The 55,281-nt window shown below is 69.3% G+C and carries 39 protein-coding genes, 1 pseudogene and 1 riboswitch (1 of these 41 running past the window's edge); of the genes and pseudogenes, 17 read left to right on the forward strand and 23 right to left on the reverse strand.

All coding sequences use genetic code 11. From position 1 onward, the window contains the following. Both AB4112_RS05730 and AB4112_RS05735 read left to right on the forward strand, forming a co-directional pair. Nucleotides 1–1,264, forward strand: partial view of a DegQ family serine endoprotease gene (locus AB4112_RS05730; protein WP_309796152.1) — the 3' portion only. It extends 329 nt beyond the left edge of the window; 1,264 of the gene's 1,593 nt are visible here — the last part of the coding sequence; the start codon falls outside the window, past its left edge; its stop codon occupies nucleotides 1,262–1,264. A 150-nt stretch (nucleotides 1,265–1,414) separates the two neighbouring features. Continuing rightward, entirely contained in the window at nucleotides 1,415–3,547 is a 2,133-nt protein-coding gene (locus AB4112_RS05735; RefSeq protein ID WP_441717659.1) for a glycoside hydrolase family 3 N-terminal domain-containing protein, read from the forward strand. A 195-nt stretch (nucleotides 3,548–3,742) separates the two neighbouring features. On the opposite strand, the gene AB4112_RS05740 is transcribed toward AB4112_RS05735, so the two are convergent. After that, nucleotides 3,743–4,660, reverse strand: coding sequence for an AraC family transcriptional regulator (locus AB4112_RS05740; protein WP_441717661.1), 918 nt, complete (start codon nucleotides 4,658–4,660; stop codon nucleotides 3,743–3,745). A gap of 117 nt (nucleotides 4,661–4,777) precedes the next feature. Here AB4112_RS05740 and AB4112_RS05745 point away from each other — a divergent pair, with 117 nt between their 5' ends. The 4 genes from AB4112_RS05745 to AB4112_RS05760 all read left to right on the forward strand — a co-directional run bounded on the left by AB4112_RS05745 (nucleotide 4,778) and on the right by AB4112_RS05760 (nucleotide 9,633). After that, nucleotides 4,778–6,241, forward strand: a complete 1,464-nt coding sequence (locus AB4112_RS05745) for an alpha-glucosidase/alpha-galactosidase (protein ID WP_441717663.1) — start codon at nucleotides 4,778–4,780, stop codon at nucleotides 6,239–6,241. 51 nt (nucleotides 6,242–6,292) lie between these two features. After that, nucleotides 6,293–7,549, forward strand: a complete 1,257-nt coding sequence (locus AB4112_RS05750; RefSeq protein WP_441717665.1) for an ABC transporter substrate-binding protein — start codon at nucleotides 6,293–6,295, stop codon at nucleotides 7,547–7,549. Nucleotides 7,550–7,840: 291 nt separating this feature from the next. Then, a complete protein-coding gene (locus AB4112_RS05755) occupies nucleotides 7,841–8,785 on the forward strand; it encodes a carbohydrate ABC transporter permease (RefSeq protein ID WP_441717667.1) in 945 nt (314 codons plus the stop codon). A 2-nt stretch (nucleotides 8,786–8,787) separates the two neighbouring features. After that, nucleotides 8,788–9,633 carry a carbohydrate ABC transporter permease gene (locus tag AB4112_RS05760; protein WP_441717669.1) on the forward strand — a complete coding sequence of 282 codons (846 nt, stop codon included), beginning with the start codon at nucleotides 8,788–8,790 and terminating at the stop codon, nucleotides 9,631–9,633. Nucleotides 9,634–9,718: 85 nt separating this feature from the next. Here AB4112_RS05760 and AB4112_RS05765 read toward each other — a convergent pair whose 3' ends face one another. The 12 genes from AB4112_RS05765 to pepN all read right to left on the reverse strand — a co-directional run bounded on the left by AB4112_RS05765 (nucleotide 9,719) and on the right by pepN (nucleotide 24,523). Beyond that, entirely contained in the window at nucleotides 9,719–10,264 is a 546-nt protein-coding gene (locus AB4112_RS05765) for a hypothetical protein (protein WP_309796160.1), read from the reverse strand. 1 nt (nucleotide 10,265) lies between these two features. Continuing rightward, entirely contained in the window at nucleotides 10,266–11,474 is a 1,209-nt protein-coding gene (locus AB4112_RS05770) for an agmatinase family protein (RefSeq protein ID WP_309796161.1), read from the reverse strand. Beyond that, nucleotides 11,471–12,274, reverse strand: a complete 804-nt coding sequence (locus tag AB4112_RS05775; protein WP_441717671.1) for an ABC transporter ATP-binding protein — start codon at nucleotides 12,272–12,274, stop codon at nucleotides 11,471–11,473. Before AB4112_RS05775 ends, AB4112_RS05770 begins: the two co-directional genes overlap by 4 nt. Next, nucleotides 12,271–13,095 carry an ABC transporter permease gene (locus AB4112_RS05780; RefSeq protein ID WP_441717673.1) on the reverse strand — a complete coding sequence of 275 codons (825 nt, stop codon included), beginning with the start codon at nucleotides 13,093–13,095 and terminating at the stop codon, nucleotides 12,271–12,273. The genes AB4112_RS05775 and AB4112_RS05780 overlap by 4 nt, the downstream gene beginning before the upstream one ends. 20 nt (nucleotides 13,096–13,115) lie before the next feature. Further along, nucleotides 13,116–14,180, reverse strand: a complete 1,065-nt coding sequence (locus AB4112_RS05785) for a putative urea ABC transporter substrate-binding protein (RefSeq protein ID WP_441717675.1) — start codon at nucleotides 14,178–14,180, stop codon at nucleotides 13,116–13,118. Nucleotides 14,181–14,277: 97 nt separating this feature from the next. Then, nucleotides 14,278–14,384: riboswitch (guanidine-I (ykkC/yxkD leader) on the reverse strand. A 161-nt stretch (nucleotides 14,385–14,545) separates the two neighbouring features. Then, the gene (locus tag AB4112_RS05790) at nucleotides 14,546–15,400 is read right to left on the reverse strand and encodes a hypothetical protein (RefSeq protein WP_441717677.1); all 855 of its coding nucleotides are present in this window, start codon (nucleotides 15,398–15,400) and stop codon (nucleotides 14,546–14,548) included. Nucleotides 15,401–15,513: 113 nt separating this feature from the next. Then, complete coding sequence (locus AB4112_RS05795) at nucleotides 15,514–16,959, reverse strand: sensor histidine kinase (RefSeq protein WP_441717679.1); 1,446 nt, start codon at nucleotides 16,957–16,959, stop codon at nucleotides 15,514–15,516. Next, nucleotides 16,946–17,626 (reverse strand): response regulator transcription factor, encoded by a 681-nt coding sequence (locus tag AB4112_RS05800; RefSeq protein ID WP_309796172.1) that lies wholly within the window; start codon nucleotides 17,624–17,626, stop codon nucleotides 16,946–16,948. Before AB4112_RS05800 ends, AB4112_RS05795 begins: the two co-directional genes overlap by 14 nt. An 81-nt stretch (nucleotides 17,627–17,707) precedes the next feature. Then, complete coding sequence (locus tag AB4112_RS05805; protein WP_441717682.1) at nucleotides 17,708–18,121, reverse strand: YbaN family protein; 414 nt, start codon at nucleotides 18,119–18,121, stop codon at nucleotides 17,708–17,710. Further along, the gene (gene cydC / locus AB4112_RS05810; RefSeq protein WP_441717684.1) at nucleotides 18,108–19,853 is read right to left on the reverse strand and encodes a thiol reductant ABC exporter subunit CydC; all 1,746 of its coding nucleotides are present in this window, start codon (nucleotides 19,851–19,853) and stop codon (nucleotides 18,108–18,110) included. The genes AB4112_RS05805 and cydC overlap by 14 nt, the downstream gene beginning before the upstream one ends. Further along, a complete protein-coding gene (cydD, locus tag AB4112_RS05815) occupies nucleotides 19,850–21,562 on the reverse strand; it encodes a thiol reductant ABC exporter subunit CydD (protein WP_441717686.1) in 1,713 nt (570 codons plus the stop codon). Before cydD ends, cydC begins: the two co-directional genes overlap by 4 nt. 309 nt (nucleotides 21,563–21,871) lie before the next feature. Further along, nucleotides 21,872–24,523, reverse strand: a complete 2,652-nt coding sequence (gene pepN / locus AB4112_RS05820) for an aminopeptidase N (RefSeq protein ID WP_441717688.1) — start codon at nucleotides 24,521–24,523, stop codon at nucleotides 21,872–21,874. A gap of 627 nt (nucleotides 24,524–25,150) precedes the next feature. Here pepN and AB4112_RS05825 point away from each other — a divergent pair. Beyond that, the gene (locus tag AB4112_RS05825; protein ID WP_441717690.1) at nucleotides 25,151–27,007 is read left to right on the forward strand and encodes a calcium-binding protein; all 1,857 of its coding nucleotides are present in this window, start codon (nucleotides 25,151–25,153) and stop codon (nucleotides 27,005–27,007) included. A gap of 93 nt (nucleotides 27,008–27,100) precedes the next feature. After that, nucleotides 27,101–29,875, forward strand: a complete 2,775-nt coding sequence (locus AB4112_RS05830; protein WP_441717692.1) for a beta strand repeat-containing protein — start codon at nucleotides 27,101–27,103, stop codon at nucleotides 29,873–29,875. Between the two features lie 43 nt (nucleotides 29,876–29,918). Here AB4112_RS05830 and AB4112_RS05835 read toward each other — a convergent pair whose 3' ends face one another. From AB4112_RS05835 to AB4112_RS05845, 3 genes are all read right to left on the reverse strand, one after another. Next, entirely contained in the window at nucleotides 29,919–32,831 is a 2,913-nt protein-coding gene (locus tag AB4112_RS05835) for a phosphoenolpyruvate carboxylase (protein ID WP_309796183.1), read from the reverse strand. Nucleotides 32,832–33,323: 492 nt separating this feature from the next. Then, the gene (locus tag AB4112_RS05840) at nucleotides 33,324–33,722 is read right to left on the reverse strand and encodes a hypothetical protein (protein ID WP_309796185.1); all 399 of its coding nucleotides are present in this window, start codon (nucleotides 33,720–33,722) and stop codon (nucleotides 33,324–33,326) included. 250 nt (nucleotides 33,723–33,972) lie between these two features. Next, a complete protein-coding gene (locus AB4112_RS05845; protein WP_309796187.1) occupies nucleotides 33,973–34,833 on the reverse strand; it encodes a hypothetical protein in 861 nt (286 codons plus the stop codon). A gap of 250 nt (nucleotides 34,834–35,083) precedes the next feature. Between AB4112_RS05845 and AB4112_RS05850 the strand changes: the two genes are divergently transcribed. Further along, nucleotides 35,084–36,250 (forward strand): arsenate reductase/protein-tyrosine-phosphatase family protein, encoded by a 1,167-nt coding sequence (locus tag AB4112_RS05850; protein ID WP_309796189.1) that lies wholly within the window; start codon nucleotides 35,084–35,086, stop codon nucleotides 36,248–36,250. 176 nt (nucleotides 36,251–36,426) lie between these two features. Further along, the gene (locus AB4112_RS05855; protein WP_441717695.1) at nucleotides 36,427–39,003 is read left to right on the forward strand and encodes a beta strand repeat-containing protein; all 2,577 of its coding nucleotides are present in this window, start codon (nucleotides 36,427–36,429) and stop codon (nucleotides 39,001–39,003) included. 108 nt (nucleotides 39,004–39,111) lie between these two features. On the opposite strand, the gene AB4112_RS05860 is transcribed toward AB4112_RS05855, so the two are convergent. The 5 genes from AB4112_RS05860 to AB4112_RS05880 form a co-directional block, all read right to left on the reverse strand. Beyond that, complete coding sequence (locus AB4112_RS05860) at nucleotides 39,112–41,106, reverse strand: PhoX family protein (RefSeq protein WP_441717697.1); 1,995 nt, start codon at nucleotides 41,104–41,106, stop codon at nucleotides 39,112–39,114. A gap of 171 nt (nucleotides 41,107–41,277) precedes the next feature. Then, complete coding sequence (locus tag AB4112_RS05865) at nucleotides 41,278–43,536, reverse strand: hypothetical protein (protein ID WP_441717699.1); 2,259 nt, start codon at nucleotides 43,534–43,536, stop codon at nucleotides 41,278–41,280. A gap of 207 nt (nucleotides 43,537–43,743) precedes the next feature. Next, complete coding sequence (locus AB4112_RS05870; RefSeq protein WP_441717701.1) at nucleotides 43,744–44,142, reverse strand: hypothetical protein; 399 nt, start codon at nucleotides 44,140–44,142, stop codon at nucleotides 43,744–43,746. Further along, nucleotides 44,139–45,113 carry a threonine ammonia-lyase gene (locus AB4112_RS05875; RefSeq protein WP_441717703.1) on the reverse strand — a complete coding sequence of 325 codons (975 nt, stop codon included), beginning with the start codon at nucleotides 45,111–45,113 and terminating at the stop codon, nucleotides 44,139–44,141. The genes AB4112_RS05870 and AB4112_RS05875 overlap by 4 nt, the downstream gene beginning before the upstream one ends. 215 nt (nucleotides 45,114–45,328) lie before the next feature. Then, complete coding sequence (locus AB4112_RS05880) at nucleotides 45,329–47,245, reverse strand: lytic transglycosylase domain-containing protein (protein ID WP_309796198.1); 1,917 nt, start codon at nucleotides 47,243–47,245, stop codon at nucleotides 45,329–45,331. Between the two features lie 135 nt (nucleotides 47,246–47,380). Here AB4112_RS05880 and dapA point away from each other — a divergent pair, with 135 nt between their 5' ends. Continuing rightward, nucleotides 47,381–48,256, forward strand: a complete 876-nt coding sequence (gene dapA, locus AB4112_RS05885) for a 4-hydroxy-tetrahydrodipicolinate synthase (RefSeq protein ID WP_441717705.1) — start codon at nucleotides 47,381–47,383, stop codon at nucleotides 48,254–48,256. 20 nt (nucleotides 48,257–48,276) lie between these two features. Further along, the gene (gene smpB, locus AB4112_RS05890) at nucleotides 48,277–48,747 is read left to right on the forward strand and encodes an SsrA-binding protein SmpB (protein WP_309796201.1); all 471 of its coding nucleotides are present in this window, start codon (nucleotides 48,277–48,279) and stop codon (nucleotides 48,745–48,747) included. 44 nt (nucleotides 48,748–48,791) lie between these two features. On the opposite strand, the gene AB4112_RS05895 is transcribed toward smpB, so the two are convergent. Next, on the reverse strand, nucleotides 48,792–49,424 hold the full coding sequence (locus tag AB4112_RS05895) for a LabA-like NYN domain-containing protein (RefSeq protein ID WP_309796203.1): 633 nt from the start codon (nucleotides 49,422–49,424) through the stop codon (nucleotides 48,792–48,794). A gap of 214 nt (nucleotides 49,425–49,638) precedes the next feature. On the opposite strand from AB4112_RS05895, the gene rpoZ reads away from it, so the two are divergent. The 5 genes from rpoZ (at nucleotide 49,639) to era (ending at nucleotide 54,916) form a co-directional block, all read left to right on the forward strand. Further along, the gene (rpoZ, locus tag AB4112_RS05900) at nucleotides 49,639–50,082 is read left to right on the forward strand and encodes a DNA-directed RNA polymerase subunit omega (RefSeq protein WP_309796204.1); all 444 of its coding nucleotides are present in this window, start codon (nucleotides 49,639–49,641) and stop codon (nucleotides 50,080–50,082) included. 201 nt (nucleotides 50,083–50,283) lie between these two features. After that, nucleotides 50,284–52,446, forward strand: coding sequence for a RelA/SpoT family protein (locus AB4112_RS05905; protein WP_441717709.1), 2,163 nt, complete (start codon nucleotides 50,284–50,286; stop codon nucleotides 52,444–52,446). A gap of 84 nt (nucleotides 52,447–52,530) precedes the next feature. After that, a complete protein-coding gene (lepB, locus tag AB4112_RS05910; protein ID WP_309796209.1) occupies nucleotides 52,531–53,304 on the forward strand; it encodes a signal peptidase I in 774 nt (257 codons plus the stop codon). Beyond that, nucleotides 53,256–54,017 (forward strand): ribonuclease III, encoded by a 762-nt coding sequence (rnc, locus tag AB4112_RS05915; RefSeq protein ID WP_309796210.1) that lies wholly within the window; start codon nucleotides 53,256–53,258, stop codon nucleotides 54,015–54,017. The genes lepB and rnc overlap by 49 nt, the downstream gene beginning before the upstream one ends. Continuing rightward, nucleotides 54,014–54,916: a GTPase Era gene (gene era / locus AB4112_RS05920; RefSeq protein ID WP_309796212.1), complete on the forward strand. Its 903-nt coding sequence runs from the start codon at nucleotides 54,014–54,016 to the stop codon at nucleotides 54,914–54,916. The genes rnc and era overlap by 4 nt, the downstream gene beginning before the upstream one ends. Nucleotides 54,917–55,068: 152 nt before the next feature. Here the strand turns inward: era and AB4112_RS05925 are convergent. Continuing rightward, nucleotides 55,069–55,281 (reverse strand): annotated as a pseudogene (locus tag AB4112_RS05925) (IS4 family transposase); the annotation flags it as partial.

Below are 55,281 nucleotides of genomic sequence, written 5' to 3' on the forward strand. Positions count from 1 at the left end.
CCAGTTCTTCAAGCGCTTCTTCGACGAGCAGCAGCCCGGCCGTCGCGGCCAGCGCGGTGGCGGCGGTGGTGGCGGCGATGACGCCGACCAGGTGGTCCATGGCGCCGGGTCCGGATTCATCATCGATCCGGCCGGCTACATCGTCACCAACAACCATGTGGTGAAGGATGCCGACGCCGATAAGATCACCGTCACCCTGAACGACGGCACCGAGATCCCGGCCAAGGTGGTCGGCACCGACGAGAAGACCGACCTCGCGCTGCTCAAGATCGACACCGACAAGAAGCTGACCGCGGTCGAATGGGGCGACAGCGACGCCGCCCAGGTCGGCGACTGGGTGGTGGCCGTCGGCAACCCGTTCGGCCTCGGCGGCAGCGTCACCGCGGGCATCGTCTCGGCCCGTGGCCGCGACCTGCATTCCGGCCCGTTCGACGACTTCCTGCAGATCGACGCGCCGATCAACCGCGGCAATTCCGGCGGCCCCAGCTTCGACACCAGCGGCAAGGTGATCGGCATCAACAGCGCGATCTACTCGCCCTCGGGCGGGTCGGTCGGCATCGGCTTCGCCATCCCGTCGAACCTGGCCAAGACCGTGATCGCCCAGATCCGCGAGCATGGCAGCGTCGAGCGCGGCTGGCTGGGCGTCCAGATCCAGGCGGTGACGCCGGAGATGGCCGATGCGCTGGGCCTCGACAAGGCCAAGGGCGCCCTGGTCGCCGACGTGCAGGACGATAGCCCGGCGCTGAAGGCCGGCCTGAAGCAGGGCGACGTGATCCTGAGCTTCGACGGCAAGCCGGTGAACCAGCTGTCGGAGCTGCCGCGCCTGGTCGCCGACACTGCGGCCGGCAAGACCGTGCCGGTCGAGGTGCTGCGCAACGGCAAGAGCGAGACCGTCCAGGTCGACATCGCCAAGCTGCCGAACACGCAGCAGGTGGCCAGCGCCGAAGAGAACGGCCCGGCCGTCGACGACCAGCTCGGCCTGTCGCTCTCGGCCCTCACCCCGAAGGTGCGCCGCGAGTTCAGCGTGCCGGATGAGATCGAGGGCGTGCTCGTCACCGGCATCCGCGAGGACGGCCCGGCGCGCGAGACCGGCGTCGGCCCCGGCGACGTCATCGTCCGGGTCGGCAGCGAGACGGTGAAGACCCCGTCCGAGGTCGCCAAGCAGGTCAAGGTGGCCAAGGAAGCGGACCGCAGCGCCGTCATGCTGCTGATCAACCACCAGGGCGACCAGCGCTTCGTCGCGCTGAAGCTGCCGAAGGCCTGATCCCCGGCCAGACTCCTTCTTAGACTTCCCCTCCACTGGGGCGCCGGATTCCCCCTTTCCGGCGCCCCTTTTTTTTGCCTTCATCCACACGGGCCCCCATGACGGCAAAAGGGGGCGAAGCGAAGGAAACGGGCTGTGGCTGAGACACCGGTGGACCGCATCGAAATCCTGCTCGCGGCGATGACGCTCGACGAGAAGATCGGCCAGCTGATCATGGTGTCCTCGACCCTGGCGGTCACCGGGCCGGTGCTGCCGGGCGACGTGGCCGAAGGGGTGCGCACCGGCCGCGTCGGCAGCGTGTTCAACCATTGGGGTGCCGGCCGGGTGCGCGAGACCCAACGCCTGGCGGTGGAGGAGACGCGGCTGAAGATCCCGTTGTTCTTCGCCTTCGACGTCATCCACGGCCACCGCACCATCTTCCCGATCCCGCTGGCGGAAGCCGCGCTGTTCTCGCCCGACCTGTGGGAGCGGACGGCGCGCGAGGCGGCGGTGGAGGCGACCGAGGACGGGCTCGACCTCGTGTTCTCGCCGATGCTCGACGTGGCGCGCGACCCGCGCTGGGGCCGCATCTCCGAGGGGCCGGGCGAAGACCCCTGGATCGCCTGCCGCATGGCCGAGGCCAAGGTCCGCGGCTACCAGACCGATGACCTGTCCGCGGCCAATGCCGTGGCGGTCTCGGCCAAGCATTTCCTGGCCTATGGCGCCGCCACCGCCGGCCGCGACTATGCCTCGGCCGAGGTGTCGGACCGGGCGATCGAGGAGGTCTACCTGCCGCCCTTCGCCGCGGCCGTCGCCGCCGGCGCCGCCACGGTGATGCCGGCCTTCAACGACGTCGCCGGGGTGCCGATGACGGCCAATGCCCACCTGCTGCGCGACGTGCTGATCGGCCGTCTGGGCTTCGACGGCGCCGTGATCAGCGACTACAACGCGGTGATGGAGCTGCTGAGCCATGGCGTCGCCGCCGACGCGGTCGAGGCCGCGGCGCTGGCGCTGAAGGCCGGCGTCGACATGGACATGATGAGCGGCGCCTACGCCGCCGGCCTCGCCACCGCCCTGCAGCGCGGGCTGGTGACCCAGGACCTGATCGACGACGCGGTCCGCCGGGTGCTGCGGCTGAAGCAGCGGCTGGGGCTGTTCGACGACCCCTACCGGCGCGTCGCCGCCACCGCCGACGCCTTCCACGATGTGGAGCGCCGCCGCCTGGCGCGCGAGGTCGGGGCCAAGTCGATCGTGCTGCTGACCAACAAGGGCGTCCTGCCGCTGGCGGCCGCGGCCAAGCGCATCGCGGTGGTCGGACCGCTGGCCGACGCCCGGTCCGAGATGCTCGGCTCCTGGGGCGGCGCCGGCAAGTGGGAGGAAGCGGTCACCATCCTGGAGGGGCTGAAGGCGGCCCTGCCGCAGGCCCAGATCACCTATGTGCCCGGCACCGAGATCGAGACCGGCGGCGACGCCGGCATCGCTGCGGCGGTGGCCGCTTCCCGCGGCGCCGATGTCGTCCTGCTGTGTGTCGGCGAGGCGGCGATCATGACCGGTGAGGCCGCCAGCCGCGCGCGGCCGGAGCTGCCGGGCCGCCAGCGCAACCTGGCCGAGGCGGTGCTCGACCTCGGCATCCCGACCGTGGCGCTGCTGACCTCCGGCCGGCCGCTGATGCTGCCCTGGCTGTTCGAGCGGGCGGCGGCGGTGGTGGCCACCTGGTTCCTCGGCACCGAGGCCGGCCACGCCATCGCCGATGTGGTGACCGGTGCGGTCAACCCGTCCGGCCGGCTGCCGGTGACCTGGCCGCGCGACGTCGGCCAGGTGCCGATCTTCTTCGGCGAGCGCAACACCGGCCGCCCGACCGATCCCGACCAGCACTACACCAGCAAATACATCGACATGCCGGCCACGCCGCAATTCCCGTTCGGCCACGGCCTGTCCTACAGCCGCTTCGCCCTGGCCGACCTGCATGTCTCGGCCGAGGTGCTGCGCCCCGGCGAGACGCTGACGGTCGAGGTGGCGGTGGCCAACACCGGCGCCGTGGCCGGGGAGGAGACGGTGTTCCTGTTCATCCGCGACCCCGTCGCCAGCGTGGCGCGGCCGCTGCTGGAGCTGAAGGGCATGGCCAAGGCGGTGCTGGCGCCGGGCGGGCGGCAGGTGCTGCGGCTACCGCTGGCGGCCGACGCGCTCAAATTCCCCGGCCTCGACCTGAAGCCGGTGCTGGAGGCCGGCGACATCGAGATCCTGGTCGGCACCAATGCCGACCGCACGGAGCTGCTGTCGACCAGGATTCGGGTGGATGTGTGATAGGGGCCGCGGTCGGCAGGAAGCGCCATCGCCTCTACCGTCATTGCCCGGCTTGCCCCCGGATCAAGTCCGAGGGGGGCAATCCAGGGGCCATCGAGAGCCGCTTTGGCCGCCCCTGGATGCCACGGTCAAGCCGTGGCATGACAAAAGAGGGGTGTAGCGTCACCCCGAAATTCCCCGGCCGTCTGTATCCGGCTACGCCTCGCGCGCCACCGCCGCGTCCTCTACCCGCCCGGCCTGCACCGTCCCGGTGTACATGCCGCTGCGGCGGAAATCCTTCGGCCCGATGCCGTAGAACCGGCGGAACACCTTGGCGAAGTAGTTGGCGTCGTCGAAGCCGCAGCGCTGGGCGATCACCTTGACCGGCGCCTCCTCGACATGCAGCAGCCGCGCCGCTTCCTCCATGCGCAGGCGCAGCAGGTAGCGGGCCGGCGTGGTGCCCTCATGGGCGGCGAACAGCCGGCTGAAGTGGTAGCGGCTGTAGCCGGCGGCCCGGGCCATGCGGGCGACGTCGATCCGCTCCGCCGGCTGGGCGGTGCACAGCGACACCGCGCGTTCCACCGCCGCCGGCCGGGGCGAGGCCGGGTGCATCTCGCCCCAGGGCAGCAGCTCGTCGGCCAGGCCCATCGCCGCGGCATAGGCGATGGCGGAGGCGCGGGCCGGCGATCCGGCCTCGCCGTCCAGCACCGACAGGCATTGGCCGGCCAGGCGTTCGATCGCGCCCTCCGGCAATGTCACCACCGGGCCATGCGCCGCCGTCACCTCGCGCCACACCCGCAGCACCTCGCGGCCGTTCAGGCAGATCCAGAAGAACTCCCATTCCGGGTTGCGGCCCAGCCAGTAGCGGTTGTCCTGGGGGAAGCGCAGCAGCATGGTCTGGCCGGGCCGCAGCTCCCAGCGCTTGCGGTCGACCCGGAGGTGGCCGCGGCCGCCCAGGGTGTGCTGCAGCAGCACGAAGGGCGCGTCGCCGCGCCTCAGCCCGTGCCAGTCATAGCCGGGATCGGTGCAGCGGTCGTAGCCGGCGCTGGTGACCATGGCGTGCAGCCGGTAGCGGTCCTTGGGGAAGACGACCGAGACCCCGCCCGGCGCCCGGGCCCGCAGCGCGGTCAGCATGGAATGCCCCATGATCGCACGAAATTCCTCTTTCGCCGGTTTTCCGGTGCCCATAGACCATAGCACGAAACTGCTTGCCGAGGAGCCGGGCGGAACCGGGGCTCCGGGGAGGATGCGATGAAGGTTGCGGTCATCGGCGCGGGCAGCGTCGGCTTCACCCGGAAGCTGGTGCGCGACATGCTGAAGGTGCCCGAGCTGCAGGACACCGAATTCGCGCTGCACGACATCAACGCCGCCAACCTCGACATGGTGGCGCAGATCCTGCGCCGCGACGTCGAGGCCAACGGCCTGCCGGCCCGGATCACCACCTCGGCCGATCGGCGCCGGGCGCTGGAGGGCGCGCGCTACGTCATCAGCTGCGTGCGGATCGGCGGGCTGGGGGCGTTCGCCAGCGACATCGAGATCCCCCTGAGATACGGCGTCGACCAATGCGTCGGCGACACCATCTGCGCCGGCGGCATCCTGTACGGCCAGCGCAACATCCCGCAGGTGCTGGAGTTCTGCCGCGACATCCGGGCGGAGGCGGAGGAGGGGGCCTGGTTCCTGAACTACGCCAACCCGATGGCGATGAACACCTGGGCCGCGATCGAGCATGGCGGCGTCGCCAACACCATCGGCCTGTGCCACGGCGTGCAGCATGGCTGGCACCAGATCGCGGAGGTGCTGGGCGCCGAGGACCCGCATGAGGTCGACTACATCTGCGCCGGCATCAACCACCAGACCTGGTACATCGACATCCGCTTCCAGGGCCGGAAGATCGAGGCGGGGGAGCTGCTGGAGGCCTTCGAGCGCCACCCCCGGTTCCGCGAGGAGGAGAAGGTCCGGATCGACGTGCTGCGCCGCTTCGGCTGCTATTCCACCGAGAGCAACGGCCATCTCAGCGAATATCTGCCCTGGTACCGCAAGCGGCCGGAGGAGATCGGCCGCTGGATCGACCTGTCGAACTGGATCAACGGCGAGACCGGCGGCTACCTGCGCCACAGCACCGAGCAGCGCAACTGGTTCGAGACCGATTTCCCGCGCTGGCTGGCCGAGGCCGGGGCGCCGCTGGCCGACCATCGTCGCTCCGACGAGCACGGCAGCTACATCATCGAGGCGCTGGAGACCGGGCGGGTCTACCGCGGCCATTTCAACCGGCGCAACGAGGGGCTGATTAAGAACCTGGCGCAGGATTGCATCGTCGAGGCGCCGGGCTTCGTCGACCGCTTCGGCCTGAACATGGCGGCGGGGCTGGAGCTGCCGCTGGGCTGTGCCGCGACCTGCAGCGCCTCGATCAACGTCCAGCGCATGGCCGTCCAGGCCGCCGTCACCGGCGACCTGGACCTGCTGCGCCTCGCAGTGCTGCACGACCCGCTGGTGGGCGCCGTCTGCAACCCGGAGGAGGTCTGGCAGATGGTCGACGAGATGCTGGTGGCTCAGGCCGAGTGGCTCCCGCAATACGCCGATGCGGTGCCGGCGGCGCGGGAGCGCCTGGCCCGCGGCAAGGTCGCGACCCGCAGCTCGGACGGCGCCGCCCGGCTGTCGGTGCGCAGCATCGACGAGCTGCGGGCCGCCCGCGCCCGGGCCAAAGCGGCGGAATAGCGGACCGGGCGGCGCAACGCCCGGCGAACATCACATCGAGGGGAGGGCATCATGAGGATTCTGAAGATCGGGCTGCTGCTGGGCGGGCTGTTGCTCGCACCGATCCTGCCGGCCGCGGCCGAGCCGGTCACCCTGCAGTTCTGGGCGGCCTGGGACCTGAACCAGCCCGACGCCCAGGCGATGCAGGGCCAGATCGCCGCCTTCGAACAGGCGCATCCGGACATCCGGATCGAGACCCAGACCATCGCCTTCGGGGCGCTGCACGACAAGCTGGTAACCGCGGTGGCCGGCGGCGACGCGCCCGACATCAGCTGGGGCCTGCCGGAATGGTTCGGCGAGCTGTCGCGCATGGGCGCGCTGCTCGACGTCACGCCCTATGCCGCCGACTGGCCGGACCGGGCGGCGATCTACCCCAATGTGCTGGACGGCCTGACCATCGACGGCAAGCTGATGGCGATGCCGCATTATCTCGGCATCCGGGCGCTGCTGGTGCATGACGCTGTCCTGCAGAAGGCCGGCATCGTCGAGCCGCCGAAGACCTGGGACGAACTGATCGCCGCCGCCGTCAAGATCAAGGCGGCGACCGGTCAGTACGGCTTCGGCATTGCCGGCACCGGGGTGCGGGCGCCGCAGGAGCTGATCATGTACCTCGCCCAGAACGACGTCGCGGTCGCGCGGCGCCAGCCCGATGGCGGCTACAAGAACAGCTGGGCCGACGACCCGGCGGAGCTGGCGCGGGCGACCGAGGTCTTCGCCTTCTACCGCCGCCTGCTGGACGAGGGCGCGATCGCGCCGGAAGCGGCGGGCTGGGGCTGGGAGGAGGAGGACAGCAACTTCGCCCTCGGCAAATACGCCATGGTGGTGGACGGCGCCTGGATGCAGTCGCGCGCCCAGCAGAACCCGGAGACCATGGCCGATGTGAAGGTGGCGCCGCCGCCCTACAAGGCCAGGCCGGCGACCTTCTTCGAGATCAACCCCTTCTACCTGTTCAAGAGCACGCAGCATCCGAAGGAAGTCTGGGAATTCGCGTCCTTCATGGCGGGGAAGGATTACCAGGCGGCGGGGCGGCCGACGACCTCGGTGCGCAAGGACGTGGTCAGCACCGACCTGTGGGGCCAGGGCTTCGCCTCGCTGGCGCCCAGCGGCGTGGTGTTCCCGCCGGTGGCGCTGGGCCAGATCACCCGGGCGATGGAGGAATCGATCGGCCGGGTGCTGCTGAAGCAGGAGGATCCCGCCGCGGTCGCGGCCTGGCTCGGCAAGCAGGTCAACAAGGCCCTGCGCCAGTCGGGCGAGCTGAGTTCGTCATAGGGCGGGCTTCAACTCTTACTGTCATTGCCCGGCTTGACCGGGCAATCCAGGGGCCACCAAGAGCTGTTCTGGCCGCCCCTGGATGCCACGGTCAAGCCGTGGCATGACAAGTGAGGGAACGCAGCGTCCTACTGATATTCTCTATGATCTGTGTTTCGCCTCAATCGGGCTCCGGTGGACTTGATCCGGGCATCCGGAGACTGTCGACATCCTCTGGATTGCCGGGTCAAGCCCGGCAATGACAGTGAAAACTAGATGCGATGTATCACCGCCGCGGGAGGATATCGGGGCATGAAGGCCGATGCCGCAGTTCAGGGGCCAGTCCTCGCCATCCGGGCCTCTGGCCACCGCCCGACCCGCGCCGGCCAGGTCCGGCGCACGGCGCTGGTGTTCCTGGCGCCGGCCGGGATCCTGTTCCTGATTCTGATCGCCTATCCGCTGCTGCGGGTGCTGTGGGACAGCCTGCACATCGTCAACCTGGTCAACCCCGGCGTCACCGGCTTCGCCGGCCTCGAGAACTACCGCACGGTGTGGGAGGACGGCGATTTCCTGCCGGCCTTGGGAAACACCGCGATCTGGACCGGGCTGTCGGTGGCGGGCGAATACGCGCTCGGCCTGGCCTCCGCCGTGGCGCTGGCCCAGCCGGTGCGGTTCCGGGCGATCTTCCGCGGCGTGATCATCATTCCTTGGGTGATCCCGATCGCCGTCGCGGGGCTGAACTGGACCTGGATGCTGACGCCGGATTACGGGATCCTCAACGTCTGGATGGTGGATCTCGGCCTGCTCGACCGGCCCTATCCCTGGCTCGGGCAGATCGACACCGCGCTGCTGACCGTGACCTTCGTCAACATCTGGCGCAGCTATCCCTTCTACACCATCAGCCTGCTGGCCGCGCTGCAGGCGATCCCGCGCGAGCTTCACGAGGCCGCGGCGGTGGACGGGGCCGGGGCGTGGCGGCGCTTCCGGGTGATCACCCTGCCGCATCTGCGCACGGTGTCGCTGACCCTGATCTTCATCCACATCATCTGGACCGCGATCAATTTCGACTTCATCTGGGTGATGACCGAAGGCGGGCCGCTGAACGCGTCGGAAACGCTGCCGATCATGATCTACCGCTACGCGATGCAGGATTTCGACGTCGGCGCCGCCTGCGCCCTGGCCAGCCTTTCGATGGCGTTCATGGCCTGCCTGTTCTTCGTCTATTACTACGGCGTCGCACGCCGCCGGGCGGCGTAGCCATGGTCGTCGGGTCCTCCCAGCACTCGCTGCGCAGCGTGCTGACCTACGGCACGCTGACCGTCTTCGCCGCCTACAGCCTGTTCCCCTTCCTGTGGATGATCGACACCGCGCTGAAGCCGGTGGCGGAGGTGCGCAGCGCCGACCCCAGCTTCTGGATCGCCAGCCCGACCCTGTCGAACTTCACGCGGGTGCTGCTGGACAGCGCGTTCCTGACCTATTTCCGCAACAGCCTGATCGTCGCCGGCGCCACCACCGTCCTGACCATCGCCATCTCGGTGTTCTGCAGCTACGCCCTCAGCCGCTGGGGCCGGCTGCCGCTGTCGCGCCTGGTCGGCGGCGCCCTGCTGCTGTCGCAGATGATCCCGGGCGTGCTGCTGCTGGTGCCGCTGTACATCCTGATGCAGCGGCTCGGGCTGCTCAGCACCTATGCGGCGCTGATCATCGTCTACTGCAGCTTCACCATCCCGCTGTGCACCTTCATGCTGAAGGGCTTCTTCGACGCCATCCCGCGCGAGCTGGAGGACGCGTCGGAGATCGACGGCTGCAGCCGCACCAGCTTCATTCTCCGGATCCTGCTGCCGATCTCGGCGCCCGGCATCTTCGCCACCAGCGTCTTCGCCTTCGTCACCGCCTGGAACGAGTTCATGTTCGGCTATGTGCTGATCAACAGCGACGCGCGGCGCACCCTGACGCCGGGCATCATGATCTTCAAGGGCTCGCACCTGACCGACTGGGGCGGGCTGATGGCCGCCTCGGTGCTCGCGGTGGTGCCGATCGCGCTCGGCTTCGTCTACCTCCAGCGCTTCCTGGTCGAAGGCCTGTCGGCGGGCGCGGTCAAAGGCTAGAATCGCTCGGCCCGAACCTTGAGCAGGCGATAGACCAGGCTTCGCAGGGCCTTCAGCCCGGACAGCCAGGATCTGGGCAGCGGCATCACGGATCTCCCCCGGTCAGGTCGAGCGTCGAGGCGTCGCTGCGGTCGCGCAGGGCCCGGGCCTCGGCGAAGCCCAGGCGCCGGGTCTCCGGCCCGTCCTGATAGACGAAGCCGAGGCGGCGGCGGCGCGAGGTCAGCTGGGCCGGCAGCGGGTCGTAGCGCATGCCCCCGCCGCCGAGCAGCGGCGCGACCGAGCCGACATCGACCACATCCTCGGCCTCGACCCGCAGCAGGTGCAGCCGCCGCCCGGCCGCGTCCTCGCCGACAAAGGCGATGCCGGCGAGGCGCAGGAAGCTGGTGGCGTCCGGCGCCCGGGCGAAGCCTTCGACGAAGGCGGCCTCGACCAGGTCGAGGTCGGCCGGGCGCGGGGCCGGGGCGGGGTCGGGTTCGCCCGGGCGATGCGGCGTCTGCCACTGCACCGCGCGTCCGGCCGGGCCGTTGTGGCCGGGCCCGGCCGGATGATGGTGATGCCCATGCCCATGGTCATGCGGGTGATCGTGGTCGTGGTGATGCGGGTGGTCGTGGTGGTGATGGGGCCCGTGCATCTCAGAAGCTCACCGGCTTGTCGATGATGGCGCGGTGCTTGCCCAGCGTGCCGTTCGCAACCATCGACCCCAGCGCCTCGACCACCACCCGCACGCCGAACAGGGCGGTGATGTCGGAGGTGTCGTAGGGCGGCGAGACCTCGACCACCTCCAGCCCGCAGATGCCGGGCGCGGTGACCAGGCCGAGGATCTTCAGCGCCTCGCGCGGCAGGAAGCCGCCGGGCTCGGGCCAGCCGGTGCCGGGCACGAAGCCGCAATCGATCGAATCGACGTCGAAGGAGACATAGACCGCGTCGGCGTCCTTCCAGGCCAGCTCCAGCGCGATCTCGGCCGTCTTCTCCAGCCCCAGCCGCTCGATGTCGGCGATGGTCAGGACGTTGGTGTTGCGCTTGCGCGCCTCGGCCACGCCGGCCCGCGGCACCTGCCAGCCGCCGATGCCGAGCTGGACCAGATTGGTCGCCGGCACGTTCGGCAGGTTGGTCGCCCAGAACCAGGGCGTGGTGTGCATCCGTTCATCCAGGTCCTTCTCCTGGATGTCGATGTGGCGGTCGAAATGGATGATGCCGATGCGCTTGGAGGTGACGTCGGCGATGCCGCGGACGCACGGGAACCCGATCGAATGGTCGCCGCCCAGCATGATCGGCAGCGCGCCGGAGGAGGCGACATGGCTGACGCCGCGGGTGATCTGGTCGAAGCTCTTCTCGAGGTTGGCCGGGATGGTGAAGACATCGCCGGCGTCGCACAGGGTCATCTGCTCGCGCAGGTCGACGCCGAGCTCGTAGTTGTAGGGGGTGTACAGCGCCGAGATGCGGCGGATGCCCTGCGGGCCGAAGCGGGTGCCGGGGCGGTAGGTGGTGCCGGAATCGAACGGGATGCCCAGCACCGCCGCGTCGTATTTGCCGACATCACGGACATTCTCGACATAGGGCGCCTTGAGGAAGGTGTTGATGCCGGCGAAATGCGGCAGCTCGCCCCGGGCGAAGGTCGGGATGGTCTTGTCGGTCAGGCTGTCCGAACCGGCCAGGCCCATGTCCAGCGCCCATTGCTGCTCGCGCCGCCAGCCGTCCGCCGGCAGCCGACCCTCGGCGTCGAGCGCCTTCCAGCCCTGCATGTCGCGGGCGGTGAAGTCCGGATGGTGGAACCGGACGCGGGGCGGCGTCGGSGCGGCGCCGGCATGGCGGCGGCCGCGCCGCGACAGGTGGCGGGTCATGGGATCGCTCCTTGGCTGATCAGGAGGGGGAGGTCGGCGCCCCGGCCGGTGGTCGGCACGGGCGCCGCAGGCGCCGGCCGGTTGCGGGGCAGGTCGAGGTCGTAGGTCAGGCGCGCGCCGTAGCGGCCGGGCGCCTGCGGGTCGTGGCGCAGCTTGTCGAAGGCGATCAGCCGGGTGCCCAGGCCGAACGCCTCCTTCAGATCGTGGGTGACCATGATCACGGTCATGCCGTGCTGCCGCCACAGCGGCTTCAGCAGGTCGTGCATCTGGGCGCGGGTGCCGGGGTCGAGCGCGCCGAAGGGTTCGTCCAGCAGCAGCACCTTGGGGTTCTTGGCCAGCGCCTGGGCGATCGCCAGCCGCTGCTGCATGCCGCCGGACAGGGCGCTGGGATACTTGTCGCGATGGGCGGCCAGGCCGACCGCCGCGATCAACTCGTCGCTGGCCGCGACCGCCCGTCGGCGGGCCGCGCCGAACAGAGTCCCCAGCAGCGGGCTTGCGGCGAATTCGAAGCCGGCCAGCACATTGCCCAGCACGGTCAGGTGCGGGAACACGGAATAGCGCTGGAACACGATGCCGCGATCCGGTCCGGGCTCGGCCGGCAGCGGCGCGCCGTCGAGCAGCAGCCGGCCGCGGGTCGGCCGCTCCTGGCCCAGCACCATGCGCAGGAAGGTGCTCTTGCCGCAGCCGGACGGTCCGACCACGGTGACGAAGGATCCCGAGGCGATGTCGAGGTTGAGCGCCTCGAGCACGATCTGGTCGCCATACTCGACCCAGACGTCGCGGACGGTGATGGCGCTCATCGTCGCCGCGCCCCGTCATAGGCCCAGGCGAAGGCACCGCGGGCGAGGCGGGCCAGCGCCAGGTCCATCACGAAGGCGATCAGGGTGATCCAGGCGACATAGGGCAGGATCACGTCCATGGCGAGGTAGCGGCGCACCAGGAAGATGCGGTAGCCGAGCCCGGCATCGGCGGCGATCGCCTCGGACGAGATCAGGAACAGGAAGGCGGGGCCGAGCGACAGGCGCAGCGCCTCGATCAACCGCGGCAGGACCTGCGGCAGCACCACCCGCAGCACCGTCTGCCAGGTCGAGGCGCCGAGCGTCTGGGCCTTGACCAGCTGCTCGCCCGGGATGGCCCCGACCGTCATCGCCAGGTCGCGCACCAGGAACGGGGTGATGCCGATGACGATCAGCACCACCTTCGACAGCTCGCCCAGGCCGAACACGATGAACAGGATCGGCAGCAGCGCCATCGGCGGGATCATCGACAGCACCCCGACCAGCGGGCCGAAGGTGGCGTCGATCGTGGGCAGGATGCCCAGGGCGATGCCCAGCACCAGGCCGATCAGGGTGGCGACGGCGAGGCCGATCACCAGGCGCTGCAGGCTCGCAGCGGTGTCGGCCAGCAGGGTGATCTCGCCGGTGCGCCGGTCGGGCTCGGTCGCCAGCCGTCCCGCCGTGTCCGCCATCTCGGCGAAGGGCGGCAACAGCTTGTCGTCCGGGTTGGCGGCGCGGCGGTCGGCCGAGCCGAGGGCGTAGACGCAGACGATCAGCAGGAAGGGCAGCAGGGCCAGCAGCAGGCGCGCCCCACGGCCCGGTGCGATGTTCATGGCGCGGCGCATGGCGGCGGCTCCGGCGCCGGTCAGAGCTTGCCGTCGGCCGCCAGCGCCATGTAGGTCGGGTCGAAGCGCAGCTTGAGGTTGCCGGCATCGCCGAGCGTCGCGCCCTTGGCGAAGGCGATGCCGACCGCGTCCTTGTCCCGGGCGCCTTCGCCGAGCAGCCCGTGGTCGAAGGAGAAGCCGCGCACCAGGTCCATGGTCCGCACCAGCTCCTGGCTCTCGCTGAAGGCGACGGCGTCCTTCGGGTCGGCGAACAGGCGGGTGGCGGCCAGCTGGGCCTCGAAGCCGGCGCGGTCGGTGCCGGACTGCTTCGCCATCGCCTCGCGCGCCGCCTGCCCCTGGGGGCCGGGGTCGGTGACCAGCGCCAGGGTCTCGTACCAGATGCCGACCAGCGCCTTGCCGAAATCCGGGTTGTCCTTCAGCGTCGCGGTGTTCACGCCCATCAGGTCGATGATCTCGCCCGGCACCTTGCTGCTGTCGAACAGCAGCGACGCGCCCGGCTCGGCCTTCACCTCGGCCAGCAGCGGGTTCCAGGTGACGACGGTGCCGACATCCGGCGACTTGAAGGCGGCGACGATGTCGGCGTCGGAGGTGTTGATCACCTTGACGTCGCGCTCCGACAGCCCGGCGGTGTCCAGCGCCCGGGCCAGCAGGTAGTGCGACACCGAGAGCTCGACCAGGTTCAGGCTCTCGCCCTTCAGCCCGACCAGCGACTTGGCGGTCTTCGAGACGATGCCGTCATTGCCGTTCGAGAAGTCGCCGACGATCAGCGCGGTGGTGTCGACCCCGCCGGCGGCCGGGATGGTCAGCGCGTCCATGTTGGTCAGGGTCACGCCGTCGAACTTGCCGGCGGTGAACTGGTTGATCGATTCGACGTAGTCGTTGATCTGCACCACGTTGATGGTGATGCCGTACTTGTCGGCCCATTTCTTGACGATGCCGCTCTCGGCCGCGTAGGGCCAGGGCATCCAGCCGACATAGATGGTCCAGGCGATGTCGAAGCTCTTCTTCGGCGCGGCCTCGGCCTGAGGGGCGGAGAGGGCGACGATYGCGGTGAGCAGGAGGGCGGCAAGCCTCGGCAGCGGCATCGGGAAACTCCTCGCTTAGGCGGCCATCGGCCGGTTTCGCCACAAGGAGGTTCGCCGCGCATGGGAGGCCGGTCCGCGGCAGCGAACCCGTGCAGTGACCTCCCGGGATTTTGTCCCGCCGTGTCTCCGCGCCCGTCGCCGGCCGCGAAGTGCGTCTCTCGGACCAGCATCGCCGAAGCGACCGGAACCCTAGACGCGCTGCACGCTCAGATGTGAAGCAAGCCCTGTGCCAGCGCCCGGAGGGCGCGAATCCCGGGCCGGGATCCTGTCAGGACAGCGAGGATGGCGCGATTTTGCCCGCCGGGCCCGAAATTTGGGCAGGCGGGCATCCGGGCAGGTTGCCGGTCCTCACGCCGCAAGCCGGCTCATTCGTCCAACAGGACCCGGAACTCGGTCATCCAATCCTGGACATGGCCGATGTAGTCCCGGCCGATGTCGGGCATCATGGGAATCCCGATGTTCATCGCCTTTACGGTATTGGTGTATCCGGTCACGATGATGCAGCGCCAAAGTTGCACTTCCTCGCGCCTGACCGAGCCCGACCAGAACGCCGACCTGTTGGTGACCGTGAACACCCCCTCGGCAAAGCCCTGGTTGGCCAGCCTCAGCACGGTTCCCCGTCGGAACACCGTGTAGTCGCTATCCGAGAATATCTTCCAGCCGTCGATGAAGAACTCCATGACCTCCTCGATCGGGTCGGATCGAAGTTTGTCCCTCCTGATGGAGGAGATCATGATGAACGGGTGAATGTTTCGGAAGATGGGATGCCGGTCGGACGGTTTCAGGGCCCTGTGGGAATAGTTCAGTTCGCAATCCCCGGTTCCGCGAAAATACGGCATTGACGCATTGTCCAGCAGTGCGCCCCATTTTTCGGCGAGCGGGGAAATCGAATCCTTCCAGATCTTGGTGTTCGTGCGAAACCAGAGCTCCGCGATCTGGCCCGGAGTCATATCGTCTCTCGTGAAGGCGGATCCCTTCGCCGGCTTCGGAAACTTGTAGATGTCCACGCCGCGCGCCGGCGTGTCCTTGATCAGAAATTTTTCCAGATGGTCGCAGATCTGCCGGACGTCGTTCAGGCTGGGGTGGTCGGCCTTCTTCCAGTCCTTGATCATCCGGTCGAGGCGGCTGAGCACCGTTGGGCCGTAGTGTTTGATGGTGATGTCGGATATCGACTTGAAAGCTTCGCCGCCGACAAAAGCCAAGGCTGCCTGACCCAGCATCTCCTGCTCCCCGCCCTATGGATCTCCCGGTGCTGGACCATGAGGCCATCGCGTGGGTTGCGGCGCAAGGCTCCCACGCTCCAGGCCCTCTGCCGGCGACGGGGTCCGGCCGGTCAGGCCAGGCGGCGGGCGGATTCGACGGCCAGCGACGCCGCAGGCGCCTCGATCCGGCCATTGGTGGCGGTCACCACCTGCGGGAAGCGCAGGGTGATGCGCAGGCCCGGCGCGGCGTCGTCCAGCGTCAGGGCCGCCTTGTGCAGCCGCGCCACCGCCGAGACCAGCGACAGGCCGAGCCCCGCCCCGGGCTCGCTGCGGCTGGCGTCGAGCCGGACGAAGCGCTCGAGCACATGGGCGCGCGCCGCCTCCGGGATGCCGGGGCCGTTGTCGCCGACGCTGAGGATCGCGCCGTCGCCGTCGCGCCGCACGGTCAGCGCGATGCGGCCGTCCTGCGGCGTGTACTTGATGGCGTTGTCCAGCAGGTTGGCCACGGTCTGGGCCAGCAGGTGGCTGTTGCCGGGGACAGTTATGCCGGACTCGATCTCGGCGGCCAGGACCTGGCCCTTCTCCTCGGCCACCGGGCCGTACAGCTCGCCGGCATCGGCGGCCAGGGCGGAGAGGTCGATCGGGCTGAAGCGGTCGCGCACCGCCCCGGCCTCGGCCAGCGCGATCTCGAGCAGCGCGTTGAAGGTGGCGAGGATGCCGTCGGCCTCGCGGATGGTGTCCTCCATCGCCCGGCGATAACCCTCGGCGTCGGTCTCGCTCATCAGCGTGACCTCCAGTCGGCTGCGCAGGCGCGAGATCGGGCTGCGCAGGTCATGCGCGATGTTGTCGGCGACGCCGCGCATGCCGGTCATCAGCCCGTCGATCTGGTCCAGCATGGCGTTCAGGCTGGTGGCCAGGCGGTCGAACTCGTCGCGGTTGCCGCGCACCGGCATGCGCCGCGCCAGGTCGCCCTGCAGGATGCCCTCGGTGCTGCGGTTGATGCCCTCGATGCGGGCCAGCAGGCTGCGGCTCATCAGCACCCCGCCGGCGATGCCCAGCACCAGGGTCAGGATCAGGCCGCCGATCAGCGCGTCGGTCATCAGCTTGGTGAAGTCGGTGCGCTCGGTCATGTCGCGCCCGACCAGCAGGTAGAAGCCGCCGGCCAGCGCGAAGGTGCGGGCCCGCGCCACCTGGGGTTTGGTGTCCTCGCCGGCATTGGTGGCGACCAGGAAGTCGACCACGTCGGGGTCGCCGCGCGCGATCGGCGGCCAGGACGACAGGTTGCCTTCGATCCGGTTGTAGTTGCGGTCGGCCAGCAGGTAGAGGCCGCGCCGGCCGGGGGCGGCCTGGCTGCGCTCGCGGATCACGCGCACCAGCCCCAGCAGCCCGAACTGGCGGTACTGCTCGGCCAGGCCAGTGATCTCGGCCTGGATGGTGTCATCGGTCTGCGAGGCGATCACCCGCACCGTCTGCCAGTAGACGAAGCCCAGCACGCCGGCGACGGAGACCCCGAACACCAGCATGTAGATCATCGCGTAGCGGAAGGTGGAGCTGCGGAGGACCCTAATCAGATGCACGGAGGCAATATCCGGCGCCGCGCACGGTCTGCAGCAGCGAGGTGTCGAAGTCCCGGTCGATCTTCTGCCGCAGCCGGCTGATATGGACGTCGATCACGTTGGTCTGCGGATCGAAGTGATAGTTCCAGACATTCTCCAGCAGCATGGTGCGGGTGACCACCTGGCCGGAGTGGCGCATCAGGTATTCCAGGATCTGGAACTCGCGCTGCTGCAGGTCGATCTTGCGGCCGGAGCGGGTGACCGCCCGCGACAGCAGGTCCATCTTCAGGTCGCCGATCTGCAGCTCGGTCTGCGCTGCCGCCGGGCCGGCGCCGCGGCGCAGCAGCGCCTCCAGCCGGGCCAGCAGCTCGGTGAAGGCATAGGGCTTGGTCAGGTAGTCGTCGCCGCCGGCGCGCAGGCCGCGGACCCGGTCGTCGACCTGGCCCATGGCGCTGAGGAACAGGACCGGGGTCTGGTTGCCGTTGCGCCGGATGGTCTCGACGATCAAGAGCCCGTCCATGCCCGGCAGCATCCGATCGACCACCATGGCGTCGTAGGTCTCGCTGGTGGCCAGGAACAGGCCCTGCGGCCCGTCCGGGGCGTGGTCCACCACGAAGCCGCTCTCGCGCAGGCCCTTGGTCAGGTAGTGCGCCGCCTGGGTGTCGTCTTCGATCACGAGAATTCGCATGACTGGGACTTTACCCCGACTTTGACCCATCCGGAAATGACAAGCATGTCATGGCTTGCCCATGATCCGGTTAGCTTTTTTTTACTTTCCGGAGACCGCGTTGGGCCGGGTCAGGATATAGAGCACCAGGATCGCGAAGAAGGCGGTGACGCTGCCGATCACCAGCCGCGAATGCACGGTCAGGACGATGATCGCCAGGCTGGTGCCGATGCCGATCACCGCCAGCAGCTTGGCCAGCGGCGGGATCGCGCCGTGCCGCTCCCAGGCCTGCAGCGGCGGCCCGAAGCGGCGATGGGTCAGCAGCCAGTTGTGCAGCCGGGGCGAGGACCGGGCGAAGGCCCACAGCGCCAGGATCATGAAGATCGTGGTCGGCCACAGCGGCACGAACAGGCCGATGATGCCGGCGACGACGCACAGGGCGCCGAAGACCTGCAGGACCAGGCGCAGCACCGCGGGGCCGAAAGCGCCGACCGGCTGCCGGTCAGACCGCGACATGGCGCTTCGCCCGCACCGGCAGGGCTGCGTCCAGGACGTCGGCCGGCACGCCCTGCACCGCGATGCGGCCTTCGGCCATCAGCACCGCGCTCTCGGCCAGGCGCAGCAGCGCCGGCCGGTGGGTGATCACCAGCGTGGTGCGGCCGGCCGTCAGCCGGTCCAGCGCATCGATGATCTGGTCCTCGGTCTCGCCGTCCAGCCCTTCGGTCGGCTCGTCCAGCACCAGGATCGGCGCGTCCTTCAGGATGCAGCGGGCCAGGGCGATGCGTCGGGCCTGGCCGCCGGAGGCCTGGATGCCGGCCTCGCCGACCCAGGTGTCCAGGCCGCGCGGCAGGGTGGCGACCCAGCCGGCCAGCCCGGCCGCCTCGACCGCCGCGGCCAGGGTGGCGTCGTCGGCCTCGGGCGCGCCGATCAGCAGGTTGTCGCGGATGGTGCCGGCGAAGATCTGGCTGCGCTGCGAGAGATAGGCGACGCGGCGCCAGATCTCGGCCTGGGGCAGGGCGCGCAGGTCGGTGCCGCCGAGGGTGATGCTGCCGGCATCGGGGTCGCGGAAGCGCAGGATCAAAGCGGCCAGGGTGCTCTTGCCGCTGCCGCTGGGCCCCAGCACCGCGACCCGCTGGCCCTCCGCCAGCACCAGGTCGATGCCGGTCAGCGCCGCCCGGTCGCCGGGACGATAGCGGTAGGCGACATCGGACAGGACCAGGGTGTTGCCCATGGGGGCGGCCGCGGGCGTCGCCGGGTCGCGCACCAGCGGCTCCAGCGCCGCGAAGTCGAGCAGCCGGCGCGCGGCGGCGCGGGTGCGGCCGAGATTCTGGAAGGCCAGCGGCAGCGGCACCAGCGCGTCGAACAGCGCCAGCGCGCCCAGCATCATCAGCGCCACCGCTGGCCCCGGCAGCACCCCGGCGGCGACGCCGGCCACGCCCAGCGCCAGGATCGCAAGTGCCGCCAGCTGCCCGGCCAGGCCGGACAGCGCGGTCGAGATGCCGGACAGCCGGGCCATGCGCCGCTGCGCCGCCATCAGCGTCTCGTTGTCGCCCAGCACCGCCTCGGCATGGCGGCCGTCGGCCTGGTAGACCTTCAACTCGGCCAGGCCCTGCACGCCCTCGACGATGCGGGTGCGCAGCCGGGCGGTGGCCGCGGCGATGGCCTGGCCGGGGGTGGCGCCGATCCGGCGCATCGCCAGCGGTAGGGCGATGCCGACCAGCAGCGCCAGCACCACCACGATCGCGGCGGCGGCCGGGGCCAGCCACAGCAGCACGCCGCCGACCAGCAGCACGGCGATGCCGGCGACGATGCTGGGCACGATGACACGCAGATAGATGGCGTCGAGCGAGTCGACATCGGCGGTCATGCGGTTCAAGAGGTCGCCGCCGCGCTGCTCCTCCAGCCGCGCCGGGGCCAGCGGGATGGCGGCGCGGAACAGCCAGACGCGCAAGCCCGCCAGGAAGCGGAAGGTGGCGTCATGCGTCACCAGCCGCTCGGCGTAGCGCGACCCGGTGCGCAGCACGGCGAAGCCGCGGATGCCGGCTGACGGGCTGGTGAAGTTGAAGGCGAGGGCGGTCGCCGTGGTGGCGCCGGCCACGGCCGAGGCGGCGATGAACCAGCCGGACAGCACCAGCAGGCCGATGCCGGCCAGGGCGGTGACGATGGCCAGGACCAGGCCCAGCACCATCTGCCGCCGCTGCGGCCGGGCCATGCGCAGAATGGCGCGGAGGGGGCGCTTCTCCATCATGCCGCCTCCGCCTGGACGCGGCCCTGGTCGAGCAGGATGCGGCGGTCGGCGATCGCCATCGCCGCCGGGCTGTGCGTCGCCACGATGGCGGTGCGGCCGCGGGCGAGGCGGCGGATCGACTCCAGGATCTCGGCCTCGGTGTCGCGGTCGAGCGACGCGGTGGGTTCGTCCAGCAGCACCAGCGGCGCGTCCTTCAGGAAGGCGCGGGCCAGGGCGATGCGCTGGGCCTGGCCGCCGGACAGGCCGATGCCACGCTCGCCGACCGGGGTGTCCAGGCCCTGGGGCAGGGCGGCCGCGAACTCCGTCACCCGCGCCTCGGCTGCGGCGCGGTCGACCGCCGCGTCGTCGGCATCGGGCCGGCCGAGGCGGATGTTGTCGCGCAGGGTGCCGTGGAACAGCACCGGCGCCTGGCCGATCCAGGCGATGTGGCGGCGCAGATCCTCCGGGTCGATGTCGGCGAGGTCGATGCCGTTGACCAGGACCCGGCCGCTGTCCGGGCTGCGGAAGCCGAGCAGCAGCGACAGCAGGGTCGACTTGCCGGCGCCGCTCATGCCCACCAGGGCGACATGGTCGCCGGGCGCGATGCGCAGGCTGACGCCCTCGACCGCGCTGCGGGTGCCGCCGTCGAAGGCGACCGAGACGTCGTCGAACACGATCTCCAGCTCGCCCGACGGCATCGGCGCGCGGCCGGTGGGGGCCTCGTCCGCCCCGTCGAGGATCTCGGCCAGGCCTTCGGCGGCGCCGATCGCCGCCACCCGGTCGTGGTAATAGGCGGCCAGCAGCCGCAGCGGCTGGAAGAAGTCCGGCGCCATCAGCAGCACGAACAGGCCGCTGAACAGCGTCAACTCCGGCGCGGTGCCCCAGCCGATCCGCCCGATCAGGCCGAAGCCGACATAGGTGGCGACGATGGCGACCGCGACCGAGGCGAAGAACTCCAGGCTGGCCGAGGACAGGAAGGCGATGCGCAGCACCCGCATGGTGCGGTCGCGGAAGGCGTCGGCGGCCTGGGCGATGTTGTCGACCTCGGCCTCGGCCCGGCCGAACAGCCGCAGCGTGGTCAGCCCCTGCAGCCGGTCGAGGAAATAGCTGCTCATCCGCGCCAGGGTGCGGAACTGCTTGCGGCTTTCATCCGCCGCCTTCATGCCGATCAGCGCCATGAACAGCGGCACGAAGGGGCCGGCGATTGTCAGGATGACACCGGAGACCCAGTCGACCGGATAGACGGCGACCAGGATCAGGATCGGCAGGATCATCGCCACCCGGCTCTGCGGCAGGAAGCGGGCGTAATAGCCGTCCAGCGCCTCGACCCGCTCGATCAGGGTGACCGCGATGTCGCCGGTCTGCCGCTCCGCCCGCCACGCCGGGCCGAGGGCGTGCAGCCGGTCGAGGATCTGCCGCCGCAGCCGGGTCTTGACCCCGGTCGCCGCCACCGCGCCCAGCGCCTCGGACGCCCAGGCGGCGCCGGCGCGCAGCAGCGCCACCGCCAGCAGGGCCGCGAACAGCGGCCACAGGCCGGACAGGGCCGCGCCGTCCATCACCGCGCGCTGCAGGATCCAGGCGATCAGCCCGGCCTGGGCGACGCCGCACAGCCCCTGGGCGATGCCGGCCGCCGCGGTCAGCACGATCGGCCCACGCGCCAGTCCGGCCTGGCGCTTCAGCCAGCGGCCGGCGGCGCGGTCGTCGATCGGTCGGGACGGGGTCGGGGCCAAGGGGACGATGCTCCGGATAATGCCACTGCGAGGTAGAGCGCCCGCCCGGCCGGGTCAACGGCACGAAGTGAAGCAGCTGTTTCGCGCCGGCGAAGAAAGCGCATTTCGGACCATAGCGACATCCCCGACTTCGCGGGGGTCTCTTCGCCTCATCCCTTCGGCCAGGAGCGGGGCCAGGTTACCTTCTTCTTGTCATGCCACGGCTTGACCGTGGCATCCAGGGGCGGCCAGAGCAGCTCTCCGTGGCCCCTGGATTGCCCGGTCAAGCCGGGCAACGACAGGAAGCGAAAGGCCGTTCCGAACCCGGCCTCAGGCCCGGCTCTTGGCCGCGATCTCGTAGACGTCGCGCGACAGGTCGGGCGTAGCCAGGATGCGGTCCAGCTGGGCCTGCATCGCCGCCTGGCGGCCGGGATCGTGGCGCTGCCAGCGGCCCAGCGGCACCAGGATGCGCGCCGCCAGCTGCGGGTTGGCGGCGTTCAGCGCCAGCACCTGGTCGGCCAGGAAGGCATAGCCGGCGCCGTCCGCGGCGTGGAAGTGCAGCGGGTTGCCCATCGCGAGGCTGGAGATCAGCGCCCGCGCCCGGTTGGGGTTGCGCAGGGTGAAGGCGGGGTGCCGGGTCAGCGCCCGGATCGCATCGAGCGTGCCGGGCAGCGACGAGGTGGCCTGCAGCGCGAACCACTTGTCGATCACCAGCGGCTCGTCCTGCCAGCGGTCATAGAAATCCTGCAGCACCTGGGCCCGTTCCGGGATGTCGCGGTCGCGCAGCACGGTCAGCGCCGCCAGCACATCGGTCATGGTCTGGGCGCCGCGCGCCTGGGCCAGAACCAGCGCCGTCGCCTCGGCATCGTCCCGCAGCAGGCCGAGATACGACAGGGCGGCGTTCTTCAGGGCCCGCTTGCCGACGGCGGCGGCCGAGACGTCGAACGGCCCGTGATCGTCATTGGCCCGGTAGACCGCCAGCAGCCGGTCGCGCAGCGCGGTGGCGACGGCCAGCCGCGCCGCCTCGCGCACCGCATGGATGCCCTCGACATCGATCACTCGCATCTGGTCGGCCAGGAAGGATTCGCCGGGCAGGGCGGTCGCCTCGGCGATGAAGGCGGCGTCCAGCGCGGGGTCGTCCAGCAGCCGGCCGATGGCGGCGACGAACTCGGCATCCAGGCGCCAATCCTGCCCGGCCTTCCGCGCCGCCACGCCCTCCAGCAGCAGCTGGGTCGCCAACTGCTGCCCGGCCTCCCAGCGGTTGAACGGGTCGCTGTCATGGGCGAACAGGAAGGCCAGCCGGTCGCGCGGCTGCGGCGCCAGCTTGATCGGGGCCGAGAAGCCGCGGAACAGCGACGGCACCGGCCGCGCGGCCAGCCCGTCGAAGTCGAAGCGCTGTTCCGCCGCGGTCAGAGACAGCACACGGGTGCCGGCGGCGGGCGCGGCCTCGCCGGCCAGCCGCACCGGCAGGTCGCGGCCTTGCGCGTCGAGCAGGCCGAGCGCGAAGGGGATGTGCAGCGGCTGCTTGTCCGGCTGACCCGGCGTCGGGCCGGTCGACTGGCGCAGCGTCAGGCTGTAGCGTCCGGCGGCGTCGTCCCAGCTGTCCTCGACCACGATCTCCGGCGTACCGGCCTGGGAGTACCAGCGCCGGAACAGCTTGAGGTCGGTGCCGCTGGCATCCTCCATCGCCGCCACGAAGTTCTCGCAGGTCGCGGCCTGGCCGTCATGGCGCTCGACATAGAGATCCATGCCCTTCCGGTACCGCTCCGGCCCGATCAGGGTGTGGATCATGCGGATGACCTCGGCGCCCTTCTCGTAGACCGTGGGGGTGTAGAAGTTGTTGATCTCGATGTAGCTCTCGGGCCGGATCGGATGGGCGATCGGCCCGCCATCCTCCGGGAACTGGATGGCGCGCAGGCGGCGGACATCGGTGATGCGCTGCACCGGCCGGCTGTTCATGTCGCCGGAGAATTCCTGGTCGCGGAAGACGGTCAGCCCTTCCTTCAGCGACAGCTGGAACCAGTCGCGGCAGGTGATGCGGTTGCCGGTCCAGTTGTGGAAGTACTCATGCGCCACCACCGATTCCACGCGCTGGAAATCGCCGTCGGTGGCGGTCTCGCGGCTGGCCAGGACCAGGGCGGTGTTGAAGATGTTGAGGCCCTTGTTCTCCATCGCCCCCATGTTGAAGTCGGAGACGGCGACGATCATGAACAGGTCGAGATCGTATTCGAAGCCATAGACCTGCTCGTCCCAGGCCATCGATGCCTTCAGCGCCCGCATGGCGTGGTCGACCTTGGTGTGGTCGCCGCGGCGGGTGAAGATCTTCAGCGCGATGTCGCGGCCGGAGCGGGTGGTGAAGCTGTCCTCGACCGCCACCAGATCGCCGGCCACCAGGGCGAACAGGTAGGACGGCTTGGGGAACGGGTCCTCCCACTTCGCCCGGTGCCGGCCGCCCCCGAGGTCGGTGATCTCGACCGGGTTGCCGTTCGACAGCAGCACCGGGTACTTCGCCTTGTCCGCCACGATGGTGGTGGTGTAGCGGGCCAGGATGTCCGGCCGGTCGAGATAATAGGTGATGTGGCGGAAGCCCTCGGCCTCGCACTGGGTGCAGAAATTGCCGCCCGAGGTGTACAGCCCCTGCATCGTGGTGTTCTGCTGCGGCGCGATCTCGGTGGTGATGTCGAGGGTGAAGACGCCGGGCAGGTCGGTCACGGTCAGGTGTTCGGCATCGACCGTGTAGCGGTTGGCGCCCAGGGCCTCGCCGTCCAGCGCGATCCCGGTCAGCTTCAGATCCTGCCCGTCCAGCACCAGTGGCGCCGCGGGGTCGGACGTCGCCGGGTTGCGCCGCATGGTCAGGCGCGACGTCACCGTGGCCCCGTCCTCGCGCAGGTCGAAGGCCAGGTCGACCGCATCGATCAGGAAGTCCGGCAGCCGGTAGTCGGCGAGGCGGATGGTGCGCGGGGGCGTGCTGGAATCGGGCATGGTCTCGATCATCGCTGGGGCGGTTGATCCGTTCTAGAGCAGTCCGGCCGATGGCGGAAGGATGGGGTGATCCGCTCCCGACACCAGGTCGCGGGGGCGACCGTTCAACGAGAATAAACCGGTATGCCGGGGCTGGAATTCATGCCGGGGCAGGATTATTGTCGGGGCGAACTGGTCCCCAGATTTGCAGAGGCGCCCCATCCGATCCGGGCGGGCGTTTCCGGCCGGCGTGCCGATGGTACCTTGGGATCTGATAGATAAAGAAATGTCTTTTTTAATCTAAAATAATTGAAATAGGGGGAGATGAAGATGTCTGATCCACTTCCGTCGGTCCTCGACGTCAGCAACTATGCCATCGGCCCGGATGGGGCTGGCGTGACGATATACTGGGATTTTATGTCCCTGGCTTCGATAGTAATCGATATCGAGTATACGGTACAGTATTTATATTTCAATGGAAGCAGTGACGATATAGGATACTACCACGTTTGGTTTAGTACATTTGATGGGCAAACCTATACAGACTATTCAGTGGTTGAAAATTTTATTCTCACGGATGGGAATGACCGTGTCAACGCGGCGGTTCACGGGGCTCTTACCGTGTATGGCATGGGCGGCGACGACATCTTGACGGCCTCGATCTTCCTCGACGGGGGCGATGGCAACGACTCGCTGACCGGGGCCGGAACCATGATCGGCGGCAACGGCGATGACGTGTTCCACATCAACGCCGGGGGCGGCGGCCTGATGATCGGCGGCGACGGCATCGATACGGTCGACTACAGCCGTTATGGCAGCAGCATCACCGTCGACCTCGCGGCCGGGACGGGGACCTACAGTGGGCTCAGCAGCATCGAGAACGTGTTGGGCACGGGGTTTGCCGACGTCCTGACCGGAAGCAGCGCCGCGAATGCGCTGACCGGCGGGGCCGGCGACGACGTCCTGTCCGGGGGCGCGGGCGCCGACCATTTGGATGGCGGCGACGGGACCGACACGGCGGACTACGACCCCGATCCCGGCCACAACACGGTCGGCGTGACGGTGGATCTGGCGGCAGGCACCGCCAGCGGTGGCAATGCCCAGGGCGACGTCCTGGTCGGCATCGAGAACCTCGCCGGCACCGCCTATGCCGACACGCTGACCGGCGATGCCGGGGCCAACAGCCTGTGGGGGCGGGACGGCAACGATGTGCTCAACGGTGGCCTCGGCAACGACGTGCTCTACGGCGACGCCGGGGCCGACTCCCTGCTCGGCGGCGATGGCGACGATACGCTGGCCGGTGGCGCCGGCGGCGACGTCATGGATGGCGGCAGCGGCACCGACGTGGCGAATTATGCCGCGGCGCTGGCCGGCGTGACACTGAACCTCGCCACTGGGCTCGGGACCGGCGGGGACGCCCTGGGCGACAGCTACACCAGCATCGAGAACGTGCTGGGCTCGGCCTTCGCCGACGCGATCACCGGCGACAATGGGGCGAACCGGCTCGATGGCGATGCTGGGAATGATGTGCTGCAAGGTGGCGGCGGTGCCGATACCCTGATCGGCGGCGCCGGCTTCGACATCGCCGACTACGGCGCTTCGGCGTCGGCGGTGACCATCGACATGGGGACTTCGGCCAACAGCGGCGGCGATGCCCTGGGCGATATCCTGATCGGGATCGAGGCTGTCGGCGGGTCGAACCTCGCTGATGTCCTGACCGGGGATACCGGCGCCAACACGATCTGGGGCCGCGCCGGCAACGACCTGCTCAGCGGCGCCGCCGGCAACGACACGCTCTATGGCGAGAGCGGCGTCGAYACGCTGGCCGGCGGCGATGGCGACGATGTGCTGGTCGGCGGCGCCGGGGCCGATGTGCTGAACGGCGGCAGCGGCAGCGACACCGTCCACTACGCCGCCTCCGCGGCGGCGGTGCGGGTCAACCTCCTCACCGGCAGCGGGGCCGGCGGCGATGCGGCCGGGGACAGCTACAGCGGCGTCGAGAATGTGGTGGGCTCGGCCTTCGCCGACCAGATCATCGGCGATGGCGGCGCCAACCGGCTTGCGGGCGCGGCCGGGGCGGACCAGCTCTACACCAGCGGCGGCAACGATGTGGTCGACGGCGGCGACGGCAACGACCTGATCGTCGGTGGCGGCGGCGCCGATGTGCTCAAGGGCGGCACCGGGGCCGACAGCTTCACTTATGGCGCGGTGACCGACAGCACCGTGGCGGCGGCCGGGCGGGACGCCATCGTCGACTTCTCGCATGCCGAGGGTGACCGCATCGACCTCTCCCTGATCGACGCCGACGGCAACGCCGCCAACGGCAACACCGCCTTCAGCTTCCTCGGCGGCGGCGCCTTCACCGGCGCCGGGCACGAGCTGCGGATGGCGGTGATCGGCGGGGTCCAGGTGGTCCAGGCGGACCTGACCGGCGACAAGGTGCCGGACATGCAGATCAACGTCACCAGCGCCACCGCCCTGGTGGCCGGCGACTTCGTGCTCTGACCGATTTTCGGTCCGGCGCGGCACTCCGGGGACCCCGGCAGTGCCGCCCCGACGGGCGGCATTTTTTTCGAATCCATTTGAAGGGGGGCGGCGATGGCCACCATCACGGGGACGAACGGTAGCGACTTTCTCGAAGGCGGCGGCGGCGACGATCTGATCATCGGCCTGGACGCGGGCGACACGCTGATCGGCGGCAATGGCAACGACGTGCTCCGCGGCGGCGCCGGCGCGGATCTGCTGGTCGGCGGAAACGGCATCGACACCGCCGACTACAGCGACCTGACCACCGGCATCACGCTCGACCTGCGCGGTTTCGCCAGCGACGGCGACCGGTTGAGCGAGATCGAGAATGCGATCGGCTCCGCCTTCGCCGATGTGCTGCTCGGTTCCTCCGGCGCCAATGTCCTCGACGGCGGAGGCGGCGACGACGTCCTGACAGGAGGCGGCGGGGCCGATGCGTTGATCGGCGGCGCCGGCCTCGACACGGCGGATTACAGCGCCTCCAAGGCCGCCGTGGTTCTGGATCTCGCTGGAACGGGGACGGTCGGGGACGCCCTGGGCGATGTGTTCAACGGCATCGAGCAGGTGCGCGGATCCGCCTTCGACGACCAGCTCACGGGCGATAGCGGCGCGAATGTCCTCATCGGCTCCAGCGGGAACGACACCCTCTCGGGCGGCGATGGCGACGACCGGCTGGTCGGGGGTGTGGGCGCGGATGCGCTGTCCGGCGGCAACGGTGTGGACACCGCGGACTACACCGCATCCTCGGGCGTGGTCGTCAACCTGGCGACCGGCACCGGGACTGCCGGCGACGCGGCCGGCGACACCTATTCGGGCATCGAGAACGTCCTGGGCTCTGCTTTCTGGGACACGCTGACCGGCACCGCTGCCGCCAATGTGCTGAATGGCGGTGCCGGGGACGACATCCTGATAGGGGGCGCCGGCGCGGACCAGCTGATCGGCGGCGACGGCTTCGACACCGCGGATTACAGCGCCTCCGCGGCGGGCATCGTGCTCAACATCACATCGTCGGGTGGCAGTGGCGGCGACGCCCAGGGCGACGTGCTGAGCGGGATCGAGGCGGTGATCGGAACCGCCTTCGCCGACACGCTGACCGGCAATGCCGCCGCCAACATCCTCACCGGCGGGGCTGGTGACGATACGCTGGTCGGCGCGGCCGGCGACGACAGCCTGATCGGTGGTGCCGGTGGCGACGCGCTGGCTGGTGGGGCCGGCAGCGATCGCCTGACGGGTGACGCCGGTGACGACACGCTGGCTGGCGGGGACGGCGATGACATCCTGATCGGCGGCGCCGGTGCCGACGGCCTCGACGGCGGCGCCGGCGTCGACTGGGCCGATTACAGCGGCGCGGCCGGCTCGGTGGCGGTCAACCTCGCGGTCGGCCAGGGATCGGCCGGCGATGCCACGGGCGACACCCTGACCGCGATCGAGAATATCCTCGGGGGCGCCCTGGCCGACACCCTGGTCGGCGACGCCGGGGTCAATGTGCTGGACGGCGCGGCGGGCGACGACATCCTCATCGGCGGCGATGGCAACGACGTCCTCTTCGGCGGGGCCGGCGCCGACCATCTGGACGGTGGGGCGGGCATCGACCTTGTGGATTACGATGCCGATCCCGCTCACAATTCGGCCGGCGTGACGGTCGATCTCGGGGCTGGGACGGCGTCGGGCGGGAATGCCCAGGGCGACGTGCTGATCGGCATCGAGAATCTCGGCGGCACCGCCTACAGCGACACGTTCACCGGCGATGCCGGTATCAACACGCTGTGGGGCCAGGGCGGCGCCGATGTGCTCAGCGGCGATGCCGGCAACGACACGCTCTACGGCGGCAGCGGCTTCGACACGCTGGCCGGCGGCGACGGCGATGATGTGCTGATCGGCGGCACCGAAGGCGATTCGCTGAACGGCGGCGCCGGCATCGATCGGGCGGACTACGGAGCATCCGGCAGCGGCGTTACGATCAATCTCGCGACCAACTCCAACTCCGGCGTCGATGCCAGTGGTGACAGCCTGTTCGGGATCGAAACTGTCGGCGGATCCGCCTTCGCCGATACCCTGACCGGGGATGCCGGCGCCAACACGCTGCGGGGGCGCGACGACAATGACACCCTCAGCGGCGACGCGGGCAACGACACGCTCTATGGCGAGAACGGCGCGGATACGCTGGCCGGCGGTGACGGAGACGACGTGCTGGTCGGCGCCGCCGGGGCCGATGTGCTGAACGGCGGCAGCGGCAGCGACACCGTCCACTATGCCGCCTCGGCGGCGGTGGTGCGGGTCAACCTCATCACCGGCAGCGGGGCCGGCGGCGATGCGGCCGGGGACAGCTACGGCGGCGTCGAGAACGTGGTGGGCTCGGCCTTCGCCGACCAGATCATCGGCGATGGCGGCGCCAACCGGCTTGCGGGCGCGGCCGGGGCGGACCAGCTCTACGCCAGCGGCGGCAACGATGTGGTCGACGGCGGCGACGGCAACGACCTGATCGTCGGGGGCGGCGGCGCCGATGTGCTCAAAGGCAGCACCGGGACCGACAGCTTCACCTACACTGGGGTGACCGACAGCACTGTGGTGTCGGCCGGGCGGGATGCCATCGTCGACTTCTCGCATGCCGAGGGCGACCGCATCGACCTCTCCGCGATCGACGCCGACGGCAACGCGGCCAACGGCAACACCGCCTTCACCTTCCTCGGCGGCGGCGCCTTCACCGGCGCCGGGCATGAGCTGCGGGTGGCGGTCAGCGGCGGGGTCCAGGTGGTCCTGGTGGACCTGACCGGCGACAAGGTGCCGGACATGCAGATCAACGTCACCAGCGCCACCGCCCTGGTGGCCGGCGACTTCGTGCTTTGAGAAGCACGCGGATGGCGGGGTCTCTCCCGCCATCCGCGCTCTATCAGCCGAAGAAGCCGGTCCGGTGCACCACCGCGGCCGAGACCCGGCGGACCAGGCCGTAGAGCTGGCGCATCGGCCGGAAGATGCGCTCGTTCTCGAACTGGTAGTTCTGGCTCTCGTCCGAGCGGTAGGTCGCGGCCTCGCCGAAATCGGCCACCGCGATGGTGTCCTCGGTCAGCGGGAAGATCTCCTCCAGCGACGTCATCGCCGGCAGCACGTCGAGATGCAGCACGCGGGCGATCACCTGCTTCAGCGTCAGGTTGTGCCGGCTGGAGAATTCCGGGATCCGCATCGCCAGCAGGAAGATCTCCTGGATCAGCGCCAGCCGCACCGCGTGCAGCACGGCCAGCGCGTCGCGGGTGGCGGCGTCGGCATGCGGCGCCTCGTCCGTCACCCCCTCCAGCCCGTCGCGCAGCAGCTGGAAGTCCTTGTGCAGGGCGCGGAACACCCGGCTCTGCCGCTCCCACACCGGCATCGGCTCGAGATGGCCGGACAGAGCCAGCATGCGGTCGGCCAGCTCGCGGTCGCCGGTGGCGGCGGCGCGGGTGATCCAGGCGCCGGGGTCGAGCGCGTCGATATAGCCCTTCATCGCCGCCGGGTTGCTGATCGAGGCGCCATAGGTGACGATGCCGATCAGCTGCCGGAAGCGGTGCGAGCTGCCGTACAGCTCGCGGAACCGCTCCGGGTCCTTGGCGATGGCGGCGCCGGCGCCGCCGACGCTGTTGGCCAGCAGGCCGAGCTGCATCAGGATCGCGTTGTGCGGGATGGCCCGCAGCTGCGACGGCATGGCGTGGTCCAGCTCGCTCGGGTCCTCGTGCTGCCGCTTGGTGGCGCGGCTGCCGGACGGGAACAGCAGGTTCGGCCCCAGCGCCTGCAGCAGCACGCCGTAATCGCGGCTCTCCATCAGCCGGACCTGGAACTCCTTCACCGTGGTGAAGAACTCCCTGATATAGGCGCCCTCATCGTAGAACGGGTCGTCGGCGACCTTGCCGTCGCGGCCGTCCGGGATCTCGCGCAGCACATGCTCGACGATGCGGGTGATGACGGCATAGGCCAGGTCGGGATGGGCGAAGTACAGGTAGCCGTCGCCGCCCTGGAAGCTGACCTCCTGTTTGAACCGCACCCCCTGCTCGGCCATGAAGGCGCGGGTGGCCGGCGGGTCGACATAGGTCAGCCGGTCGGCGATGCCGCCGGGATGGCAGCCGCGGCCGATGGACTCGCCATGGGTGTCGAAGATCAGCAGCTGCACGTCGGGCAGCCCGGCCTTGGCGATCACCCGGGTCAGCCGCAGCCGCAGCCGCTCGATCGAGGCGCTGGCCGGGGGCTGGCCGAGATAGCGGCCGGCGTCGGAGTACCCGGTCTGGACGCAGACCCGGCCGCGCCGCCGGATATAGTCGCGGTAATGCGGGTTCTCCAGCAGCTGCTCGATGATGCGGCTGCCGTTCTCCAGCGCCTTCTCGGTCTCGAACAGCGGCGAGATGTCGACCATGCCGTCGACCCCGAACAGCCGGGCGTAGTACAGCGCGGTCAGGCAGGTCAGCGCGCTCTCGCTCTCGGCGATCAGGAAGCGGATCGGGGCCGAGCTGTCGTTGTACTTCAAGAGCTGGGCCAGCAGCATGAACAGCCGCTTGACCGAGGTGCGCTCGGCCAGCATCGAGCCGAAATTCACCGTCACCGGCTCGACCGCGTCGAGCAGCGCGTTCAGCCGGTCGAGATAGGATTGGCGGTAGCGCGGGTCGTTGGGGTCGGACACCATGCCGACCGCCTTGCGGATGGCGTTGTGCACCTGGGTGGCGTTGATCCGGACATGGCTGTGCGCGGCGCCCAGCCCATGGGTCGCCAGCTCGGCCCGCAGCAGGCAGAAGCGGCGCGACAGGGCGTCGTCGTCGGTGCGCTCCAGCGCGCGGTCGACGATGGCGATCAGGCTGGCCGCCTCGGTCAGGCGCAGCGCCTGGCCGGCATGGATGCGCTGGCTGATGACGCGGATCTGCTCGCGCCCCGCGGCCGAGCCGGGATCGGCGACGGCGAAGGCGGCGACCTCGTCGCGGATCTGGGCGATGGCCAGGGCCACCCGGCTCTCCAGCAGGTCCAGCGTCTCCACCAGGTCGGTGCGGCCGCGCGGCAGCTGGCCCCGGATCGCTCGCACCTCGGCCAGATAGTGGTCGAGCTGCGCCGCCTGGACCAGCAGCCGCTTGTGCAGCGTGTCGGTCCAGCGGATGTCGGAGCGGCCGTCGAGGTCGTAGCCGACCCAGGTGGCCAGGGTGATCAACCGCGGCGTCAGGCTGCGCCAATCCTCGGGATAGGCCTCGCGGGCGACGTCGAGCAGGATGCCCCAGGCCCGGCCCAGCGCGGCCCGGGCATTGCCGATGGCGTCGAGCGACAGCGCATGCTCGCGCGCCAGGGTCAGGTCCTCGTCCGGCCGGTGCTCGGCGGCGCCGACGCGGGCCAGCAGGGCGGCCCTGGCCTCGTCGGTCAGGGCCTCGCCGTCGACGGTGCGGCCGGCGGCCAGCAGCGCCAGGTCGGCCATCAGGGCGCCGGACAGGTTGAAGGTGGGGTGGGCGGTGAAGACGGCGCCGAAGGCCTCGCTCTCGACCCGGCGGCGGAAGTCGGCGAAGGGCACGGTTGCGCCCTGCGCATCCCGGGTCAGCGCCTGGAACAGCGCGTGCAGCTTGGCATCGTTGACGTCGGGCGCGGTCTCGCCGAGATAGCGGCCCAGCCGGGCGGCGCGGTGGCTGAAGCCTTCGAGGGTGAGGTGGCCGATCAGCCCCTCGACATCGGTATAGCCGAGCTTGCCGTCGCCCAGGCGGCGCGACAGCTCCAGGGCCAGATGCTGGATCGGGTTGGCGAACGGGTCCTCGCGCTGGGACTTCTCGTACCGCTTCAGCAGCTGCGTCAGCTCGCGGGCGAGGGGCATCGTCCGATCCTCCTGGTGAGGCGAGGCTTGGCGCGTGTCCGGCATGGCGCGATCCCTGTGCGGCGGGTGCAATGCTGCACCCGCGTTACGCATCCATGTTGCGCTGCGAAGAGCTTGTCAATCGCTTTGGCGAAGAATTTCCTCCCGGAAACGGTGGAAACGAAGGTCGCGCCGGCATGTGGTCGCCCGCGCGCGGAATTCCGCGCCGCGGCCGAAACGGTTGAAATTCAATCGGTTGTCCGGAGGCCCAAAAAGAAGTGGCCCCGACGCGGGGGGAGCGCCGGGGCCGTTCTTCTAGCCTGAGACCGATCCGCTCGGAGGGGAGGGAGCGTCCGGTTCGGCTGACGGCGTATTCGATCCCATCGGAGGACCTTGGTGAGGGTGGGGGGGACACACCATCACCGCCGCCCTACTGATTTGGGAACGAACCCCGGATTGTCAAGCAATCGGATGACGGGAATCGCGGCGCGACGGACCGTCGCAGGCCGTTTGTCAATGGGCGTCGGCATGGTCCTGGGCGTGGGCGCGGTCGATCAGGTCGAAGCCGCGCTTCAGCGCGGCGCCGGCGCCGATGGCGCTGACCCCGAACAGGCCGAGCCCGACATGGTACAGCTCCGGCGACCCCGCCAGGAACAGGCCGACCAGCGCCAGGATGCCGAGCAGGAAGGTGACCATGAAGCAGGAGTCGGGCTGGGTCGGCAGGAAGGCCCGGGTCGGCAGGTGCTCGCGGGCGTCGAAATGCTGCTTGATCAGCAGCATGACGATGGCGACGCAGCCGACGAACAGGGCGATGCCGAGGACGTAGAGGTCGTTGCCCTGCGCCCGGGCGGCGCTGACCAGGCCGAGCAGGGCGATGATGGCGGCGGCCGCGGCCGCGTTCAGGCGTCTCATGATCCGTGATCCGATCGTCTCGCGAAATGCGATCCACTTTTAATGTGGTCCCGCGCCACCGCAAGGCGAACGGCACCGGAAGCGACAAAAAAGCCTCCGGGCGGGTCGGCCTTTCACGTGGCTCGCCTGGCGGCGCGGGAAGGGGGCGGGCCCGCACAGCGGGACTGGGTGAGGGGCCGGCACCGTTTCCCCAAACAGTTCCTCTTTCCTTGTGGGAGGGGGCAGGGCGGCCCTCTCCCTCCCTCGGCCGTCATCCCCGCGAAAGCGGGAATCTTTCGCCGGTTGGAGCGCGACGAGATCCCCGCTTTCGCGGGGATGACGAGGGGGGAAGAAACGGACGCGCACAGGCCTCTCCCCCTCCWGCAAGGGGGACAAGGAGGGTGCTGCCGGTCGAACGAATGAAATGAGCGGGTCCGCCGCGTCGGCTCAACTGCTGTCCGGCGGCTTCCGGACCCGGCGGGATCGGTGGGCCGGTCTCGTCCCGGTCGGCGGGGTTGATGGGGTCGGGCGCCGCAAGGGGCGGGTCGTCCAGTGCCTCGGGCAGCGGCTCGGCCGCCTCGTCCTCGGCGAAAACGTCGTCCCAGCCCTGCGGCAGCCGGCCCGGCTTGAGGCCGCGCCGCCGGCAGATGCGCCGCACGATCTCGTCGATCGGCAGGGTGTCGAGCTCGACGTCCGGCACCTCGGTCTCGGTCAGGCTCTCCCGCGGTGCGGCGTCGGCCTTGGCACCGGCCCGGGCCGGCTTCCCGGCTTGAAGCGCCTCGGCCACGGCGCGGGCGACCTGCGCCCGCCGCCGCTGCCCGCGCTCCTGGATCTCGACGGCGGCCTTCTCCGCCGCGTCCTTGCAGGCCCGGTAGGCCTCGCGGATGCGCTCGGTCATGGCGATGGTCAGGCGCGCGGCACGGGCGATGCGGGCCTGCGCCAGCGCGAAGTCGGTCACGGGCGGCTCGAACCGGTTCCCGGCCACGATGTGCTGGCCCTCGAGCCGGCGGGCGGTGCGCATGTCGATGTCGACCAGCTCGCGCAGGGTGCCTAGCGCCCACACCGTCCACTCCCGGTCGGGGTCGACCGGCGGGGTCTCGGCAGGGGCGTCGTCGATCGGCGCGTTGTCCATGGGACAAATCATGAACGAGCGGCCACAGTTAACGCAATGCACATTGTGTTAACTGTGGCCGGGCACGCGCTTTTGGATGAAGGGGCGCTTGCTTTTAGACGGACGCCCCTCCTTCCGATAGTCGCACCTCCGCAAGTGCTTGGCGTGATCGAGACGGCACCCTGGTCTAGAATCTGTTCATATGGAGAGCGTTGAGAGGCGAGCTGATGGGGCCCGGCTGGCTGGTCGGCCACCAGCCTAGGGGCCGATGATGACAGAGAAGACTTTTACCGTGCTGTTCCTGTCGCGTCGGAATTCGGCGCGAAGCGTTCTCGCGGAAGCGTTTTTGAACAAGGTGGGGAAGAGCCAATTCCGAGCATATAGCGCTGCCGTTGAGCCGGCGCCGGCGTTGGCTCCGCAAACGATCCAGCTATTGAAGCAAGCCGGGCTCTCGGCCGAAGGCCTTCGACCGAAGCACTTCCGCGAATTTGCGAAGCCCGGCGCCCAGCCGCTCGACTTTGTGTTCACGCTGAGCGACACCGCCGCCGGCGAGGCGCCGCCCGAATGGCCGGGGCAGCCGATCACAGCACATTGGAGCTCGCCAGATCCGGCGCTTGCGACCGGGGCCGAATGGGAGCGAATGCGGGCCTTTGTTCGCGTGCTCATCGAACTTGAACGCCGGATACGGATTTTCATGAGCCTTCCCCTTCCCAAGCTCGACCGGATGAGCCTTCAGACCCGCCTCAATGAGATCGGCAGCAGCCGTCCGTTGGACCCGGCGTGGCGCCTCGACTCTCAAAGCCCCGCTCTTGGGAAACGCTGGATTTCCACTGGGCGTTTGGCCACCGCGGCCTCCAATACGATCGCGAACCAGGAGGGTTCAGTCACCGCATCATCGACGAGCGACGGTCAGGTGTCGTCGCCGATCCGTTCTCCCGGCAAAGGCAAGTCGGGCAAGAAGGGAGACGGGACCAAGGCGATCCGCGTGCAATACGGCGCGCTACCATACCGTGTGCAGCCGGATGGCTCGGTCGAATTCCTTCTTGTGACCACGCGGCAGACACGGCGCTGGATCATTCCGAAGGGTTGGCCGATCAAGGGCATGAAGCCGGCGAAGTCGGCAGCACAGGAGGCCTATGAAGAGGCCGGTGTGCGCGGTGCCATCGAATCGGAACCGATCGGAAGCTACCTCTATGAGAAGGTGTTGGAGGAAGGCGTGAGCGTGCCTTGCGAGGTGAGCGTCTTTTCCTTGAGAGTCGAGCGAGAGCACAAATCATGGCCCGAACGCCGCGAGCGCGAAGTTCGATGGCTCGCCCCGGCCGAGACGCTTCTCCTGCTGGAGGAGCCAGGACTTCGAGACTTGATCTCGATATATCTCCAGAGGGTTACCGGAGCGGCGAGGCCAGCCGACGTCACAACTGCTTCAGGGGGATTCTGACCAGATCCCATGATCATCGGAGCGGACGGCAATCCGTCCAATCCGCCTATCTGGGTATGCGGAATATGTGCTAAATCCTGCCCATTCTTGTCTGCCTGGGCCAACCGGGCGCATTTCGAAGCTCGGACGCTCCCATGGGAATCGGCGGCGCCGATCAGACAGTGGGAGGACATTTCATGACCCAGACCCTCGACGGCACCGCCGGCAACGACATCCTCACCGGGACCGATCCGGGCGACGTCGCCAACCCCGACGGCATCGACATCATCAATGGCGGCGACGGGGCCGATTGGCTGATAGGCCTCGGCGGCGACGACATCATCGAGGGGGGCGCGGGCTCCGACAAAATGGAAGGCGGCGCCGGCTTCGATACGCTGAGCTACGCCCAGGCCGGCGGAAGCGTCACCGTGTATCTGAGCCTCGGGGGCCTGTCGGGCGAGGCCTCGGGCGACCAGATCAGCGGCTTCGAGGCCCTGATCGGCAGCGCCTTCAACGACCAGCTCGTCGGCGACGCCGGGGCCAATACGATCGATGGCGGCACCGGCAGCGACTTCATCGGGATCAGCGGTGGCGCCGATAAGATGGACGGCGGCGACGGCTCGGACTACGTCAACGGCACTACTGCGACCTCGGCCATCGACGTCAACCTGACCACCGGGGTCGGGCAGGGCTGGGCCGCAGGCTGCACCTTCTCCAGCTTCGAGGCGGTCCTGGGCTCGTTCTTCAACGACATCCTGACCGCCAACCTGAACCTCGGCACCATGCTGACTGGGGAAGGCGGCAACGACACGCTCAACGGCGCCAATGGGGACGACACTCTGGTCGGCGACATCGTTTTCAGCCAATTTGGCAGCGGCGGCACTGACACGCTGAACGGCGGGGCCGGCAACGACACGCTCACTGGTGGCGAGTTGGGCGACGTGCTGAATGGCGGCGCCGGAATCGACACCGCCGTCTATTCCTTATCCAGTGCGGCGGTGACCATCAACCTGGCGACCGGGGCCGCCTCCGGCGGCGATGCCGACGGCGACACGCTGACCAGTATCGAGAACGTCGCCGGCTCCGTCTTCAACGACGTGCTGGCCGGCAGCACCGCGGCCAACACGCTGGATGGCGGCGACGGCACCGACCAGGTGACCTATGCCGCGTCCGGCGCCGCGGTGAGCATCAACCTCACCACCAACGCCAACAACGGCGGCGACGCCCAGGGCGACACGCTGCTCGCTGTCGAGAACGTCACCGGCTCGGCTTTCGGCGACACCCTGATCGGCAGCACGGCGGTCAACGTGCTGGCCGGCGGCGACGGCAACGACGGGCTCGACGGCGGGGCCGGGGCCGACACGCTGGACGGCGGTGCCGGCAGCGACACGGCGACCTATGCCCAATCGAATGCGGCGGTCACCATCAACCTGATCTTCGGCGGGAACACCGGCGGCCATGCCCAGGGCGACGTGCTGCAGGGCATCGAAAACCTGGTCGGCTCGGCCTTTGGCGACACGCTGATCGGCGATTCCGGGGACAACGTCATCGACGGTGGCGCCGGCGACGACCAGATCGTCGGCTATGACGGTGCCGACACCATCAACGGCGGCGCCGGCATCGACACGGTCTATTACTTCAACGCGGCGGTGATCGTGAACCTGGCCACCGGCAGCGGCACGGGCGGCGACGCCCAGGGCGACACCTACCAGAATGTCGAGAACGTCGTCGGCTCGGCCCTCGCCGACCGGCTGTACGGCGACGCCGTTGCCAATGCGCTGAGCGGCGAGGACGGCGACGACACGCTCCGCGGCGGCGCAGGGGCGGATGTGCTGGACGGCGGCCACGGCTCGGATTTCGCCAACTACCAGGGCTCGGCCGCGGCGGTGACGGTCGACCTGCTCAACCACAGCGCCTCGGGCGGCGATGCCCAGGGCGACACGCTGGCCAACATCGAGAATCTCTACGGCTCCAGCAACGACGACCATCTCAGCGGCGATGCCGGCCGCAACGTGATCGGCGGCGAGAGCGGCAACGACACCCTGGCCGGAAATGGTGGCGACGACGCCATGAACGGTGAGAACGGCAACGACAATCTCGATGGCGGCGATGGGGCCGACCGCCTTGTCGGCGGCGCCGGCACCGACACCATCCATGGTGGCGCGGGCATCGACTCGATCGATGCCGGGGCCGACAACGACATCGTCTTCGGCGATGCCGGCAATGACGGCGTCTATGGCGGGACCGGTGACGACCAGATCGACGGCGGCGACGGCAACGACGTGCTCGAAGGCGCGGTCGGGGATGACACCATCAACGGCGGCGGCCAAGCCGACATCCTCCTCGGCGGGGACGGCAACGACACGCTCCGCGGCGGAGACGCCAACGACCGCCTGGTCGGGGGCGCTGGCGACGACGTGATCACCGGCGGTGGCGGCAGCGAGCTGCTGCAGGGTGGTGCCGGCAACGACACCTTCACGTATCAGGTAATCGGCGACAGCACGGTGGCGGCGGCGGGCAAGGACGTGATCGTCGACTTCACCACCGGCGACAGGATCGACTTGTCGGCGATCGACGCCAACGGCGCCGCGGCCGGCGACGGCGCCTTCATCTTCGGCACCGGCGCCTTCACCAGGGTGGCCGGCGAACTGCGCGTGGTGACCATCGGCGGGGTGCAACTGGTCGCGGCCGATATCAATGGCGACCGGCAAATCGACTTCGCCATCAACGTCATCTCCGACCATGCGCTGACCGCGGCGGATTTCGCGCTGTAGCGGATCGGCGGGTCGAGCGCCATCGGCGCCTCGACCCGCTCGGTCCTATGCCTGGGGCTGGGTGTGACCTCTCCCGCGAGGCGGAAGGGGTCACACGCCATTGGGCAATCAGGCGCCGATCTTGCCGCCGCCCTGCTTGGTGATCACCACCACCGACGGCCGCGGCGGCACGCCGTCCTGGAAGTCCGGCCAGCGGGTCGACGGGTCGGCGAAGGTGCTGGGCCGGCCGAATTCCGGCCATTCCTTGCCGCCTTCGCCCGGATGCTGCACCGAGACGAAGAAGGTGGCGAGGTCCGGGGTGATCTTCGGGCCGCACATCTCGGCCCCGACCGGGACGCGGAAGAACAGCTTGCCGGTGCCGCGGGCCTCGCCCTCGGTCTCCAGCCCCCAGATGCCGTCGGCGCGGCCGCTGTATTTGTAGTTGTTGCCGTCAGTGGCGACCCACAGCCGGCCGTCGGCGTCGATCTCGCAATTGTCCGGCGACCCGAACCAGCCATTCTGGGTGGTGCCGGGGTGGAAGGTGGCGCCGACCGCGGCCACGCTGGGGTCGCCGCATTTCACCAGCAGGTCCCAGGACGCGGTGGTCGCGGCGTGGTCGCCATCGGTCGGCAGGATCTCGACGATGTGGCCGAACTTGTTCTCCGGCCGCGGGTTCACGGCGTCGACCTGCTCGGCCTTGCGCTTGTCGTTGTTGGTCAGGATGACATAGACCTTGCCGTTCACCGGGTTCGGCTGCACGTCCTCCGGCCGGTCCATCTTGGTGGCGCCCAGCAGGTCGCCGGCGCGGCGGGTCTCGATCAGCACGTCGGCCTGGCTCTTGAAGCCGTTGGCCTCGGTCAGCGGGCCCTGGCCGAACACCACCGGCATCCAGGCGACCTTGCCGTTGGCGTCGAACTTGGCGACGTACAGCGTGCCCTCGTCCAGCAGGTCCATGTTGGCCTTGCGGTCAGCCGGATTGAACTTGCCGGCGGTGACGAATTTGTAGAGGTAGTCGAAGCGCTGGTCGTCGCCCATGTAGAACACCACGCGGCCGTCCTTGGCCACGATGCTTTCGGCGCCCTCATGCTTGAAGCGGCCCAGGGCGGTGCGCTTCCTCGGGGTGGAGGTCGGGTCGGTCGGGTCGATCTCGACCACCCAACCGAAGCGGTTCGGCTCGTTCGGCTCCTTGACCAGGTCGAAGCGGTCGTGATGCAGGCTCCAGCCATACTCGGCCTCGCCCAGGCCGTAGCGCTTGTAGTTGCGCGCCTCCGGATGGTCGTCCTTCAGCTCGCCGCCGAAATAGCCGTTGAAGTTCTCCTCGGCATGCACCGTGGTGCCCCAGGGCGTGGTGCCGCCGGCGCAGTTGTTGATGGTGCCGATCACCTTGGTGCCGGTGGCGTCGGCCGAGGTCTTCAGTCGGTCGTGGCCGGCCGCCGGGCCGGTGACCAGGAACTCGGTCGACCGCGCGGTGATGCGGCGGCCATAGGGGCTGTCCGGCACCACGGCCCATTTGCCGTCGGCGCCGCGCTTGATCTCGATCACCGACTGGCCATGGGCGGCCATCTCGATGTCGATCTGCTCCTTGCTCTGCGCGCTCAGCTCGAACTCGCCCTTGGCGTCGGCCAGGCCGGGGAACATGATCGCGGCGTCGGTGTATTCGTGGTTCACCACCAGCAGGCCGTGGTCGCTGGTGGTCGACCCCAGCGGCAGCGGCACATAGCCGATGTAGTCGTTGTTGTAGCCGAACTGCTTTTCCTGGGCGTCCGCGGTCTGCTTCTGCACGTCGAAGGCGGGGGCGCCCTTGACCACCGGGTCGCCCCAGCGGATCAGGATGTCGGCGTCATAGCCCTGGGCGACATGGTGCTTGGTGTCGACCCCGGCCTGCAGCTCGTCGAAGGCGAAGCGCGAACCCGACGCCTGCGCCGGGCGGCTGGACAGCAGCGCCGCCGCCGGCCCTATCACCGCGCTGATCGCCGAGACGGCGAGGGCGCCGCGCAGCATGCCGCGCCGGCCGAAGCGGGCGTTGACGATGTCGCCCATGGTCGGGTTGGCGGAAGCGTTGCTGCTGCGGTCGTCCTGCTGTTCGTAGCGCTGGACGCGCGAAAGCGTGGAGTCGTGGTCCATCTCGGTCCTCTGGGCTGGCATGCCGTGGGCGGCGGGCTCGGATCGAGGCCGGACATTAACTATCTGTAATGTTGGATCTGTTGCAGTTGGATGACGGTTTGATGACGCCGGGTGGGGCGTCGGCCCGGACAGGCCGATGGGACTCGGCCGGCCCGGGCTTTGCTGTTGGCGCTATTCGCTGACCACGCAGGTCGGGCTGACCTTCACGATCAGCGGCAGGCTGGTGAACCCGGCGGTGCCGGTGGCGGTGGCCAGCTGCATCCGGCAGGTGTTGGTCGCCTGGTTGTGGGTCGCGGTCACTGTCACGCGGTTGCCGGCGGGCGGGTCCAGGACGACGTGGACGCCGTTGAGCGCCGGGGCCTCGTAGCTGCTCAGCCGGGTGCCGACGGCGGTCCACACCACGGCATATTGCTTGCCGTCACGCTGCACCGTGGTCACCGACACGGGGCCGTCGGTCCGGGTGGCCGCGAGCGGCGCCGCGGCGGTGGTGGAATCCACGTCCAGCAGGTGGACGCTGCTGGGGTTGGGGCCGGGCACCTGGACGTTCCACTCGCTCGACGCGAACCGCCCGACGGTGCAGGCGCCCTGCACCGGGTCGCAGCTGTCATCCACCGTGACCGGATGGACCGCGGTGGTGGCGGCACCGGCCAGCCGGCGGACCAGCAGCGCCGACCCGCCCACCACGGCGCGCGCCCGGTCGCCGCCGGAGGCGACGAAGGTGCCGAGCGAGCGGAAGCGCAGCAGCAGCGGATTCGGTGTCGCCGAATAGGCCGCCCTGGTCGCCAGGGCGTCGCGCACCAGCACCGAGGCGCCGGTCGTACCCGGCAGCAGCACGATCTCGCGCCGCGCCACGCCGACGATCGCCGAGGCGTTGTCCTGGAAGCGGAATTGCCCGGCATAGTCGCAGCGCGTCACCGCGACGCCCGTGCTGGGGCTGGACCGCGCCAGCAGGAACCGCGTCGACAGTCCCGCCGGCACGATATCAGGCGGATTCACCTCGCCCCAGCTGGCCTGGCTTGGCCGGTACTCCGGGTTGAAATGCGGCTGCGACATGGTCGGCGCGTTGCCGGTCAGCGTCGACTGAGACCCGTAGGGCGACGGGTCGACCAGCAGGTCGTCGGCGCCACGGGTCAGGGTGATGTTGCCGGCGTCGACATGCTGGTGGTTGCTGATGATGCCGCGGCACTGGCTGACCAGCCAGGTGCCGGTCGGGGCGAAGCTGGTGCGGGCATAGAAGTTGCCGGAGCCGGCGGCGAGATAGCTCACCGGCAGCGCGGCGCGGTTGATGGTCTGGGCCGGGGTCGTCTCGGCCGCGACCAGCGACTGGGTCAGGAGGGTGAAGTCGCCGTTGAGGGCCGGTGTCGGCAGGGCGAGCCGGGCGAGCTCTCCCTTGGCCTGGGCCTTGTCCGTCGTGGCGGCGGGGCCGGCGATCACGCCGTAGAGCGGCAGGGGGTCGGGCTCCAGCGTCGGCGCTTCGTTCTGGACGTCGCCGCCGATGAACGTCCGGTTGTTCGGCGTCAGGGCGTAGACTTGGCGGATCAGCACCGCATGCAGCCAGGATCCGATCCAGGGCTGCTGCACGCCCTGCTGGACCATGGCCCGGCCGGCCAGGGCGTAGGACGCCACGGAGAGCGGCCCGTACTCCCAGCCCTCGGCCCAGTCGCCGCCCAGCATCGGCCGGCGCGGGGCCTGGGCGGCGGCCATGATGTGGCCCCACATCTCGTTGGTGACGTAAGTCCACAGCGTCGTGCCGCTGCCGGCCGCTGCGGCGTCCATCTCGTCGGCATGGCCGATCGCCATCAGGGTCACCGCCAGCACGTGGCCGGCATGGTAGTTCGACCCGGTGTCGGCGCGTTCGAAACTGTCCGGGTCCATGTGGAAGGCAAGCCACTGCTTGAACCGGGTGGCGTACCGGGCCCGCAGGGTGGGGCTCAGGTCGTCGTGCAGCCAGTCGTAGCCGAGCGCGGTCCAGGCGACGTAGGTGCGCATCGAATAGCCGGCATCCTGCGCGGCGATGCCGAACGGCGTGGGCGACCCGCAGGTGTTCGGGTAGCACGGGCCGTCGCCGTCGCCGATAGTCTGGGCATCATCCAGCAGGGCCGTCCAGTACTTGATCGCGGTGTCGCGGTGCAGGGCCGATCTGGTGGTCTCATAGGCCACCAGGCAGGCATCGAGCGCCTCGACCCAGCGGAAGCCCTGGTACTGGCCGTCCGCGTAGTCTGCGGGGTCGAGCCTGGCGTCGTTGCATTTGGTGATCGCGCGGTTCACCGGGCTGTTGGGCACGGACTGGATCGCCTGCCAGCTGGCGACGATCTGCGGCGTCAGCCAGATGCGCGGATGCGGGCCGGATGGAACCGCCGCCAGGGCGGGCAGGCTGGTCGCGGTGAGAAACAGCAGGGCGCCCTGAAGAATTCGTCGAAATCTTGGCACAATTTCCTCCAGAGATCGGGAAATCGAAGTACTGGGAAAAACTTCTCTTCCGGATCCTGGCGTTATGCTTCAAACCGCCCCAAATTGCCATGCGTGGGGCGGTTGTTTCTTTGAGTACTCAAGCGGTGGTGTAGCGCCTCGATAGGACGCCTTGCCCAAGGATGGCGCTTCGATGTGGCGGGATTGTCCCGGCGCAGAAGGATTCGATCACGACGCCGTCGGTGCCAGCCCGGCCAGCGCCGCGGCGATGCCGCCATCGTCGCCGGCCAGCGGGCACAGCAGGGCGGGACGGCCGCCCAGCCGCGCCTCCACAGGACGGGCCGCGGCGATCATCCGGGCGAGGGCGGCCTCGGAATCGGGCCCGCCGAGCGGCGTCTCGGCCAGCGGGCGGTCGCCGGGATTGCCGCCCAGCGCCTCCTTCACCGCGGTGCCGGCCCACAGCACCAGCGGCGCCGGGCCGGCGAGGTCGAGCATCACCAGATGCGGCAGCATCGGCATGATCTCGATCGGGCTCAGCGCGTCGCGATGCGGCGGCCGGCCGCCGGCGGCGTGGCCGGCCCACCACGCCTCCAGCCGGTCGAAGAAGGGCGGGCGCCCGTCGGTCACAGAGTCGCCAGCGCGTCGCGGAAGGTGGCGGCGTCGACATTGCCGCCGGAGCACACGATGACGACGCTGCGGATGTCGTCGGGGATCCGGTTCTCCAGCGTCGCCGCCAGGCCGACGGCGCCGCCGGGCTCCAGCACCAGCTTCAGCGTCTCGAAGGCGACGGCCATGGCGCGCAGCACCGCGTCGTCGGGGGCGGTGACGCCGCCGGCCAGGGTCTCGCGGGCGATCGGGAAGGTGATCTGTCCCGGGGTGGGGGATTGCAGCGCGTCGCAGATCGACCGGGCGCCGGGATCGTTGGTCACGCGCTCGCCGGCGGCCAGCGACCGCCGCATGTCGTCCAGCGCCTCGGGCTCGGCGGCATAGATCCGCACCCCCGGCATCCGCGCCCGGATGGCGATGGAGACGCCGGAGACCAGGCCACCGCCGCTGCAGCTGGCCAGCACCGCATCCGGGCGCACGCCCAGCTCGGCGCATTGCTCGGCGATCTCCAGCCCGATGGTGCCCTGGCCGGCGATGATGCCGGGGTCATCATAGGGCCGCACCAGGGTGGCGCCGGTCTCGGCCACGATCTTCGCCGTCACCGCCTCGCGGTCCTCGCCGAAGCGGTCATAGGGCACCACCGTGGCGCCGTAGGATTCGGTGTTGCGCCGCTTGATCGCCGGGGCGTCGGCCGGCATCACGATGGTCGCCTTGATGCCGAACAGCCGGGCCGCCGCGGCCACGCCCTGGGCGTGGTTGCCGCTGGAGAAGGCGACCACGCCCTTGCCCCGGTCCGCCGCCGGGATCATCGCGATCCGGTTGTAGGCGCCGCGGAACTTGAACGACCCGGTGCGCTGCAGCGGCTCGGCCTTGATCAGCACCTCGCGCCCGGCGCGGGCGTCGAGCAGCGTCGACCGCAGCAGCGGGGTGCGGACGGCTTGGCCCTGCAGACGCCTGACGGCGGCTTCGATGTCGGCGATCGAGACGGTCATGGTTATTTCTCAGATAGATGGCGGGTGATCTTGAACTGATGCTTGAATTTAAGCGGCGACTGGGGCGTCACCTTTCCTGTCATGCCACGGCTTGACCGTGGCATCCAGGGGCGGCCAGAGCGGTTCTTGGTGGCCCCTGGATTGCCCGGTCAAGCCGGGCAATGACAGAAGAGGTGGGGCTGAGACCAGAGGCGGCGGGCGGGCGCTGTCGTCGATCACCGCAGCAGATCCGCTTCCAGCGACCCGGCCTTGGGAGGCTCGCCTAGTCGCAGGCGATAGACCTGGGTGTTCTCCAGCACGCGCTGGACGTAGCTGCGCGTCTCCGGGAACGGGATGGATTCGATCCAGTCCACCACCTGCTCGGGCGATTTCGATGGCGTCGGCGCCCAGCCGTCGACCCGGTTGAAGCCGGCATTGTAGGCGGCGATGGCCCGCGGCCAGCTGCCGTTGTAGCGCTGCACCAGGTCGGCGAGGTAGCGGCTGCCGAGGCGGAGGTTGTGCACCGGGTCGTCGCTGAGCATGCCGGTGGTGTGGTCGACGCCCAGCGCCTGGGCGACGTCGCGCGCCGTGCCGGGGCGCAGCTGCATCAGCCCGATCGCCCCGGCGCCGGAGACCGCGGTGGCGTTGAACTCGCTCTCCTGCCGCGCCAACCCCAGCACCAGCGCCGGCGGCAGGCCGCTGAGGTCGTCCGGCATGTCCACCAGCGGATAGGCGGCGTCGATCAGCCAGACGCCGTCGCGGGCCAGCGCCTTGGCGGCGCGGACCGCGACGAAGGGGTGCTTCAGCGACAGCGCCAGGGTGGCCAGCAGCCGGTTTTTCTCCGGCGTGTCGGCATCGAGCATCAGCTTGCGCAGGAACAGGTCGGCGCGGTCGCCCTGGCCGACGGCGTCGAGCAGCCGGGCGGCGCGGACCAGGTCGTTGCCGTCATAGGCGGCCATGGCCTGCGCGTTCGGCGTCGCCGCCACCGGCAGCGCCGCGATGCTGGGCTGGTCCAGCTGGTCGGCGGCGAGCTGGCCGTAGAAGGTCAGGGACTGCTTAGCCGCCAGCCGGTACCACTCCGCCGCCTTCTGCTTGTCGCCGACGGCGGCATGGGCGCGCCCGGCCCAGTAGGCGCCGCGGGCCAGGCTGATCGGCATGCTGACATCGGCGTACAGCTTCTCGAAATGGCCGACGGCATCGGCCGGCTTGTCGAGGAAGCGCAGCGCCAGCCAGCCGGCGAGAAAATCCTTGTCGGCGCGGTCGACCGGGTCGCTCTGCTCCCGCGCCGTGACCAACTGGTAGGCCTGTCGGTAGGACTGCTCGTCGAACAGGCGGCGGGCGATGATGTGCCGCTCCAGCCACCAGGCCCGGGCATGGGTGGTGGTGCGCGGCTGGCTGCCCAGCAGCTCGATCGTCCCGGCTTCGTCGTCGTTGCGGCGGCGCCAGCGGGTGCGCTCGTACAGGATGCCCTCATCCTGCTGCAGCTTCGCCGGCAGGGCGCGGACGGCGGCCGAGGCGTCCGGCGTGCGCGTCATCAGCTTCAGCCGGGCATCGGCCAGCTGCCGCCGGTCGCCGCTGACGCGGGGCAGCATGCGGCGCGCCTCGTCGGCCCGCTCGGCCCAGATCAGCGCATCGAGGCGGGCCCAATGGTCGTCGGGTTCCAGCAGGCTGCCGAAGCTGGTCAGGAACTGGGTCTCCTGTTCGGCGGTCAGTGTCAGGCCGCGCCAGGTGTTGCGCACCCACAGCTGGGCGCGGATCGGGTCGACCGTGCGCAGCGCGGTGCCGAAATGCAGCGTACCCTCGGGGGTCAGCGGCGCGAAGGCGTCGAACCAGGCCACCACAGCGTCGGGCGGCAGCCCCTCCGGCATCGCCCGCTCGGCCCGGCGGCGCAGCGCCTGGACGTTGGGCCAATCCGGATTGCGGACGATGAAGGCGGCCAGCTCCTGGAAGCCGGCGGTGCTGTCGGCGCGCGACAGGTCGGCCCAGGTCGCCAGCCGGCCGACCAGGGTCGTGCCCATCTGGCCTTCGACCGTCCGCACCACGTCCCAGGCGTTGCGGTCGACGGCGGAGAACAGGGCCTGCGCCGCCTTGATCTCGGCCGGGGTGGCGGGCTGGGCGAAGGCAGGCGGGGCGAGGGCGAGAAGCAATGCCACGGCGGCTGCCACAGCTGTCCGCGCGGCGGCTTTTGTAGCCGTCCGCACGGCGGCGCTTTGCGCCGTCCGCTTGCCGCTGCGGGCGGCAGACGCTATGAACAAGCGTCTCCCACCCCAACGCCACTGGAAGCCCCCATGTTCAAGGGATCGTTCGTCGCCCTGATTACGCCCTTCACCGACCACGGGGTGGACGAAAAAGCGTTCCAGAAATTCGTCGAGTGGCAGATCGGCGAAGGCACCCAAGGCGTCGTGCCGTGCGGCACCACGGGGGAGTCCCCGACGCTGAGCCATCCCGAGCACGAGCGGGTGATCGAGCTGTGCGTCGAGGTCGCCCGCGGCCGCATCCCGGTCATCGCCGGCACCGGCTCGAACTCGACCGAAGAGGCGATCTCGCTGACCCGGCATGCCAAGAAGGCGGGCGCGGATGCCGCGCTGGTGGTCACGCCCTACTACAACAAGCCGACGCAGGAAGGTCTCTACCAGCATTACAAGGCCATCCATGACGCGGTCGATCTGCCGATCGTGATCTACAACATCCCGGGCCGCAGCGTGATCGACATGTCGATCGACACGATGGCCCGCCTGGCCGAACTGCCGGGGATCGTCGGGGTCAAGGATTCGACCGCCGACCTGGCGCGGCCGCTGGCCACCCGGGTTCAGATCGGTCCCGAGTTCTGCCAGCTTTCGGGCGAAGATGCCACTGCCACGGGATTCCTGGCGCAGGGCGGCCATGGCTGCATCTCGGTCACTGCCAACATCGCGCCGCGGTTGTGCGCCGAGATGCACAATGCCTGGGCGGAGGGCGACCTGAAGCGCATGGAGGCGGCCCGCGACCGGCTGGCGCCGCTGCACCGGGCGCTGTTCCTGGAGACCAGCCCCGGCCCGGTGAAATACGGCGCCAAGCTGCTCGGGCTGGGCGGCGACAAGGTCCGGCTGCCGCTGGTGGTGCCGGGCGAGGCGACGCGGACGGCCGTGCGCGAGGCCATGGCCTTCGCCGGCCTGATCAACTGAGCAAGGACATCTAGAGGATCATGGCGCAGCCGAAAACCCCGGGCCGTGTGGTCGCCCAGAACCGGCGGGCGCGGCATGATTATTTCATCGACGAGAACGTCGAGGCCGGCATCGTGCTGGTCGGGACCGAGGTGAAGGCGTTGCGCGAGGGCCGCGGCAACCTGCAGGACGCCTATGCCGGCGAGATGCAGGGCGAGCTGTACCTGTTCAACGCCCACATCCCGGAATACGGGCCGGCCCAGCGCTTCAACCACGAGCTGAAACGGCCGCGCAAGCTGCTGGTGCGGCGGCGCGAGCGGGACAAGCTGCTGGGCAAGGTGAAGCGGGACGGCATGACGCTGATCCCGCTGTCGATCTATTTCAACGACCGCGGCATCGCGAAGATCGATCTCGGCCTCGCCCGCGGCAAGAAGGCGCATGACAAGCGCGAGACCATCAAGGCGCGGGACTGGCAGCGCGAGAAATCACGCGTTCTGCGCGACCGCGGCTAAGGCCGCAGGAGAGGGCCGGCTTCCTGGGAAGCCGGCCGCCTCGATCAGGCCGTACGGGCGTAGGCGCTGGCCTGGGGCGTCGCCTCGTCGCCATCGCCGTCTTCAGTCTCGGGCGCGGTCGCCGGTGCGGCCACGGTCCGGTTCGGCGCGTTCATCCGCTGGATGTGGGGCGACAGCTCCGCCAGCTCGACGAAATTGTCGGCCTGGCGGCGCAGCTCGTCCGACACCATCGGCGGGCTCGACTTGATGGTCGAGACCACGGTGACGCGCACCCCCTTGCGCTGGATCGCCTCGACCAACCGCTTGAAATCCCCGTCGCCGGAGAACAGCAGGATGTGGTCGGCGCGGTCTGCCATCTCCAGCGCGTCGATCGCGAGATCGATGTCGACATTGCCCTTGACGCGGCGTCGGCCCTGGCTGTCCGTGTACTCCCGCAACGGCTTGGTCACCATGCTGTAGCCGTTGTAATCCAGCCAGTCGATCAGCGGGCGGATCGGAGAATATTCCTGATCCTCGATCAAAGTCGTATAGTAGAAGGCCCGGATCAGGCGACCCTTCTTGGCGAAGAGGTCCAGCAGCCGCCGATAATCGATATCGAAACCCAGGGAGCGGGCGGCGCCATAGAGGTTGGCGCCATCGATGAATATAGCGAGACGTTCTTCCTTATAGAATATCATGTTCGTTCCTTCGGGCAGGGGACAGACGACAGATTTGGGTTCGCTACCGACTTTGCAAGGAGCGGTCAACGGTTTGCGACAAGGCTTGCGCATCCGTCGCATCTGCGCTACGTCGTCCGCCCTTCGGTATAACAAAGATGTGGCCCTTGCGTTGCATCCATCGTGTCACGATTCTATCGTTGTGACAGTTTTTCGCGTTAGGAGCGGCTAGCCCATGGCACGCGTCACCGTCGAGGATTGCGTCCTCAAGATCCCGAACCGGTTCGATCTGGTGCTGATGGCGGCCCAGCGGGCCCGCGACATCACCTCCGGCGCCGCCCTGACCCTCGACCGCGACGACGACAAGAACCCGGTCGTGGCGCTGCGCGAGATCGCCGACGAGACCGTGCCGCTGGAGAGCCTGAGCGAGGCCCTGGTCAAGGGCCACCAGAAGCTGGCGGAGATCGACGAGGCCGATGAGGAGATCATCGAGCTGATGGCCGGCGAGGAGGAGTGGCTCCAGGCCGGCGTCGCCCCGCAGCAGCCGGTGGCGGGCGTGGGCTCGGACGAGGAGTCGACCTTCGGCATCGAGGTCGCCGAGGACGAGACCGAGGCCGAGGAAACCGACGAGGACGGTCGCGGCGACCTGGAAATCGGCTCCACCGACGACGACATCTGATAGAGCGGAACGGCCCGGCATGGTGTCAGACCGCCTGTCGGGAGATCGTCGGATGCGGCATGACGGATCAGGCCGGACGCCCGCTGTGCGGGCGCCGGTCGAATTTGATCCACAACGCAGGGGATTGTGGTTCACTTTAGCCGGACGGGGGCAATCCGCCCGCCCGGGAGTGTCGTGCATGGATCGGTGGCGGGGCGTGGCATGATCCGCCAATACGAGCTGGTCGAGCGTGTCAAAGCCTACGATCCCTCGGCCGACGAGGACCTGATCAACCGCGCCTACGTCTATTCGATGAAGGCGCATGGCTCGCAGAAGCGGGCCTCGGGCGACCCTTACTTCGTGCACCCGATCGAGGTCGCCGGCATCCTGGCCGGCATGAAGCTCGACACCGGGTCGATCGTCACCGGCCTGCTGCACGACACGGTGGAAGACACCGGCGCGACCCTGACCGAACTCGAATCCCTGTTCGGCCGCGAGACGGCGCAGCTGGTCGACGGCGTCACCAAGCTGTCCAAGCTGGAACTGCAGAGCGACCAGTCGAAGCAGGCGGAGAATTTCCGCAAGCTGGTGCTGGCGATGTCGAAGGACATCCGCGTGCTGCTGGTCAAGCTGGCCGACCGGCTGCACAACATGCGCACCCTTGGCGCCTTCGCCGATGCCGAGAAGCGCCGCCGTATCGCCCGCGAGACGCTGGAGATCTACGCCCCGCTGGCCGAGCGCATCGGCATGCACGGCATGCAGGAGGAGCTGGAGGACCTGGCCTTCGCCCAGCTCCACGCCGATGCGCGCGAGAGCATCGTCCGCCGCCTGGCCCAGCTGCGCGAGGAGGGGCAGGACGTCGTCTCCAAGGTGCTGGCCGAACTGCGGCAGGGGCTGGAGGAGGGCGGGCTGAAGGCGACGGTGGTCGGCCGCGAGAAGCGCCCCTATTCGATCTGGCGCAAGATGCAGCGCAAGAACATGGCGTTCGAGCAGCTGGCCGACATCATGGCGTTCCGCATCGTGGTCGAGACCGAGGGCGACTGCTACCACGCGCTGGGCCTGATCCACAGCCGATACGCCTCGCTGCCCGGCCGCTTCAAGGACTACATCTCGACGCCGAAGCCGAACGGCTACCGCTCGCTGCACACCGCGGTGATCGGCCCGATGCGCCAGCGCATCGAGGTCCAGATCCGCACCCGCGACATGCAGGAGATCGCGGAGCTCGGCGTCGCCGCGCACTGGGCCTACAAGCAGGACGAGCGCAACCAGGACGGCACCCAGTACCGCTGGCTGCGCGACCTGCTCGACATCGTCGACCAGGCGCAGAAGCCCGAGGAGTTCCTCGAGCACACCAAGCTGGCGCTGTTCCAGGACCAGGTGTTCTGCTTCACGCCCAAGGGCGCCGTGATCGCGCTGCCGCAGGGGGCGACGCCGGTCGACTTCGCCTATGCCGTGCACAGCCAGATCGGCGACACCTGCGTCGGCGCCCGGGTCAACGGGCGGATGGTGACGCTGCGCCACCTGCTGCAGAACGGCGACCAGGTCGAGATCATCACCTCGAAGACCTCGACGCCGTCGCCGGAATGGGAACGCTTCGTCGCCACCGGCAAGGCGCGGGCCTGCATCCGGCGCTTCATCCGCGCCCAGCAGCATGACGAGCACGCCAAGCTCGGCCGCTCGATGCTGCAGGGCGTGTTCCGGCAGGAGGGCTACGACTTCTCCGACAAGGCGCTGGAAGGCGTCCTGAAGATCTTCAAGGCGGGCCAGGTCGACGACATCCTGGCCAATGTCGGCGCCGGCGTGCTGGGCACCCGCGACGTGTTCAACGCCGTCTTCCCCGGCCACCGCGCCCTGGTGCAGCAGGAGAAGGAGAAGTCGGGCAAGGTCGTGCCGCTGAACCGGGCGCGCAAGACCGCCCCGGGCGGCAACGGCGCCATCCCGATCCGCGGCCTGATCCCGAACCTGGCGGTGCACTACGCCCGCTGCTGCCACCCGATCCCGGGCGACCGCATCGTCGGCATCGTCACCACCGGCAAGGGCGTGACCATCCACACCATCGACTGCGACACGCTGGAAAGCTTCTACAACGCGCCGGAGCGCTGGCTCGACGTCAGCTGGGACGCCGGGGCCGAGGCCGCCGAGGACCATGTCGGCCGGATCCAGGTGACGATCAGCAACGAGCCGGGCAGCCTGGGCACGCTGACCACCGTGATCGGCAAGAACGGCGGCAACATCACCAACCTCAAGATCACCAGCCGCTCGGTCGACTTCTTCGAGATCCTGATCGACATCGACGTCAAGGACGTCAAGCACCTCACCAACATCATCGCGGCGCTGCGCGCCATGCCGGTGATCAGCGCGGTCGATCGTGCGCGCAGCCGCTGAGCCCCCCATCGCGCACGGGCTGCGACCCCGTCGCCGCGGGTGCGCGATTGATTTCCCCCTGTCGCCGGACCATACAAGGGCGCCATGACCCAGAACCAAAAGACGATCGAGATGTCGAAGAAGAAAAGCGGCGGATGGCTCGAAACCATCCTGACCGTGGTCTATGCCATCGCGATTGCCTTCGGCATCCGCACGGTCGCTTTCGAGCCGTTCAATATCCCCTCCGGCTCGATGATCCCGACCCTGCTGGTCGGCGACTACCTCTTCGTCTCGAAGTTCTCCTACGGCTACAGCGCCCAGACCATCGCCTTCGGCCTGCCGCTGTTCGACGGCCGCATTCTGGGCAGCCCGCCCCAGCGCGGCGATGTCGCCGTGTTCCGCCTGCCGCGGGACACCTCGGTCGACTTCGTCAAGCGCGTGATCGGCCTGCCGGGCGACCACATCCAGGTCACCGGCGGGCGCCTCTACATCAACGGCCAGCTGACCGACCGCCGCGAGATCGAGCCCTACGCGTCGACCAACCAGTACGGCCAGCGCGAGGTCCTGCACCAGTACATCGAGACGCTGCCCGGAACCAATGGCGGCGCGCCGGTCGAGCACAAGATCCTCGAGAAGTACGACAACGGCCCGTCCGACAACACCCCGGAATACGTCGTGCCGGCCGACCACTATTTCATGATGGGCGACAACCGCGACAACAGCGACGACAGCCGCGGCATCGTCGGCTACGTTCCGGTGGAGAATTTCGTCGGTCGCGCCGAGATCCTCTGGTTCAGCCTCGACGACGCCAGCTTCTGGCAGGTCTGGAAATGGCCGTTCGCACTCCGCTTCAGCCGCATGTTCACGGGGATCCACTGACGATCGCCGAGACGCCCGAAACGACGCAGGAGGGCGCTGATCTCGACGCGCTCGCCGGGCGCCTCGGCCACGTCTTCCGCGATCCGCTGCTGCTGGCCGAGGCGCTGACCCATCCCAGCGTCAGCGGTCACAAGCGGCGCCTGGCGCGCCACGGCTACGAGCGGCTGGAGTTCCTCGGCGACCGGGTGCTGGGCCTGGTCATCGCGGAGTGGCTGCTGGAGCGATTTCCCAAGGAGGACGAGGGCGGCATCGCCAAGCGCCACGTCGCCCTGGTGCGGCGTGAGGCGCTGTTCGAGGTCGCACAGGCGATCGGCCTCGGCCGCCACCTGACCCTGTCGCCGGGCGAGGACGTGGTCGGCCGCGAGAACCCGACCATCCTGGCCGATGCCTGCGAGGCCGTGATCGGCGCGCTGTACCGCGACGGCGGGCTGGCGGCCGCGGCCGGCTTCATCCGCGGCGCCTGGGACGGCTTCATCGGCCGCCACGCCCAGCCGCCGCAGGACCCCAAATCGGCGCTGCAGCAATGGGCGCTTGCCCGCGGCCTGAAGCTGCCGCGTTATGTCGAGGTGGCGCGCGGCGGCACCGACCACCAGCCGGTCTTCGAGATCCGGGTCGAAATCGAAGGCCAGCCCGCGGCCAGCGCCAGCGGATCATCGAAACGGGTGGCGGAGCGCGACGCGGCCGCCGCCCTACTGCAAAGGCTCTCCTCATGACCGAAGCGACGCGCTGCGGCTTCGTCGCCCTGATCGGCGCCCCGAATGCCGGGAAATCGACCCTGCTCAACACCCTGGTCGGCACCAAGGTGGCGATCGTCTCGCCCAAGGTGCAGACCACGCGCAGCCGGGTGCTCGGCATCCTGACCGAGGGCCAGGCCCAGGTCATCTTCGTCGACACCCCCGGCATCTTCAAGCCGAAGCGCCGCCTCGACCGCGCCATGGTCGCGGCCGCCTGGGCCGGCGCCGCCGAGGGCGACCTGGTGCTGCTGCTGGTCGACGCCTCGAAGAAAGGCGTGCGCGAGGAGACCCGCGGCATCATCGAGAAGCTGGCCCAGACCAAGCGCCAGGCGATCCTGATCCTGAACAAGATCGACGCGGTGCGGCGCGAGATCCTGCTGGCCCTGGCCGCGGAGCTCAACGCCTCGGGCGTCTTCACCGACACCTTCATGATCTCGGCCCTGACCGGCGACGGCGTCCAGGATCTCCGCACCTCCCTGGCCGAGCGCCTGCCGGAGGGGCCCTGGCTGTTCCCCGAAGACCAGGTCTCCGACATGCCGATGCGGCTGCTGGCCGCCGAGATCACCCGCGAGAAGCTGTTCATCCGCCTGCAGCAGGAGCTCCCCTACGCGGTCGCGGTCGAGACCGAGGATTGGGAGGAGCAGGCCGACGGCAGCGTCCGCATCGCCCAGGTGATCTACGTCCAGCGCCCGGGCCAGAAGGCGATCGTGCTCGGCCATGGCGGCCAGATGATCAAGGCCATCGGCACCGCCGCCCGGCTGGAGCTGGAGGAGATCACCGAGCAGCGGGTGCACCTCTCGCTGTTCGTCAAGGTGCGCGAGAACTGGCTCGACGATCCCGCCCGCTACAGCACCTGGGGCCTCGACTTTGATGCGTGAGGTGGCGTGGTCTGGATTTGGGCTATTCTTCCTTTGTCATTGCCCGGCTTGCCCTCGGATCAATTCCTAGGGGCGCAATCCAGGGGCCACGCTGAGCCGCTCTCGATGGCCCCTGGATCCTCGGGTCAAGCCCACAGCTGTCCGGTTTAGTTTCAGGCCCATAGGAGCATCAATTGGTCTGGATTGGAGACGAGGATAGGGTCGGGTTGGAGCAGGAGGTCGATGCGCCTGCGCTGCATGAGGTTGACGCGGACCAGACGGGCGAAGGCGAGCGGTGATTTGACCAAGCTTTGCGCCGCCTGGGCGAGCCGCAGCAGCAGGAAGGCGATCAGGGCGACGGCGATGTGGATGCGCACGGCATTCTC

The sequence above is a fragment of the Inquilinus sp. 2KB_23 genome, assembly GCF_052115705.1.
Classification (GTDB): Bacteria; Pseudomonadota; Alphaproteobacteria; order DSM-16000; family Inquilinaceae; genus Inquilinus; species Inquilinus ginsengisoli_A.

Excerpts from the sequence above, each read along its gene's own strand:
- AB4112_RS05740 (WP_441717661.1), bottom strand. The coding sequence starts at position 4,660 with ATGCTGACCGCGCTGCGGGCCCGGGCGCCGGGCGGGGTCTCGGTCGTC.
- AB4112_RS05745 (WP_441717663.1), top strand. The coding sequence starts at position 4,778 with ATGAAGGTTGCGGTCATCGGCGCGGGCAGCGTCGGCTTCACCCGGAAG.
- AB4112_RS05750 (WP_441717665.1), top strand. The coding sequence starts at position 6,293 with ATGAGGATTCTGAAGATCGGGCTGCTGCTGGGCGGGCTGTTGCTCGCA.
- AB4112_RS05755 (WP_441717667.1), top strand. The coding sequence starts at position 7,841 with ATGAAGGCCGATGCCGCAGTTCAGGGGCCAGTCCTCGCCATCCGGGCC.
- AB4112_RS05760 (WP_441717669.1), top strand. The coding sequence starts at position 8,788 with ATGGTCGTCGGGTCCTCCCAGCACTCGCTGCGCAGCGTGCTGACCTAC.
- AB4112_RS05765 (WP_309796160.1), bottom strand. The coding sequence starts at position 10,264 with ATGCACGGGCCCCATCACCACCACGACCACCCGCATCACCACGACCAC.
- AB4112_RS05775 (WP_441717671.1), bottom strand. The coding sequence starts at position 12,274 with ATGAGCGCCATCACCGTCCGCGACGTCTGGGTCGAGTATGGCGACCAG.
- AB4112_RS05780 (WP_441717673.1), bottom strand. The coding sequence starts at position 13,095 with ATGCGCCGCGCCATGAACATCGCACCGGGCCGTGGGGCGCGCCTGCTG.
- AB4112_RS05790 (WP_441717677.1), bottom strand. The coding sequence starts at position 15,400 with ATGCTGGGTCAGGCAGCCTTGGCTTTTGTCGGCGGCGAAGCTTTCAAG.
- AB4112_RS05800 (WP_309796172.1), bottom strand. The coding sequence starts at position 17,626 with ATGCGAATTCTCGTGATCGAAGACGACACCCAGGCGGCGCACTACCTG.
- AB4112_RS05805 (WP_441717682.1), bottom strand. The coding sequence starts at position 18,121 with ATGTCGCGGTCTGACCGGCAGCCGGTCGGCGCTTTCGGCCCCGCGGTG.
- cydC (WP_441717684.1), bottom strand. The coding sequence starts at position 19,853 with ATGATGGAGAAGCGCCCCCTCCGCGCCATTCTGCGCATGGCCCGGCCG.
- pepN (WP_441717688.1), bottom strand. The coding sequence starts at position 24,523 with ATGCCCGATTCCAGCACGCCCCCGCGCACCATCCGCCTCGCCGACTAC.
- AB4112_RS05830 (WP_441717692.1), top strand. The coding sequence starts at position 27,101 with ATGGCCACCATCACGGGGACGAACGGTAGCGACTTTCTCGAAGGCGGC.
- AB4112_RS05835 (WP_309796183.1), bottom strand. The coding sequence starts at position 32,831 with ATGCCCCTCGCCCGCGAGCTGACGCAGCTGCTGAAGCGGTACGAGAAG.
- AB4112_RS05840 (WP_309796185.1), bottom strand. The coding sequence starts at position 33,722 with ATGAGACGCCTGAACGCGGCCGCGGCCGCCGCCATCATCGCCCTGCTC.
- AB4112_RS05850 (WP_309796189.1), top strand. The coding sequence starts at position 35,084 with ATGACAGAGAAGACTTTTACCGTGCTGTTCCTGTCGCGTCGGAATTCG.
- AB4112_RS05855 (WP_441717695.1), top strand. The coding sequence starts at position 36,427 with ATGACCCAGACCCTCGACGGCACCGCCGGCAACGACATCCTCACCGGG.
- AB4112_RS05860 (WP_441717697.1), bottom strand. The coding sequence starts at position 41,106 with ATGGACCACGACTCCACGCTTTCGCGCGTCCAGCGCTACGAACAGCAG.
- AB4112_RS05875 (WP_441717703.1), bottom strand. The coding sequence starts at position 45,113 with ATGACCGTCTCGATCGCCGACATCGAAGCCGCCGTCAGGCGTCTGCAG.
- dapA (WP_441717705.1), top strand. The coding sequence starts at position 47,381 with ATGTTCAAGGGATCGTTCGTCGCCCTGATTACGCCCTTCACCGACCAC.
- smpB (WP_309796201.1), top strand. The coding sequence starts at position 48,277 with ATGGCGCAGCCGAAAACCCCGGGCCGTGTGGTCGCCCAGAACCGGCGG.
- AB4112_RS05895 (WP_309796203.1), bottom strand. The coding sequence starts at position 49,424 with ATGATATTCTATAAGGAAGAACGTCTCGCTATATTCATCGATGGCGCC.
- rpoZ (WP_309796204.1), top strand. The coding sequence starts at position 49,639 with ATGGCACGCGTCACCGTCGAGGATTGCGTCCTCAAGATCCCGAACCGG.
- AB4112_RS05905 (WP_441717709.1), top strand. The coding sequence starts at position 50,284 with ATGATCCGCCAATACGAGCTGGTCGAGCGTGTCAAAGCCTACGATCCC.
- lepB (WP_309796209.1), top strand. The coding sequence starts at position 52,531 with ATGACCCAGAACCAAAAGACGATCGAGATGTCGAAGAAGAAAAGCGGC.
- rnc (WP_309796210.1), top strand. The coding sequence starts at position 53,256 with ATGGCCGTTCGCACTCCGCTTCAGCCGCATGTTCACGGGGATCCACTG.
- era (WP_309796212.1), top strand. The coding sequence starts at position 54,014 with ATGACCGAAGCGACGCGCTGCGGCTTCGTCGCCCTGATCGGCGCCCCG.